The organism is Sellimonas sp., from assembly GCF_047234585.1.
Lineage (GTDB): Bacteria > Bacillota > Clostridia > Lachnospirales > Lachnospiraceae > Sellimonas > Sellimonas caecigallum.
Map to the genome: position 1 here is coordinate 57672 of NZ_JBKSWG010000007.1, position 48578 is coordinate 106249.

Annotated in this window: 44 protein-coding genes, 2 tRNA genes and 1 riboswitch (1 of these 47 only partly in view); of the genes, 40 read left to right on the forward strand and 6 right to left on the reverse strand. The window is 46.1% G+C overall.

The window, feature by feature from the left end; translation table 11 throughout:
* The 17 genes from ACLROL_RS04235 to ACLROL_RS04315 all read left to right on the forward strand — a co-directional run.
* On the forward strand, positions 1 to 1841 hold the 3' portion of the coding sequence (locus tag ACLROL_RS04235) for a RelA/SpoT family protein (RefSeq protein ID WP_087200217.1). The gene continues 478 nt to the left of window position 1, outside the view; the window shows 1841 of its 2319 coding nt (coding positions 479-2319); its start codon lies beyond the left edge, outside the window; its stop codon occupies positions 1839 to 1841.
* Between the two features lie 19 nt (positions 1842 to 1860).
* Positions 1861 to 2481, forward strand: coding sequence for an MBL fold metallo-hydrolase (locus ACLROL_RS04240; RefSeq protein ID WP_087200219.1), 621 nt, complete (start codon positions 1861 to 1863; stop codon positions 2479 to 2481).
* Positions 2482 to 2494: 13 nt separating this feature from the next.
* Positions 2495 to 3958, forward strand: a complete 1464-nt coding sequence (gene hemZ, locus ACLROL_RS04245; RefSeq protein WP_087211850.1) for a coproporphyrinogen dehydrogenase HemZ — start codon at positions 2495 to 2497, stop codon at positions 3956 to 3958.
* Complete coding sequence (gene hisS, locus ACLROL_RS04250; protein ID WP_087200221.1) at positions 3949 to 5217, forward strand: histidine--tRNA ligase; 1269 nt, start codon at positions 3949 to 3951, stop codon at positions 5215 to 5217. The genes hemZ and hisS overlap by 10 nt, the downstream gene beginning before the upstream one ends.
* 30 nt (positions 5218 to 5247) lie before the next feature.
* Positions 5248 to 7047, forward strand: a complete 1800-nt coding sequence (gene aspS / locus ACLROL_RS04255) for an aspartate--tRNA ligase (protein ID WP_087211848.1) — start codon at positions 5248 to 5250, stop codon at positions 7045 to 7047.
* A 152-nt stretch (positions 7048 to 7199) separates the two neighbouring features.
* Positions 7200 to 7272, forward strand: a tRNA-Gly gene (locus ACLROL_RS04260).
* A 35-nt stretch (positions 7273 to 7307) separates the two neighbouring features.
* A tRNA-Gly gene (locus ACLROL_RS04265) sits at positions 7308 to 7380 on the forward strand.
* 110 nt (positions 7381 to 7490) lie between these two features.
* A complete protein-coding gene (locus tag ACLROL_RS04270; RefSeq protein WP_087211845.1) occupies positions 7491 to 8120 on the forward strand; it encodes a pentapeptide repeat-containing protein in 630 nt (209 codons plus the stop codon).
* Between the two features lie 51 nt (positions 8121 to 8171).
* Positions 8172 to 8269: riboswitch (THF riboswitch) on the forward strand.
* 79 nt (positions 8270 to 8348) lie between these two features.
* Positions 8349 to 8918 (forward strand): folate family ECF transporter S component, encoded by a 570-nt coding sequence (locus tag ACLROL_RS04275; protein WP_246599054.1) that lies wholly within the window; start codon positions 8349 to 8351, stop codon positions 8916 to 8918.
* A 27-nt stretch (positions 8919 to 8945) separates the two neighbouring features.
* A complete protein-coding gene (thyA, locus tag ACLROL_RS04280) occupies positions 8946 to 9794 on the forward strand; it encodes a thymidylate synthase (RefSeq protein ID WP_413067389.1) in 849 nt (282 codons plus the stop codon).
* 11 nt (positions 9795 to 9805) lie between these two features.
* On the forward strand, positions 9806 to 10297 hold the full coding sequence (locus ACLROL_RS04285; protein ID WP_087211843.1) for a dihydrofolate reductase: 492 nt from the start codon (positions 9806 to 9808) through the stop codon (positions 10295 to 10297).
* A gap of 250 nt (positions 10298 to 10547) precedes the next feature.
* The gene (gene ilvB / locus ACLROL_RS04290) at positions 10548 to 12266 is read left to right on the forward strand and encodes a biosynthetic-type acetolactate synthase large subunit (protein ID WP_288723316.1); all 1719 of its coding nucleotides are present in this window, start codon (positions 10548 to 10550) and stop codon (positions 12264 to 12266) included.
* A gap of 12 nt (positions 12267 to 12278) precedes the next feature.
* The gene (ilvN, locus tag ACLROL_RS04295; RefSeq protein WP_087211838.1) at positions 12279 to 12788 is read left to right on the forward strand and encodes an acetolactate synthase small subunit; all 510 of its coding nucleotides are present in this window, start codon (positions 12279 to 12281) and stop codon (positions 12786 to 12788) included.
* Between the two features lie 98 nt (positions 12789 to 12886).
* On the forward strand, positions 12887 to 13912 hold the full coding sequence (locus ACLROL_RS04300) for a branched-chain amino acid aminotransferase (RefSeq protein WP_087211834.1): 1026 nt from the start codon (positions 12887 to 12889) through the stop codon (positions 13910 to 13912).
* Between the two features lie 130 nt (positions 13913 to 14042).
* Positions 14043 to 14801, forward strand: a complete 759-nt coding sequence (locus ACLROL_RS04305) for a class I SAM-dependent DNA methyltransferase (RefSeq protein WP_087211831.1) — start codon at positions 14043 to 14045, stop codon at positions 14799 to 14801.
* A 19-nt stretch (positions 14802 to 14820) separates the two neighbouring features.
* Complete coding sequence (gene hslO, locus ACLROL_RS04310; RefSeq protein ID WP_087200241.1) at positions 14821 to 15702, forward strand: Hsp33 family molecular chaperone HslO; 882 nt, start codon at positions 14821 to 14823, stop codon at positions 15700 to 15702.
* A 30-nt stretch (positions 15703 to 15732) separates the two neighbouring features.
* Positions 15733 to 17649: an NAD(+) synthase gene (locus tag ACLROL_RS04315; RefSeq protein ID WP_413067390.1), complete on the forward strand. Its 1917-nt coding sequence runs from the start codon at positions 15733 to 15735 to the stop codon at positions 17647 to 17649.
* Positions 17650 to 17710: 61 nt separating this feature from the next.
* On the opposite strand, the gene ACLROL_RS04320 is transcribed toward ACLROL_RS04315, so the two are convergent.
* The gene (locus ACLROL_RS04320) at positions 17711 to 18412 is read right to left on the reverse strand and encodes a S1 RNA-binding domain-containing protein (RefSeq protein WP_413067391.1); all 702 of its coding nucleotides are present in this window, start codon (positions 18410 to 18412) and stop codon (positions 17711 to 17713) included.
* Between the two features lie 151 nt (positions 18413 to 18563).
* Here ACLROL_RS04320 and ACLROL_RS04325 point away from each other — a divergent pair, with 151 nt between their 5' ends.
* The 5 genes from ACLROL_RS04325 to ACLROL_RS04345 all read left to right on the forward strand — a co-directional run bounded on the left by ACLROL_RS04325 (position 18564) and on the right by ACLROL_RS04345 (position 23691).
* A complete protein-coding gene (locus tag ACLROL_RS04325) occupies positions 18564 to 20216 on the forward strand; it encodes a putative manganese-dependent inorganic diphosphatase (protein WP_087200247.1) in 1653 nt (550 codons plus the stop codon).
* Between the two features lie 16 nt (positions 20217 to 20232).
* The gene (locus ACLROL_RS04330) at positions 20233 to 20829 is read left to right on the forward strand and encodes a flavin reductase family protein (protein WP_087200249.1); all 597 of its coding nucleotides are present in this window, start codon (positions 20233 to 20235) and stop codon (positions 20827 to 20829) included.
* A 79-nt stretch (positions 20830 to 20908) separates the two neighbouring features.
* Positions 20909 to 21613, forward strand: a complete 705-nt coding sequence (locus ACLROL_RS04335) for a polysaccharide deacetylase family protein (RefSeq protein WP_287447864.1) — start codon at positions 20909 to 20911, stop codon at positions 21611 to 21613.
* Positions 21614 to 21632: 19 nt separating this feature from the next.
* Complete coding sequence (locus ACLROL_RS04340; RefSeq protein WP_087200253.1) at positions 21633 to 22352, forward strand: ThiF family adenylyltransferase; 720 nt, start codon at positions 21633 to 21635, stop codon at positions 22350 to 22352.
* 13 nt (positions 22353 to 22365) lie between these two features.
* Positions 22366 to 23691, forward strand: a complete 1326-nt coding sequence (locus ACLROL_RS04345; RefSeq protein WP_413067392.1) for a replication-associated recombination protein A — start codon at positions 22366 to 22368, stop codon at positions 23689 to 23691.
* Positions 23692 to 23725: 34 nt separating this feature from the next.
* Here the strand turns inward: ACLROL_RS04345 and ACLROL_RS04350 are convergent, their stop codons facing one another.
* Genes ACLROL_RS04350 through ACLROL_RS04360 form a run of 3 tightly spaced genes read right to left on the reverse strand, consistent with a single transcriptional unit; the run spans position 23726 to position 26352 of the window.
* Entirely contained in the window at positions 23726 to 24238 is a 513-nt protein-coding gene (locus tag ACLROL_RS04350) for a DUF4364 family protein (protein ID WP_087200256.1), read from the reverse strand.
* Between the two features lie 13 nt (positions 24239 to 24251).
* Positions 24252 to 25193, reverse strand: a complete 942-nt coding sequence (locus ACLROL_RS04355; RefSeq protein WP_413067393.1) for a TIGR01212 family radical SAM protein — start codon at positions 25191 to 25193, stop codon at positions 24252 to 24254.
* A 1-nt stretch (position 25194) separates the two neighbouring features.
* Positions 25195 to 26352 carry an NADP-dependent malic enzyme gene (locus tag ACLROL_RS04360; RefSeq protein ID WP_087200260.1) on the reverse strand — a complete coding sequence of 386 codons (1158 nt, stop codon included), beginning with the start codon at positions 26350 to 26352 and terminating at the stop codon, positions 25195 to 25197.
* 217 nt (positions 26353 to 26569) lie between these two features.
* Between ACLROL_RS04360 and rho the strand changes: the two genes are divergently transcribed.
* The 9 genes from rho to ACLROL_RS04405 all read left to right on the forward strand — a co-directional run bounded on the left by rho (position 26570) and on the right by ACLROL_RS04405 (position 35366).
* Positions 26570 to 27946 (forward strand): transcription termination factor Rho, encoded by a 1377-nt coding sequence (gene rho, locus ACLROL_RS04365; RefSeq protein WP_413067398.1) that lies wholly within the window; start codon positions 26570 to 26572, stop codon positions 27944 to 27946.
* A gap of 110 nt (positions 27947 to 28056) precedes the next feature.
* Positions 28057 to 28263: a 50S ribosomal protein L31 gene (gene rpmE, locus ACLROL_RS04370; protein WP_087168467.1), complete on the forward strand. Its 207-nt coding sequence runs from the start codon at positions 28057 to 28059 to the stop codon at positions 28261 to 28263.
* Between the two features lie 64 nt (positions 28264 to 28327).
* The gene (locus ACLROL_RS04375; protein ID WP_413067394.1) at positions 28328 to 29305 is read left to right on the forward strand and encodes a DUF1385 domain-containing protein; all 978 of its coding nucleotides are present in this window, start codon (positions 28328 to 28330) and stop codon (positions 29303 to 29305) included.
* The gene (prmC, locus tag ACLROL_RS04380) at positions 29302 to 30180 is read left to right on the forward strand and encodes a peptide chain release factor N(5)-glutamine methyltransferase (RefSeq protein ID WP_087200264.1); all 879 of its coding nucleotides are present in this window, start codon (positions 29302 to 29304) and stop codon (positions 30178 to 30180) included. The genes ACLROL_RS04375 and prmC overlap by 4 nt, the downstream gene beginning before the upstream one ends.
* Positions 30181 to 30193: 13 nt before the next feature.
* Positions 30194 to 31270 (forward strand): peptide chain release factor 1, encoded by a 1077-nt coding sequence (prfA, locus tag ACLROL_RS04385; protein ID WP_087200266.1) that lies wholly within the window; start codon positions 30194 to 30196, stop codon positions 31268 to 31270.
* Between the two features lie 36 nt (positions 31271 to 31306).
* The gene (locus tag ACLROL_RS04390; protein WP_087200269.1) at positions 31307 to 32218 is read left to right on the forward strand and encodes a DUF2156 domain-containing protein; all 912 of its coding nucleotides are present in this window, start codon (positions 31307 to 31309) and stop codon (positions 32216 to 32218) included.
* Entirely contained in the window at positions 32215 to 33405 is a 1191-nt protein-coding gene (locus ACLROL_RS04395; protein ID WP_087200271.1) for a pyridoxal phosphate-dependent aminotransferase, read from the forward strand. Before ACLROL_RS04390 ends, ACLROL_RS04395 begins: the two co-directional genes overlap by 4 nt.
* 12 nt (positions 33406 to 33417) lie before the next feature.
* Complete coding sequence (gene hisC, locus ACLROL_RS04400) at positions 33418 to 34470, forward strand: histidinol-phosphate transaminase (protein WP_087211804.1); 1053 nt, start codon at positions 33418 to 33420, stop codon at positions 34468 to 34470.
* 17 nt (positions 34471 to 34487) lie between these two features.
* Positions 34488 to 35366 carry a DUF368 domain-containing protein gene (locus ACLROL_RS04405; protein WP_087211802.1) on the forward strand — a complete coding sequence of 293 codons (879 nt, stop codon included), beginning with the start codon at positions 34488 to 34490 and terminating at the stop codon, positions 35364 to 35366.
* Between the two features lie 58 nt (positions 35367 to 35424).
* On the opposite strand, the gene ACLROL_RS04410 is transcribed toward ACLROL_RS04405, so the two are convergent.
* Positions 35425 to 35778, reverse strand: a complete 354-nt coding sequence (locus ACLROL_RS04410) for a helix-turn-helix domain-containing protein (RefSeq protein ID WP_413067395.1) — start codon at positions 35776 to 35778, stop codon at positions 35425 to 35427.
* Between the two features lie 196 nt (positions 35779 to 35974).
* On the opposite strand from ACLROL_RS04410, the gene ACLROL_RS04415 reads away from it, so the two are divergent.
* The 9 genes from ACLROL_RS04415 (at position 35975) to ACLROL_RS04455 (ending at position 48056) form a co-directional block, all read left to right on the forward strand.
* Positions 35975 to 36439 (forward strand): hypothetical protein, encoded by a 465-nt coding sequence (locus tag ACLROL_RS04415; RefSeq protein ID WP_087200280.1) that lies wholly within the window; start codon positions 35975 to 35977, stop codon positions 36437 to 36439.
* A gap of 69 nt (positions 36440 to 36508) precedes the next feature.
* Positions 36509 to 37570, forward strand: a complete 1062-nt coding sequence (gene ispG, locus ACLROL_RS04420; RefSeq protein ID WP_087211798.1) for a flavodoxin-dependent (E)-4-hydroxy-3-methylbut-2-enyl-diphosphate synthase — start codon at positions 36509 to 36511, stop codon at positions 37568 to 37570.
* Positions 37571 to 37583: 13 nt separating this feature from the next.
* Positions 37584 to 42077: a PolC-type DNA polymerase III gene (locus ACLROL_RS04425; RefSeq protein WP_413067396.1), complete on the forward strand. Its 4494-nt coding sequence runs from the start codon at positions 37584 to 37586 to the stop codon at positions 42075 to 42077.
* A 110-nt stretch (positions 42078 to 42187) separates the two neighbouring features.
* Entirely contained in the window at positions 42188 to 43498 is a 1311-nt protein-coding gene (locus tag ACLROL_RS04430) for a phenylacetate--CoA ligase family protein (RefSeq protein WP_087200287.1), read from the forward strand.
* 1 nt (position 43499) lies between these two features.
* Positions 43500 to 45254 (forward strand): indolepyruvate ferredoxin oxidoreductase subunit alpha, encoded by a 1755-nt coding sequence (iorA, locus tag ACLROL_RS04435; protein ID WP_087200289.1) that lies wholly within the window; start codon positions 43500 to 43502, stop codon positions 45252 to 45254.
* Positions 45254 to 45823, forward strand: coding sequence for an indolepyruvate oxidoreductase subunit beta (locus tag ACLROL_RS04440; RefSeq protein WP_087200291.1), 570 nt, complete (start codon positions 45254 to 45256; stop codon positions 45821 to 45823). The genes iorA and ACLROL_RS04440 overlap by 1 nt, the downstream gene beginning before the upstream one ends.
* A 12-nt stretch (positions 45824 to 45835) precedes the next feature.
* Positions 45836 to 46252, forward strand: coding sequence for an ACT domain-containing protein (locus tag ACLROL_RS04445; RefSeq protein ID WP_087200293.1), 417 nt, complete (start codon positions 45836 to 45838; stop codon positions 46250 to 46252).
* Between the two features lie 27 nt (positions 46253 to 46279).
* The gene (locus ACLROL_RS04450; RefSeq protein WP_087211790.1) at positions 46280 to 47605 is read left to right on the forward strand and encodes a phenylacetate--CoA ligase family protein; all 1326 of its coding nucleotides are present in this window, start codon (positions 46280 to 46282) and stop codon (positions 47603 to 47605) included.
* A gap of 13 nt (positions 47606 to 47618) precedes the next feature.
* Positions 47619 to 48056 carry an amino acid-binding protein gene (locus ACLROL_RS04455; protein ID WP_087199279.1) on the forward strand — a complete coding sequence of 146 codons (438 nt, stop codon included), beginning with the start codon at positions 47619 to 47621 and terminating at the stop codon, positions 48054 to 48056.
* A 168-nt stretch (positions 48057 to 48224) separates the two neighbouring features.
* On the opposite strand, the gene ACLROL_RS04460 is transcribed toward ACLROL_RS04455, so the two are convergent.
* Positions 48225 to 48425 carry a cold-shock protein gene (locus ACLROL_RS04460; protein ID WP_087199281.1) on the reverse strand — a complete coding sequence of 67 codons (201 nt, stop codon included), beginning with the start codon at positions 48423 to 48425 and terminating at the stop codon, positions 48225 to 48227.
* Between the last annotated feature and the right edge of the window lie 153 nt (positions 48426 to 48578).

Here is a 48578-nt window from a genome sequence, read left to right on the forward strand (position 1 = left end):
TGGCCATGGCAAAGGATATCCGGGTCATCATCATCAAGCTGGCCGACCGGCTTCACAATATGCGGACGCTGCAGTTTATGAGACCAGAGAAGCAGAAAGAAAAGGCCAGAGAAACAATGGATATTTATTCGCCGATCGCACAGAGGCTTGGTATTTCCAAAGTCAAGACAGAACTTGACGATCTGGCGCTGAAATATCTGAAGCCGGAAGTGTTCTACGATCTGGTACAGCAGATCAACGAGCGAAAAACAGAGCGGGAAGAGTTTGTGGCCCAGATTGTCAAAGAAGTCTCGCAGCATATGGAGAATGCCAACATCAAGGCAGAAGTAAACGGCAGAGTCAAACATTTCTTCAGTATCTACAAGAAGATGGTCAATCAGGATAAGACGGTAGATCAGATTTATGATCTGTTTGCAGTCAGGATCATCGTAGATACGGTCAAAGACTGTTACGCGGCTCTTGGCGTCATCCATGAGATGTACACGCCGGTTCCAGGCCGATTCAAAGATTATATCGCGATGCCGAAGCCAAATATGTATCAGTCCCTTCACACGACACTGATGAGTTCTGTGGGGCAGCCTTTCGAGATCCAGATACGGACGAAAGAGATGCATAAGACTGCGGAATATGGTATCGCAGCACACTGGAAATACAAAGAATCCAATGACGGAAAGAAGAATATCAAGGCTCAGGAAGAAGAGAAACTGAGCTGGCTCAGACAGATTCTGGATTGGCAGAAAGATATGTCGGACAACAGAGAATTTTTAAACCTGATCAAAGGCGATCTCGATCTGTTTGCCGAAGATGTGTACTGCTTTACTCCGAACGGAGATGTAAAGAATCTTCCAAACGGCTCTACACCGATCGACTTTGCCTACGCGATCCATAGCGCGGTAGGGAATAAGATGGTTGGAGCCCGTGTAAACGGAAAATTGGTAAAAGTAGATTATAAGATCCAGAACGGAGATATGATCGAAATCCTTACTTCACAGAATTCCAAAGGGCCAAGCCGTGACTGGCTCAATATCGTAAAGAGCACGCAGGCGAAGAACAAGATCAATCAATGGTTCAAAAAGGAATTTAAGGAAGAAAATATTATCAAAGGAAAAGAAATGATATTGGCTTACTGCAAGGCCAAAGGGTTCAATCAGTCAGATTTGATGAAGCCGAAATATATGCAGGTTGTACAGAAAAAATATGGATTCCGTGACTGGGAGGCAGTGCTTGCAGCTCTTGGACATGGGGGTCTGAAAGAAGGCCAGGTCGTAAACAGACTGGTAGAAGAATACAGCAAAGAGCACAGACAGGAGATCACAGATGAGGCGGTACTTGAGAAAGTAGCCGAAGCGTCAAGAAATAAAGTGCAGATCACAAAATCGAAGAGCGGAATCATTGTCAAAGGAATCGATGACATGGCAGTTCGATTTTCCAGATGCTGCAGCCCTCTCCCGGGAGATGAAATCGTTGGATTTGTGACGAGAGGACGAGGGATGACGATCCACAGAACAGACTGCGTAAATATCCTTCATTTGACAGAAAGAGAGAGAGCCCGTCTGATTCCGGTCGAATGGGAACCGGATGCGGTAGAAGAGACAGAAGGAAGATTCCTTGCAGAGATCAAGATGTATGTGGTAGACAAACCAGGAATGCTCATGGAGATATCCAAGGTCTTTACTGAGGCGGAGATCGACATCAAGACAATGAATGTAAGGACCAGTAAGAAAGGCACGGCCACGGTAGAGATGGGATTTGTCGTATGTGGAAAGGCAGAGATGACAAAGATGATTGAGAAGCTACGCCAGATAGATAACGTGATCGATATCGAAAGAGCAACGGGCTGATGCTGGAAAGAGGTAGAAGATGAAGATAGAAACATTTGTGACAGGGATCATCGGGACGAACACTTATCTTGGGATCAATGAAAACACGGGAGAGGCAGTGCTGGTAGATCCGGCTGCCTGCCCGAAAAAGCTGCTTTCATATATCCATGAAGAAAAGATCCAGGTTAAGGCGATTCTTCTCACACATGGACATTTTGATCACATTATGGGGATCGATGAATTTCGTGACCATTATGAGGTGCCGGTTTACGTGGGAGAAAATGAAAAAGAACTGATCTGCGACGCGCACTGGAATCAGTCCGACATTTACACGAATGGATATGTATTTCGTGACGCGATCTATGTAAAGGATCAGGAAGTGCTGAATATAGCCGGATTTTCTTTCCAGGTATTCCATACGCCGGGACATACACCTGGTGGAGTGTGCTACTATGAAGCGGCGGAAAAAATACTTTTCAGCGGAGATACGCTGTTTTGCAATTCCGTAGGGCGGACGGACTTTGAAGGCGGCAGTATGTCGGATCTGATCCGTGGGATTAAAGAAAAACTGATGCCGCTTCCGGACGACACGAAAGTGCTTCCGGGACATATGAATGCTACAACAATAGGGCATGAAAGAAAATATAATCCTTTTTTATGATGCAGGAGATACTATGATAGAATTGATATGTAATGATACTTTATATACATATGATGCATATCATCTTCTGAAGACGTTTTATCCGGACAAGGAAATCAAACAAAAGGTGGACATGGAACAAGAGTCACAGATTATAGTAAAAACATGTGATTCTTGTTTTTCTGTAAGCCTGGCTGGATCGAAGGAGGAAAAAGAGGGAATGGAAAGAGGGGAGCGCAAGCACCAGGTCATCCATTCCTTCTATGAAATGTTGTCTAAAAGGACAGGAGTCCGCCAGCCGTGGGGAAGTTTGACCGGAGTACGTCCCACAAAGATGTTTATGCAGAAGCTGGAAGAAGGAGTGCCGGAGGAGGAAATCCTTCGCTGGATCGAAAGAGAGCATTTTGTGACGGAGAAAAAGGCAGAACTTGGGCTAGCCATCGCAAAGCGGGAGAAGGAACTTTTGTCCCGTCTGGACTATCAGAATGGTTATAGCCTGTATGTAGGGATTCCATTTTGTCCCACTACATGTGCATACTGTTCTTTTACGTCCTATCCGATTTCTCAATGGGAAGGAAGAACAGACAACTATGTGGATGCGCTTTTGAAAGAACTTTCCTATATCGGACAAATTTCAAAAGAAAAAAAGCTCAACACGGTTTATTTCGGCGGAGGAACGCCGACATCCCTGACAGCTCCGCAGCTGGACAGGATTCTGACCCATATGGAGAATACGTTTTCCTATGAACATCTCCTGGAATTTACAGTGGAAGCAGGAAGACCGGACAGTATTACAAAAGAAAAGCTTGTGGTGCTGAAAAATCACGGCATCGATCGGATCTCCGTCAATCCGCAGACAATGCAGCAGAAAACGCTGGATCGTGTTGGGAGAAGACATACAGTGGAAGATGTGATCGAGACGTTCTCTCTTGCAAGAGAACTTGGATTTACGAACATCAATATGGATCTTATCGCAGGGCTTCCGGGGGAGACACCGCAGGATATGGAAGATACGCTGCGGCAGATCAGAGCGCTTCGCCCGGACAGCCTGACGGTTCATGCACTTGCGGTAAAACGGGCATCCAGACTGCGGCAGGAACAAAGAAGCGGGGAAGGGTTTCATGGGCATGAACTTTCCGCACCGGAACTGACGGCTATGATCGAAGCGGCGTACCAGTGCGCACAGGAAATCGGACTTGTACCGTATTATCTGTACCGTCAGAAAAATATGGCCGGAAATTTTGAAAATGTCGGTTATGCAAAGGTTGACAAAGCAGGAATATACAATATACTGATTATGGAAGAAAAACAGTCTATTATTGCGGCGGGGGCAGGAGCTTCCACCAAAGTGGTCCTCCCTCATGAAGTCGTGATGCCGGGCAGCAGAAGCGGGAAAAAGACAAAACTCATACGAATTGAAAATGTCAAGAATGTAGATGAATACATTGCCCGGATAGATGAAATGATAGAACGAAAAGGAGAATGGTTATGGCATTAAAGAAAAAACCGGTTACCGGAATGAAAGACATGCTTCCAAGGGAGATGGAAATCCGTGATTACGTAATTCAGATGATCAAAGACACATATCGCACATTCGGATTCTCCTCGATGGAGACGCCTTGTGTGGAACATATAGAGAATCTTCTGAGCAAACAGGGAGGGGAGAATGAGCAGCTCATCTTCAAGATCCTGAAAAGAGGAGCCAAACTCAATCTGGAGACAGCATCCTGCGAGGCAGATCTCGTAGATGGAGGTCTCAGATATGATCTGACACTTCCATTGTCCAGATATTATGCGAACCATGCCAACGAACTTCCTTCTCCGTTTAAAGCACTTCAGATCGGAAATGTGTGGAGAGCGGATCGCCCGCAGAGAGGACGTTTCCGTCAGTTCATGCAGTGCGATATCGATATCCTTGGAGAAGCTTCCAACCTGGCAGAGATCGAACTGATTCTTGCTACAAGTACTTTGCTCGGGAAACTGGATTTTAAAAACTTTACGATCCGTATCAACGACAGAAGGATCCTGAAAGCCATGGCAGCGTACAGTGGTTTCCCGGAAGACAGCTACGATGAAGTCTTTATTATCCTGGACAAGATGGACAAGATCGGTCTGGAAGGTGTGGAGACAGAGTTGAAAGAGGCAGGATATGGTCAGGAGAAGGTGGATAAATATCTGGAGCTTTTCAAAGAAGTGACAAACGATCTTGCAGGGATCAGGTATTTGAAAGAAAAACTCGGAAGTTTTCTTGACCAGGAAGTGGCGGATGGACTTTCCATGATCATTTCAAGTGTGGAGGAGACAAAAGAGGCTGAGTTTAAGATGAGTTTCGATCCGACTCTTGTGAGGGGAATGTCTTACTATACCGGCACTATATTCGAGATTTCCATGGATGAATTCGGAGGATCTGTAGGAGGCGGCGGACGTTACGACAAGATGATCGGAAAATTTACCGGACAGGAAACGCCGGCATGTGGCTTTTCTATCGGATTTGAACGTATTGTCATGCTCCTTTTGGAGAGCGGTTATCAGGTGCCGACGCAGAAAGAAAAGAAAGCATTTTTGATTGAAAAAGGAATGCCGGAACAAGGTATCGTGAAAATCCTGGCCTTGGCAAAGGAAGAACGGGAACAGGGCAAGCAGGTCATGATCGCCAACATGAAGAAAAACAAGAAATTCCAGAAAGAGCAGCTTGCACAGGAAGGTTACACGGATGTGAAAGAATGTTTTGTGCGGGAATTTTTACCGGAAGAATAAAAGAAAAACAAAAGCATGGAGGAAAATAAAATGGCAGAATCAATGAAAGGTTTAAAAAGAAGCCATCGTTGTGCGGAACTTGGGAAAAGCAATATCGGCGAGACAGTGACCGTCATGGGATGGGTCCAGAAAAACAGAAACAAAGGCGGAATTGTTTTCGTGGATCTGAGAGACCGTTCCGGAATTTTACAGCTTATTTTTGAAAACGGAAGTATTGATGAACAAGGATTTGAGAAAGCCGGAAGACTCAGAAGCGAGTATGTGATCGCTGCGGTAGGGACGGTCGAGGCACGTTCCGGTGCGGTCAATGAAAACCTGGCTACAGGAGAAATCGAAGTCCGTGTCCGGGAGCTCCGGGTATTATCTGAATCCGAGACGCCTCCGTTCCCGATCGAGGAAGACAGCAAGACAAAAGAAGAGCTGCGTTTGAAATACCGTTTTCTTGATCTGAGAAGACCGGATATGCAGAGAAATCTTCTGATGAGAAGCCAGATTGCCACACTGACGAGACAGTTTTTGTCTGAAGAAGGATTTCTGGAAATCGAGACACCGACACTTGTGAAGAGCACGCCAGAAGGGGCAAGAGACTATCTTGTGCCAAGCCGGGTACACCCAGGCAGTTTTTACGCACTTCCGCAGTCTCCTCAGACGCTGAAACAGCTTTTGATGTGTTCCGGATGCGACCGCTATTTCCAGCTTGCGAGATGTTATAGAGACGAGGATTTGAGGGCAGACCGCCAGCCGGAGTTTACTCAGATTGACATGGAACTTTCTTTTGTGGATGTGGACGATGTTCTGGATGTAAATGAACGTCTCCTTGCAAAACTCTTTAAAGAAGTGCTGAATATCGAAATACAGCTTCCGATCCAGAGAATGACATGGCAGGAAGCGATGGATCGTTACGGCTCAGACAAACCGGACACACGGTTTGGAATGGAGCTTACTGATGTGAGTGAAGTTGTAAAAGAATGCGGATTTGCGGTGTTTAAAGGTGCTCTGGATCAGGGCGGAAGCGTAAGAGGAATCAACGCCAAAGGACAAGGAGCGATGCCGCGTAAAAAGATCGACAAGCTTGTGGATTTTGCGAAAGGATTCGGCGCAAAAGGGCTTGCTTATGCAGCAATCCAGGAAGACGGAAGCATCAAGTCTTCTTTTGCGAAATTCATGAAAGAAGAAGAGATGGAAGCACTTGTAAAAGCTATGGACGGACAGCCGGGCGACCTTCTTCTTTTTGCGGCAGACAAAAACAAAGTTGTCTGGGATGTGCTTGGAAATCTCCGGCTCGAAATCGCAAGACAGCTGGATCTTCTCGATAAAGGCGACTATAAGTTCCTCTGGGTAACAGAATTCCCGCTTCTTGAATGGAATGAAGATGAAAATCGTTTCGTCGCAATGCATCACCCGTTTACGATGCCGATGGAAGAAGATCTTCAGTATTTGGATACAGATCCAGGACGAGTGCGCGCGAAAGCATATGATATTGTGCTGAACGGAACCGAAATCGGCGGAGGAAGTGTGCGAATCCATCAGAATGACATTCAGACAAAGATGTTTGAAGTGATCGGATTTACAAAAGAAGAAGCACAAGAACAGTTTGGTTTCCTCTTGGATGCATTCAAATATGGAGTTCCGCCACACGCAGGACTTGCATACGGATTGGACAGACTTGTCATGCTCATGGCAAAAGAAGACAGTATCCGTGATGTCATTGCATTCCCGAAAGTAAAAGATGCTTCTGATATGATGCTGGAGGCGCCGTCAGAAGTGGCGACAAAACAGCTGGAAGAGCTTGGAATCGCAGTGATACCGGCGGAAGAGACAGAAGAATAAGATATAAAGCGTGCGGCTTCTTCCATTATTGAACAGTGGGAGAAGCTGCCTTCTTATCAGAAAAAAATAAAATAAAAAAATTTAGAAAAAAGTATTGACAGATCAGCAATCATGTAGTAATATATTTTTTGTTCCGAGCGAACAAAAAATGTGCGACAGTGGCTCAGTTGGTAGAGTACGACCTTGCCAAGGTCGGGGTCGCGGGTTCGAGCCCCGTCTGTCGCTTATCTCTCTTTTAATTTGATATAAAATATATAAATGCGACAGTGGCTCAGTTGGTAGAGTACAACCTTGCCAAGGTTGGGGTCGCGGGTTCGAACCCCGTCTGTCGCTTTCAAAAAATCAGTCCATTGCAGGGCTGTTTTTTTGTATTGCAAAAGTTTTGTGATTCGTCCAAAGTATAAGAATTGGCCTTAAAAGATGTGGTATTTGGAGGCGATAAGATGAAAGAGGTATGGACAAAGGAAGGAAAGGACGGAAGCTGTTTTCGCGGGCAGGATCTTTCGTGGGCTCAGGGAGAAGGGAGCTCGTTTGATGGAGCGGATTTTCAGGACAGTTGTCTGCGAAATACAAGATTTCGGGAATGTACGTTCCGAAATGCAGATTTCCGAAATGCCGATTTGTCTGGTGCAGATTTCCGAGGATGTGATCTGAGCGGGGCTGATCTTCGGGGGACGGATATCCGTCTTTCAGTTTTGGAAGGGGCGGTGCTTTCAGGGATCAAGACAGATGAGAAAACAGAAGGATGGGAGATGTGCTGTCCTAAGACCGGAGCCTTTGTAGCATACAAAAAATGTGTCTACGACAGGATCGTGCAGCTTTTGGTTCCGGCAGATGCGAAGAGAAGTTCTGCCACAGGTCGAACATGCAGATGTGACAAGGCAAAAGTACTCACGATCAGAAGTATAGACTGCCAAAAAGAATACGAGGAAGCATGGTCTCTTGTAGACGAAAATTTTGTGTACAGGAAAGGAATGTGGGTGTACGCAGACTCTTTTACAGAAGACCGTTTTCGGGATTCTACACATGGAATCCATTTCTGGATGACACGGGAAGAAGCAATAACGTATTAAATTGCTTTACGCTTCTTCCTGTTTATGCTATAATGCAGGAGAAAATGAAAGAGCAGAGTAGAGATATGTGCGTTAAGTGCCAGCCGGACGGGGAGTTGCCGATGGACGAAAAGGGAATTCTTGCGGTACATATTTCGCATCCCGCTGCTGCACATAGACAGATAGCGTTTCGAGATACTATACCTGCTGTGCGTGGCAAAAGGACTACTGCAAAGGAGGTATATTTTTATGGAAAAAAGAATGAAACCCAAAAACATATTCCGGGAATCTCTGGAAGAGCTTCGGGACAGCCGTACACTTTCGGTTATCGCTATGCTTCTTGCCATGGCAGTCGTGCTGATGATCTTTGGAACGATACAGGTAACCGATTACTTGAAGATCGGTTTTTCCTTCCTTCCAAATGAACTTGCAGCCATGATGTTCGGACCTTCCGTGGGAGGGATTGTGGCAGGCCTTGCAGATATCCTGAAATATCTCGCAAAGCCGACGGGAGCCTTTTTCCCGGGATTTACAGTAAGTGCTTTGCTTGGAGGAGTGATCTATGGATTGTTTCTCTACAAAAAGCCTTTTTCCATTCCGCGGATGATCGCAGCCAAAGTGACGGTAGCCGTGTTGATCAACAGTCTCCTGAATACATGGTGGTTGATGGTTATGTACGGGAATTCATTTTTCGCCTTGCTGCCGGCCAGATTTTTGAAGCAGATCATTATGGTGCCGATAGAGACGTTATTGTTTTATCTTGTTGTCAAGACGTTATCCAAAGCAAATATATTTGCTTTGGTAAGATCAAAAAGATAGAAAGCAGAGAAAGGAAGGAAAAGCCAGATGAGTTATGCTGATCAGGTGTTTATCAACATGTGCCGGGATATCATTGACAACGGCACGAGTACAGAAGGAGAAAAGGTGCGTCCGAAATGGGAAGACGGGACACCGGCCTACACGATCAAAAAATTTGCCGTTGTGAACCGCTATGATCTTTCCAAAGAGTTCCCGGCCCTGACACTTCGAAAGACAGGGATTAAAAGCTGCACGGATGAGCTGCTCTGGATATGGCAGAGAAAATCCAATAATATCCATGATCTCAAGCCGCATATCTGGGACAGCTGGGCGGATGAGGACGGATATATCGGAAAAGCGTACGGATACCAGATGCAGGTAAAACATCAGTACAGGGAAGGGATGATGGATCAGGTCGATCGGGTCATCTATGATCTCAAACACAACCCGTACAGCCGCAGGATTCTGACAAATATTTATGTACATCAGGATCTGCATGAGATGAATCTGTATCCGTGTGCCTACAGTATGACATTCAATGTGACGAAAAAGCCGGACAGTGAGAAACTGGTTCTCAACGGAATTCTCAATCAGCGTTCCCAGGACGTCCTTGCGGCAAATAACTGGAATGTGTGCCAGTATTCAGTTTTGATGCATATGTTGGCTCAGGTATGTGATATGCAGGTGGGAGAGTTTGTCCATGTGATCGCGGATGCCCATATCTATGACCGGCATATCCCTCTTGTGGAGGAGCTGATCGGCAGAGAGACATATGAAGCGCCAAAATTCTGGCTGAATCCGGAGGTCAAAGACTTCTATGAGTTTACCACAGATGATGTAAAACTGATCGACTATGTGACAGGACCGCAGGTCAAGGATATCCCGATCGCGGTATAAGGAGGAAGAAGATGAATCTGATCGTTGCTGTAGATAAAAACTGGGCAATCGGAAATAAGAATAACTTGCTTGTAAGTATTCCGGCTGATATGAAGTTTTTCCGGGAAACGACGACAGGTAAGGTTGTTGTTATGGGAAGAAAGACGCTTGAGAGTTTCCCGGGGGGACAGCCTCTGAAAAAGCGGACAAATATCGTCCTTACGAAAGACAGGGGATATAAAGTAAAGGATGCCATCGTCGTACACGATGTGGAAAGTCTCTTAAAAGAGCTTCAGAATTATCCGGATGAAAGTATCTATGTGATCGGTGGAGAGAGCATTTACCGTCAGATGCTTCCGTACTGCACGGATGCATATGTGACAAAGATAGACCATGCCTATGAGGCAGATACGTTTTTCCCAAATCTGGATGAAGATGTGGAATGGACGCTGGAAGGAGAGACAGAAGAACAGACATATTTCGATTTGGAATATGTCTTTACGAAATATAGACGGACAAAATAAAAATCAGCTTGACAATTGACAGGCAGAAAACGTATAATGGCTGTAAACACTTTAGCAAAACAGAGAAATGCAGTGACAGGGAGCAGTATGAAAGTACTGGCAGAGCACAGAAAGATTCTGGATGTGGGTGGCAGCACAGATTTATATTCGCCCTAAGCGTTTGCTTAGGGCGTTTTTATATCATTCGAGCAGCAAGAAGAGAGCGATTTCTTCGTCTGCTGAAGAAAAAAGAAGAAAAGGAGGAAGAAGCATGAGGAAAATAACGGGGAATAAACTTTTGGTAAAAGCGCTGAAGGAAGAAGGTGTGGATACACTTTTTGGTTATCCTGGGGCATGCACCATCGATATCAGCGATGAATTGTATAAACAAGGAGACATTCGAATTATCCTTCCGCGCCATGAGCAGGCACTTGTACATGAGGCGGATGCCTACGCAAGATCGACAGGAAAGGTAGGAGTGTGTCTCGTGACAAGCGGACCTGGGGCGACAAATCTTGTTACCGGGCTTGCCACAGCCAATTATGACAGCGTACCGCTCGTGTGCTTTACAGGACAGGTGGCGCGCCATCTGATCGGAAACGACGCATTTCAGGAAGTGGATATTGTCGGTATCACGAGAAGTATCACGAAGTATGGAGTGACCGTCCACAACAGAGAAGAGCTTGGAAGGATCATAAAAGAAGCGTTTTATATCGCAAGAAGCGGAAAACCGGGACCGGTTCTTGTGGACCTTCCGAAAGATGTGATGGCAGAACTTGGTTCTCCGGAATATCCTCAGGAAGTCAATATCAGAGGTTATAAACCAAATAAAACAGTCCATATCGGACAGTTAAAAAGGGCAGTCAAACTGCTGGCTCATGCAAAAAAGCCACTTTTCCTTGCCGGAGGCGGAGTCATTATCGCCGGGGCTAACGAGGTGTTTACCAAATTGGTAGAGAAAACAAAAGTTCCGGTAATCACGACGGTTATGGGAAGAGGGGCAATCCCGACAGATCATCCGTATTACGTGGCCAATCTTGGAATGCACGGTGCATATGCAGCCAATATGGCAGTGGAAGAGTGTGATGTACTGTTTTCCATAGGGACACGTTTTAATGACAGGATTACCGGAAAACTGCACGCTTTTGCTCCAAATGCCAAGATCGTACACATCGATATCGACACTGCGTCCATTTCCAGAAATATCCATGTAGACATCCCGATTGTTGCTGACGCAAAAGAGGCGATTGAGAAGATGCTGGAATACGCAGAGGCAAACGAGACAGAGGAATGGATGCAGCAAATTGAAGGATGGAAGAAAGAACATCCGCTTCAGATGAAGAAAAAAGGCGGCACGATGCAGCCGCAGGATATTATCGAGTGTATCAATCACTGCTTTGATGAAGCGATCATTGTGACAGACGTAGGACAGCATCAGATGTTTACGGCTCAGTATGCACAGATCACAGAGAAGAAGAGACTTCTGATGTCCGGAGGACTTGGAACGATGGGTTACGGATTTCCGGGCGGTATCGGGGCGAAACTTGGCAATCCTGACAAACCGGTCATCGTGATATCAGGGGACGGCGGCATGCAGATGAATATCCAGGAGTTTGCAACGGCGGTGCTTGAGGAACTTCCGATCATTGTCTGTGTTCTCAACAATACATATCTGGGAATGGTAAGACAGTGGCAGAAGCTGTTTTACGGAAAACGTTATTCGATGACGAATCTGCTTGCAGGAGCTGCTCTTCGCAGAGGGGACGAAAAGCTTCCGGAATACACGCCGGATTTTGTCAAACTTGCCGAAAGTTACGGGGCGAAAGGTATCCGGGTAACACAGAAAGAAGATATCGAAGCTGCATTTTCCCGGGCAAAGAAGGAAACAAAAGTACCGACTCTGATCGAATTTATCATCGATCCGGAAGAGCTGGTTTATCCGATGATCAAACCGGGAGGCACACTCCAGGAAATGCTGATGGACTGTTAGGAGGAAGGAAATATGAACAGAATGCTGAAAAAAAGATGGATTTCTTTGTATGTGGAAAACCAGATCGGTGTTTTGTCCAAAATATCAGGACTGTTTTCCGGGAAATGCTATAACCTGGAGAGTCTTACGGTAGGAAGGACGGAAGATCCGACAGTTTCCCGTATGACCATAGAGACAAAAAGTGATGAAGAGACATTTGAACAGATCAAAAAGCAGCTGAACCGCATGGTGGAAGTCATTAAAGTGGTGGATTTTACGGATCTGTCTGTATGTATGCATGAGATCCTTTATGTGAAAGTGAAAAAGTGCGGACTCAAAGAGAAGACAGAGCTGTTCCAGATCGCTGAGACATTCAATGCGGAAGTGGTGGATTATGGAAAGGACAGCATGCTTCTGGAATTTGTACAGACAGCCACAAAAAATGACGCGGTCATCAAGCTGATGCAGGAAGAATTCCATTCTATTGAAGTAGTGAGGGGCGGAAGCGTCGGCATCGAGGCAATCAGTATGGCAGAGCGGTAAAATGTATCTGCAAAAAAACAGAGCGCACTCTTGAATTTTTGTAAAAACAGTTTTATACTAGAAAAATAGAAAAGTGAAGAGAATGGAGTGGTTGAAACATGGAAAAGAAAAATATCGACTGGTCAAATCTGGGATTTGGGTATATTGAGACAGATAAAAGATATGTCGCTAACTATAAAGATGGAAAGTGGGATGACGGAGAGCTCATATCAGACGCCAATATTGTCTTAAATGAATGTGCCGGGGTACTTCAGTATGCACAGACCGTATTTGAAGGGCTGAAGGCATATACGACAGAAGACGGACGTATTGTGACATTCCGACCAGATCTGAATGCACAGCGAATGGAGGATTCTGCAAAGCGGCTTGAAATGCCGGTATTTCCGAAGGAACGGTTCGTAGATGCAGTTACAAAGACAGTAAAAGCAAATGCAGCCTGGGTACCTCCGTATGGTTCCGGAGCAACCCTGTATATCCGCCCGTACATGTTTGGTTCTGACTCAGTTATCGGGGTCAGTCCGGCAAATGAGTATCAGTTCCGTGTCTTCACAACACCGGTAGGACCATATTTTAAAGGAGGGGCCAAGCCGATAACAATCAAGATTTCTGATTTTGACCGTGCAGCGCCGCACGGTACAGGACATATCAAGGCAGGCCTGAACTATGCCATGAGTCTTCACGCGATCGTGAGAGCACACGAAGAAGGGTATGCGGAAAATATGTATCTGGATGCAGCCACAAGGACGAAAGTAGAGGAGACCGGAGGAGCAAACTTCATTTTCATCACAAAAGATAAAAAGGTAGTTACCCCGAAATCCTCATCCATTCTTCCGTCTATCACAAGGCGTTCTCTGCTGTATGTTGCAAAAGAATATCTTGGACTTGAGACAGAAGAAAGAGAAGTGCATCTGGATGAAGTGAAAGATTTTGCAGAATGCGGTTTGTGCGGCACAGCGGCAGTTGTATCTCCGGTAGGAAAGATCGTAGATCACGGAAAAGAGATCTGTTTTGCATCCGGTATGGAGGAGATGGGGCCTGTCACAAAACAACTTTACGACACACTGACGGGCATTCAGATGGGAAGGATCGAAGCACCGGAAGGTTGGATCCATGTAATTGAATAGGTCAAAATACCGGAAGGAAGGGACTTTTTGAAGTCCCTTCTTTTAAAATCTGAAAAATCATGCTATAATAAGCCGGATATTCGGATGCAGATGAGCATCTGAAAGGCCAGACGGCAGGAGGAAAGAAAAGATGGATGCATATACAGGGTTTGCGGAAGTATATGATACGTTTATGGACAATATTCCGTACGAGGAATGGGCAGACTATATCATCGGAATCTTAAGAGAATACGGCATCAGAGACGGTCTTGTCCTGGACCTTGGATGTGGAACTGGTACGATGACGGAATTGTTGTCAGAAAGCGGTTATGATATGATCGGGGTAGACTATTCGGAGGAAATGCTGGAAATCGCGATGAAGAAAAAAGAGGACTCCGGAAATGATATTCTGTATCTGCTTCAGGATATGAGAGAGTTTGAACTCTACGGCACTGTGAGGGCAGTTGTCAGTGTGTGTGATTCTGTCAACTATATCACGTCGCCTGAGGAACTCACGGAAGTGTTCCGTCTTGTCAACAATTATCTGGATCCGGAAGGGCTTTTTCTGTTCGACTTCAATACCGTCCACAAATACAAGGACATTATGGGAGACACTACCATCGCGGAGAACAGGGAAGAATGCAGCTTTATCTGGGAAAACTATTATTATGAAAAGGAAAAGATCAACGAGTATGACCTGGCTGTCTTCGTGAAGGAAGGGGAATTGTATCGGAAGTTTGAGGAGACTCATTACCAGAGAGGGTATACGATAGAGGAGATGAAAGACATCGTGGAGGCTTCCGGCCTGCGTTTTCTTGCATCCTACGAGGCATTCTCAAAAGAAGCGCCGGACGAGTCAAGCGAGAGGGTCTACGTGATCGCGCAGGAATGCCAAAAAAAGAGAAAATAGAACGAAAAGAGGAAGAATAATGAAGGATTATCTTGTAAGAGCGACTGCAGCAGGCAGTCAGATTCGAGCGTTTGCCGTGACGTCACGCGAGATGGTGGAGACGGCAAGGAGACATCACAATACGAGTCCAGTGGCAACGGCTGCGCTTGGCCGGCTTCTCACGGCGGGCGCCATGATGGGAAGTATGATGAAAAATGATACGGATGTGCTCACTGTCCAGATCAAAGGAAGCGGACCGATTCAGGGACTTACGGTAACAGCGGACAGCCATGCCAATGTCAAGGGGTATGTGGAAAACCCGGATGTCATGCTGCCGCCGAAAAACGGAAAACTGGATGTAGGGGGAGCGCTTGGCATTGGCCTTATGAATGTGATCAAAGATATGGGGCTCAAAGAACCATACGTAGGACAGACGATTTTGCAGACAGGGGAGATCGGAGATGATCTTACGTATTATTTTGCCAACTCTGAGCAGGTCCCGTCTTCCGTGGGGCTTGGCGTGCTCATGGAGAAAGATAATACGGTAAAATGTGCCGGCGGATTCATCGTGCAGGTCATGCCGTTTATCGAGGAAAAAGTACTGGAGCAGCTGGAGGAAAATATCAAAAATATCCATTCTGTCACAGCGATGCTGGAAAAAGGATATACACCAGAGCAGCTTCTTTCTGAAGTGTTAAAAGGGATGGAAGTGGAGATCACGGACACGATGCCGACAAAATTTTATTGTGACTGCTCCAAAGAAAAGGTTGCAAAAGCGATCATCAGTATCGGGAAGAAAGACATCGAGGAGATGATCAGCGAAGGCAAAGATATTGAAGTGAAGTGCCATTTCTGCAACACAGCTTACACATACAGTGTCGAGGAATTAAAGGAAATCTTGCAATACGCAAAAAGAAAATAGAAGTTCTGCGGGAAAGAAAAGAGGAGAAGCATGAGACAGGGATTTATCAAGACAGCGGCAGTCACGCCTGATATCCGTGTGGCTGATGTAGCGTATAATACGGAAGAAATCATAAAAAAGATGAAAGAGGCGGCCGGTCTGGGAGCGAAGATCATTGTATTTCCGGAACTTTGTATTACCGGATATACATGTGGGGATTTGTTTACCCAGGATGTGCTTTTGAAGGAGGCAAAGAAAGGGCTTGGGAAGATTATTGCAGCGTCCCAAGATGTGGATGCCCTGGTTTTCATTGGATGTCCGGTAGAGGCGGACGGGGAGCTTTTCAATACGGCAGCTGCTGTCTGCAAAGGAAAACTCCTTGGACTTACGACAAAGACCTTTCTTCCGAATTACGGAGAATTTTACGAGATGAGGCAATTTTGTCCGGGACCGGATACGGTACGGAATATCCGTTTTCTTGGGGAGACGATTCCGTTTGGCCCAAAGATTCTTTTTGAATCAGAAGAGGTAGAAGGGCTTATTGTGGCGGCGGAGATCTGCGAGGATGTCTGGTCGCCGATCCCTCCAAGTATACAGGAAGCGATGGAGGGGGCAGTGATCATCGTCAACTGTTCTGCCAGCGATGAAACCATCGGAAAAGATCGTTACCGGGAAGAACTGATCAAAGGTCAGTCCGCCAGGCTGATCGCCGGTTATGTATACGCAAATGCCGGAGAGGGAGAATCCACTACGGATGTGGTGTTCGGAGGACACAATATCATAGCGGAAAACGGAACGATCCTTGCAGCCTCACAAAGATTCCGAAATGAGATCATATACAGTGAGATCGATATTCAAAGACTGCTTTCCGAGAGAAGAAAAAATACGACGTTTAAGGCAAACGGGAAAAAAGAACTCACAAAGGTAACATTTTCCGTAGGACAGGAAGAGACGGTGCTTTCCAGAACATTTTCGCCTCTCCCTTTTGTTCCTCAGGCGACAAAGGAGCGGGAGAGAAGATGCGAGGAAATCCTCACGATCCAGGCAATGGGACTGAAAAAGAGGCTTCTTCATACCCGCGCTCAAAGTGCGGTAGTCGGAATATCTGGCGGCTTGGATTCCACTTTGGCTTTACTCGTGACGGCGAAAGCGTTTGACATGCTTTCCATTCCGCGGGAACAGATCAAAGCCGTCACGATGCCTTGCTTTGGAACGACAGACCGGACATATCAGAATGCCTGTCTGATGTCCAAAAAGCTTGGGGCGACACTGTTGGAGGTGCCGATCAGAGAAGCGGTCACGATCCACTTCAGGGACATCGGACATGATATGGATGATCACAGCGTGACATATGAAAACGGACAGGCGAGAGAGCGTACACAAGTGCTGATGGATATTGCCAACAAAGATGGGGGGCTGGTCATTGGTACCGGAGACATGTCGGAGCTGGCCCTTGGGTGGGCTACTTACAACGGAGATCATATGTCCATGTACGGGGTCAATGCATCTGTGCCGAAGACCTTGGTACGCCATCTCGTAAAGTATTACGCGGACACGTGCGGGGATAACGAGCTGCAGGCAGTCCTGGAGGATGTTCTGGATACGCCGGTAAGCCCTGAACTTCTTCCTCCAGAGGACGGACAGATTGCGCAGAAGACAGAAGATTTGGTAGGACCGTATGAACTTCACGACTTTTTCCTCTACTATGTACTTCGTTTTGGTTACGAGCCGTCCAAAATTTATCGGATCGCGAAGATTGCCTTTGACGGGATGTACGAAGAAAAGACTATTCTGAAATGGCTTAAGAAATTTTACTGGAGATTTTTCTCCCAACAGTTCAAGAGATCCTGTCTGCCGGACGGACCGAAAGTAGGGACCGTGGCGCTCTCGCCGAGGGGAGATTGGAGAATGCCAAGCGATGCATGCGCAGATGTGTGGATCCGGGATTTGGAAGATATAGAACCTTAAAAACTGCAAAAAGAAACAGCAGACTGAGCCGAAATGGTTCGGTCTGCTGTTTCCGTAAAGACTAAAGACTTATATTTTTGAAGAGATCTCCCAGTTTTGTGCCGATTTCTTCGGATTTTGGAAGCGGCACATCGATTTCCGGTTCCTTTTCTTCTTCTGCCTCGATCAGCGCTTTTATGCTGAGGCTTAACTTTCCATCTTTGATCCCGATGACTTTGACTTTGACGGTATCTCCTTTTTTCAGGACATCGGCAGGTGTCTTGATTCGCTTTTCGCACACCTGTGATACATGGACGAGACCGGAAAGACCGTCTGCAAATCGGATGAAAGCACCGTAGGATTGGATGCTTTGCACTTCGCCTTCCATGATATCTCCCACATGGATCTTGGAAATTTTTTCAGCTTTTTCCTGTGCTTCCTCTTCTTTTAAGATTTCACGGGCAGACAGTACGAGACGATTTTCAGATTCATCAGCGTCGATCACTCTGACGCGCACATCTTTTAAAAGGTAATCTTCCAGATTTTCGATATAGGTAAGAGACAGACGGGATGCAGGGATGAATCCTCGAAGCCCTTCAACCTTAACGATCACGCCGCCGTTTACGATTCCTTCTACTTTGAGGGTAAGGGTGGTCTTTTCATCCATATATCTCTGTACAATATTCCATGGGTTTGCAATATCGAACTGATCTTCATAATCTTTCATGGATTCCTGTACCGGCTCGTTGGATGCCGGAGCTTTTTCTAACTGTTGTTCGCTCATTTTTGTATACACCTCTTTATTCATATTTTGATAATTGCTTAACTATCAGTATAGCATAGAATGCAGACAAGAAAAAGAAAAAAACAGTTGGCTTAAAAGAAAAAAAATGCTACTCTAATGGTAGACAGATTCGAAAGGATAATAGACAGGTATGACTTTAAACGAAAAAGAACGAAAAATCTATATTGTCGGCCATAAAAATCCGGATACGGATTCTATCTGTTCGGCGATCGCGTACGCAAATCTGAAAAAAATGATAACCGGAAAAAACTATGTAGCAAAGCGGGCCGGTGAAATTTCAGAAGAGACGCGCTATGTCCTCGATACATTCGGGGTTCCGGAACCGGCACTTCTGAACAATGTTTTTCAGCAGCTGAAAGATGTAGACATAGGAAAGGTAGAAGGAGTGCCTAGCAGTGCTTCCCTCCGGGAGGTATGGAGCAGGATGAAAGAACATAATATCAAGACGCTCCCGGTATTGAATGATCATAAACTGGAAGGGATCATCACGATCGGAGATATTGCCAATTCCTACATGGAGCAGCATGACAGCCATCTGCTCTCTGTGGCGAGGACACAGTACAGAAGTATTGCTCAGACGCTGGATGGAACGACCGTGATAGGAAATGAGCATGCTTACTTCATCAAAGGAAAGGTCGTTATTGCAGCATCCAGCCCGGATATGATGGAAAACTTCATTGAAGAAGATGACCTTGTTATCGTAGGAAACCGGTATGAGTCACAGCTTTGTGCCATCGAGATGAATGCCAGCTGTCTTGTCATCTGCCAGGGCGTGGAAGTGTCAAGGACGATACGGAAACTGGCAGCAGAGCGGGATGTGGTAATCATCAGCACCCCTCATGACACCTTTACGACAGCCAGACTGATCAACCAGAGTATTCCGGTCAAGTGTTTCATGACAAAGGAACATCTCACGACATTCCATATGAATGATTATCTGGAAGAGATCAAAGAAGTCATGACGAAAAAGCGATACCGTGATTTCCCGGTTGTTGACAAAAAGGGAAGGTTTGTGGGATTTATCTCCAGAAGGAGACTTTTGAAACCAAAAAGAAAACAGGTCATTCTTGTGGATCACAATGAGAAGACACAGGCAGTGGATGGGATTGAGGAAGCGGAGATCCTGGAGATCATAGATCACCACAGACTGGGAAGCATGGAGACGATGGGACCGGTCTACTTCCGCAATCAGCCGCTTGGATGCACGGCCACGATCATTTACCAGATGTATCAGGAAAATCAGATTATACCGGATAAGATCACTGCGGGACTGCTCTGCTCTGCCATCATCTCAGATACACTTTTATTCCGATCTCCTACCTGTACGCCAATCGACGAGGCAGCGGCGAGAGAACTGGCGCAAATTGCAGAGATCCAACTGGAAGAACATGCAAGAGAAATGTTCAAGGCGGGCAGCAATCTTGGGAACAAGTCAGCTCAGGAGATCTGTTTCCAGGATTTCAAGGAATTCAGTGTCAATGAACTGTCATTTGGCGTAGGACAGATCAATTCCATGAGTGAGGAAGAATTAAGGGAGATCAAAGCAAAGATTATGCCGCACCTGGATGAAATCTTAAAAGAAAGCAGTCTGGACATGGTTTACTTCATGCTGACAGATATCATGAAACAGTCCACAGAGCTTTTATGCTGCGGCAATAACGCCAAAGCATACATTATGGATGCATTTGAGCTCCCGGAAGACACAGACGTGATCAATCTTCCTGGTGTGGTGTCCAGAAAGAAACAGCTCATCCCGACTATCGTGAGCGAGATTCAGCAGTAGATAAGGAGAAAGGCGTATGACAGAGAAAGAGATATTTCGACCAGGCAATATGCTCTATCCACTTCCGGCAGTCATGGTAAGCTGTGCAGACAAAGACGGAAAGGACAATATCTTAACTGTTGCATGGACAGGAACAGTCTGCTCGGATCCGGCCATGCTTTACATTTCCGTGAGGCCAAACCGCTTTTCCCACCACATGATCGAGGAGACGGGGGAGTTTGTAGTCAATCTTACGACGGAGAAACTTGCGCGGGCGACAGATTTCTGCGGCGTCCGATCTGGAAAGGATATGGACAAATGGAAAGAGACAGGGCTGACGCGGGGAAAAGCAGTTTCCCTGGAGTATGCGCCTATCATATCAGAAAGTCCGGTCAGCATTGAGTGTAAAGTGACAGAGATAAAAAGACTTGGCACACATGATATGTTTTTGGCACGCGTGACGGCAGTTCAGGTCAGCAAATCTTACATGGATGAGAAAGGAAAGTTTAATCTGAATCACACAGGACTTCTGGCATATTCCCACGGAGAGTATCTGGGACTTGGAAAAGAAATCGGAACATTTGGCTATAGTGTGAAGAAGAAAAACGGAAAAAAGAAAAGACGAAAGAAATAAAAACGGGCAGGGAACATTTTGTTCCCTGTTCTATTCTTTTGTGCGGAAGAATAGGATAGACCGGACGGAAAGAATCGTGGTGGGAAGATTGAATAAAACGACAACAGGGAAAAAAATCAAAATCATTGCGGAACTTTTGTTTTTATTTGCGGCTTGTGCCGCCGGGATACTTTCCCGTGCAGGGAATCTTTCGTATCCGGCAGGAAATGCAGCTGTGCAGGAAGAAAAAGAAAAGAGGATCGCCCTTACTTTCGATGACGGGCCAAGTGCATCCTATACTGTCAGGCTTTTGGATGGCCTGAAAGAGCGGAATGTAAAGGCAAGCTTTTTCCTGATCGGAAAACAGGCGGAAAAGTATCCGGAAATTGTTAAACGGATCCAGAAGGACGGACATCTCATCGGGAATCATACGTATCATCATATTGAGCTGACGAAGGTAAGCAAAGAAAAAGAGATGGAAGAAATAGGGAAAACGAATGAGGTTCTGGAAGGTATCACGGGAGAGAAAGTGAGTTTTATCCGTCCTCCTTTTGGCGAATGGAGAAAAGAAATCCTGGAGGATGTGGAGCTGATACCGGTACTTTGGGATATCGATCCGCTGGACTGGTGCACCCCTGATTCGGGAGAAATCGTAAGAAGAGTAGTGACGAAGGCAAAAGAAAATGGTATTATCTTATTGCACGACTGTTACGAAACTTCGGTGGAGGCGGCGCTTCAGATCATCGATCTTCTCAAAGAAAAAGGGTATGAGTTTGTGACAGTCGATGAATTGATCATGGAATAAACAGAAAGAGAGTCTGAATATGATATACGAATTTTCAAGGACGGAACTATTGTTAGGCAAAGAGAAGATGGAAGTGCTCAGGAAATCTTCCGTAATGGTGTTTGGTGTAGGAGGTGTCGGATCGCATTGTATCGAGGCTCTGGCAAGATGCGGGATCGGCAAGTTGATCCTCATCGACAATGACACTGTGTCTCTTACCAATATCAACAGGCAGTCTATCGCTTACCACAGTACAGTCGGACAGTATAAGACAAAGGTCATGAAAGAACGGATTGCAGATATTTCCCCTGAGACGGAAGTGGTAACATATGAGCAGTTTGTGCTTCCGGAAAACCTGGAAGAGGTGTTTCAGGATCAGCCGGATTATATCATCGATGCCATAGATACTGTTACGGCAAAAATTGCCCTTGTCATGTACGCGAAAGAGAAAGAAATACCGATTATCAGCAGTATGGGGACAGGGAACAAACTGCACGCAGAATGTTTTGAGATCGCAGATCTTGAAGAGACGTCCGTTTGTCCTCTGTGTAAAGTTATGCGCAAGGAACTGAAAAAGCGAGGTGTCCGGCATTTGAAGGTGCTGTACTCCAAAGAAAAACCCATCGATACGAAAAACCGGGAGACGGAGGAAGAAAAGGGGGCAAGGCGTTCGCTTCCTGGCAGTATCTCCTTTGTCCCTCCGGTTGCAGGGCTTATGATTGCGGGGGAAGTGATCAGGGATCTTGCAGGATGCAGATAAGGAGGTACTGAAGATGGATTTATTTGAATATGCCAGAGAACTTCAACAGGAGAAAGAGGCTCCGCTTGCTTCAAGACTTCGGCCGACTACCCTGGAAGAGGTGGTAGGCCAGCAGCACATCATCGGAAAAGGAAAACTGTTGTACCGGGCCATCAAGGCAGACAAACTGAATTCCGTTATCTTTTACGGGCCCCCGGGTACCGGGAAGACAACTCTGGCCAAGGTCATTGCGAACGCTACAAGTGCACAGTTTTGCCAGATCAATGCTACTGTGGCGGGGAAAAAAGATATGGAAGCAGTCGTGGAGGAGGCAAAAAAGACACTGGGGATGTACCGCAAGAAGACGATCCTGTTCATCGATGAGATCCACCGGTTCAATAAAGGGCAGCAGGATTACCTGCTTCCATTTGTGGAAGACGGAACGGTCATTCTCATCGGAGCCACCACGGAGAACCCATATTTTGAGGTCAACCGGGCGCTGATTTCCAGATCCACGGTTTTTGAACTGAAACCTCTCTCGAAAGATGAGATCAAAGTGTTGATTGAGAGGGCTGTCTATGATGAAAAGAAAGGGATGGGAAGCTATCATGCTGTCATCGATCCAGATGCGGAAGAGTTTCTGGCTGATCTGGCAGGAGGAGATGCCCGCCTTGCATTAAATGCGGTAGAACTGGCTGTCTTGACGACGGAGAGAGAGAAAGACGGAAAAATCCACCTGACACTGGATGTTGTGTCAGAGTGTATTCAGAAAAGAGTCGTCCGTTACGACAAAGACGGGGACAACCATTACGATACAATATCCGCATTCATAAAAAGCATGAGAGGATCTGATCCGGACGCGGCTGTCTATTACCTGGCAAAGATGCTTTACGCGGGGGAGGACGTGAAATTCATTGCGAGGCGGATTATGATCTGTGCGTCTGAAGATGTGGGAAATGCAGATTCGATGGCACTTACGGTTGCGGTTTCCGCTGCTCAGGCGGTGGAACGGATTGGGATGCCGGAGGCACAGATCATTCTTGCCCAGGCTGTCCTCTACATTGCAGGAGCGCCGAAAAGCAATTCTGCAGTCATGGCGATAAGTGAGGCGATGCAGAATGTAAAGCAATATCGGACGACTGTCCCTGCACATCTCCAGGATGCCCACTACGGCGGACACGAGGAACTTGGACACGGTATCGGATACAAGTATGCCCACAATTATCCATATCACTATGTGGATCAGCAATATCTTCCGGATGAGATCAAAGGAACTGTGTTTTATCATCCGGGAGAAAATGGGAAAGAAAAAGAAATCGGAGAATGGCTTCGTTTCATACGGGGACAGAAAGAAAAATAGCAGGCCGCGTCAAAAGACGCGGCCTGAAACAATCTCAAAGAAGATGTGTCATAATATAGGCGTAGATTTCCTGATTTCTGGCAGTCCAGTTAGATACAATAACTTCCGCCTCTTCCTCGGATGGAACTGTCACGGTAAGATCAATGAGAGGCATGTTCTGCTCGATGACCTGACAACGGACAGAAAACTCGCCTTTTGTATTTCGGTAATAATCCGATTTGACGGATACTTCATTTTTGAGGGAAAATTTTTTCTCCACAAAAAAATCATACACATCTTTTTTTATGGCATCAGATATCTTGTTTTCAAAATAGGAAATGGACTCAAGCCCTTCTTCTGTCAGATGATACAATGTCCGGTTATGAGTTGTCTCTTCCCGGATCAGCCCCGAATCAGCAAGCTCTGACAGGGCTTTTTGCAGTGTGAAATATGTTGTATATCCTTTCCCGAGTATAAAGTCCGATATCTGCGCATTCGTAAGGGGAAAATCCACCTTTTCCAGCATATATAAAATGATCAGCTTATAGAGCGTAAAGGTTTCAGACATGGACTGCTCCTTTCTACAAAAATCTACAGTTCTTTCCCTGCCATACATCCTTTTCTTTAAATGACTGAGCCATACGGTTCAAGACAAGCCGTTTGTTCGCAGTCCAAAGCGGCGCGATCAGGATGGATTTTGGTCCGTCTCCGGTAAGACGGTGGATGACGATATCCGAACGGAGCGAACAGATGCAGACGCCGAGAAAATCCAGGTATTCTTCCATGGAAGGGAGAGGAAAAGGGTGTTCCCGATAGAGATCGCCAAGATCTGTTCCATCCAGCACATGCAGCAGCTGAAGCTTGACACCCTGGATATCCATCCGGTTCAGATAATCGATCGTCTCCAGCATATTGCTCTTTGTCTCCCCTGGAAGATAGAGGATCATGTGAACGATCACATCGATCCCTTCCGCGCGAAGAAGCGAGACAGCACGGTCAAATACCGCCAGATCATAGCCTCTTCGGATAAATTGCGCCGTGCTTGGATGGATTGTCTGAAGACCAAGTTCCACCCAGACAGGTTTGATCCGGTTTAGTTCCGAGAGGAGGGCAATCGTTTCTGCCGGGAGACAGTCCGGGCGGGTAGCCACGGAGAGGATCCGGACTTCCGGATCTTTGATTGCCTCCGAAAAGACAGCGCGCAGTTTTTCGATCGGAGCATATGTGTTTGTAAAAGCCTGAAAATAGGCGATATAAGAGTGACCGTGGTATTTGGATTTCAGACGCGCCTTCTGAAACTCAATCTGACGGCGGATGGAAAGCCGGGAATCCCCGGCAAAATCGCCGCTTCCTCCCCGACTGCAAAAAATGCAGCCGCCAGTTCCGCATGTTCCGTCCCGGTTTGGACATGTAAAGCCTCCGTTTAAGGAAAGTTTGTACATTTTTTCGTTGTATTTCGTTTTCAGATAACTGTCAAGGGAATAGTAGCGTCTGCCGTCACGGCGATACGGATACTCTGCCATATCAGATCAACGCCTTCACGGCAGCGCTTACAGCGTCAGCCACACGAGGATCAAAAGCTTCAGGCAGGATGTTTGTCTCACTGAGTTCTTCATCCGGGATGAGCCCCGCGATGGCATGAGCGGTAGCAAGTTTCATATCTTCCGTGATCTGGGAAGCACGACCTTCCAGAGCACCTTTAAAGATGCCAGGGAAAGCCACCACATTATTGACCTGATTCGGGAAATCACTTCGGCCGGTTCCAATGACTCTGGCCCCTGCTTCCCTGGCAAGATCCGGCATGATCTCAGGCACCGGATTTGCCATGGCAAAGAGAATGGAGTCCGGATTCATGGAAGCCACCATCTCCTTTGTGACAATATTTGGTGCAGAAACTCCGACGAAAATGTCGGCTCCTTTCAGTGCATCGGCGAGCGTGCCATGATGGTTCTGCAGATTTGTAACTTCCGCCATCTTTTGCTGCATCCAGTTGAGATCCGGGGAGTCTTTGGAGATGATGCCGTTGATGTCACACATAACAACATCGCGGAAACCGTAGGTAAGCAGCAGTTTTGTGATGGCTACGCCTGCAGATCCGGCTCCGTTTACAACAACTTTACAGGATTCCTTCTCCTTTTTAACAACTTTCAGGGCATTGATGATACCAGCAAGCACAACGATGGCCGTTCCATGCTGGTCATCGTGGAAGACCGGGATATCAAGAAGTTCTTTTAACCGCTCTTCAATTTCAAAACAGCGAGGGGCGGAAATATCTTCCAGATTGATGCCTCCAAATGCAGGAGCAATGTGTACGATGGTGCGGATAATCTCTTCTGTATCCTGTGTATCCAGGCAGATCGGGACCGCATTGACTCCGCCGAATTCTTTGAAAAGTACGGCCTTTCCTTCCATGACAGGCATAGCTGCGTGTGCACCAATGTTGCCAAGTCCGAGAACCGCACTTCCATCGGAGACAACGGCGATGGTATTTGCCTTCATCGTATATTTGTAAGCGGCCTCCTTATCCTTTGCAATGACCTTGCACGGCTCTGCAACGCCGGGCGTATATGCGACAGCCAGGTCCTCCCTGGATTTTACGTGAGATTTTGCAGTAGTCTCGATTTTTCCGTTCCAGAGTTCGTGCATTTTCAGCGCTTTTTCTAATGTATTGTCTGCTGACATATGATTCACCTTTTCTTCTATAATAGTATGTGCATTCCTGCACACCTTTATAAACCATAATACCATTGATAAATGTCTGGTGCAATAAACAATTTGGAAAAAGGGCTTTTCAATTCGTGAATAATAAGTTATACTTTAAATATTATTTCGAGACAGGTCTGGTCAGACTGAATTTCCCGACATTGCAGAAAGGAATGAAAACAGAATAATGATGGATATGAAAGAAAAATACGAAACTCTTTCTCTGGCAGTGTTGAAAGATGTCGCTAAAGCAAGAGGGCTGAAAGGGACTTCTGCACTGAAAAAGTCGGAGCTGATCGATCGGCTGCTGGAGGAAGACAAAAAGGCCAATGCCAAAGAAGAGGAAGATTCAAATACAAAAGAGGAAAAAACAGAGACTGATACAGCCCGGAAAGAAGAAAATAAAAACGAAAAAGAAAAGATGGGAATGGATATTTCGGAGCTGGACAGTGGTATGAGTGCGCAGGGTATCCTCGAGGTGCTCCCGGATGGATACGGTTTTATCCGGTGCGAAAACTATCTTCCCGGAGAAAACGATGTCTACGTATCCCCTTCGCAGATACGTCGTTTTGGGCTGAAGACAGGGGATATCATCACAGGAAATACAAGAATCAAGACGCAGTCTGAAAAATTCAGCGCGCTTTTATATTTGACAAAGATCAATGGAATCCCGCCGGCGGAAGCCACAAAAAGGAGGAGCTTTGAGGATCTTACACCGATTTTCCCGAATGAACGGCTTCGCATGGAATGCTACAACAGTTCTACAGCCATGAGGATCATGGATCTTTTATCCCCGATCGGAAAAGGCCAAAGAGGAATGATCGTGTCTCCTCCGAAGGCAGGAAAGACAACACTTTTAAAAGAAACGGCGCTCTCCATTCTTAAGAATAATCCGGAAATGCATCTCCTGGTATTGCTGATCGATGAACGTCCGGAAGAAGTAACCGATATCAAAGAGAGTATCAGGGGGAAAAATGTGGAAGTGATCTATTCCACATTTGATGAACTTCCGGATCACCACAAGAGAGTATCAGAGATGCTGATCGAACGCGCAAAGCGTCTGGTAGAGCATAAAAAGGATGTCGTCATCCTTCTGGACAGCATCACACGTCTTGCAAGGGCGTATAACCTTGTGGTCCCGCCAAGCGGAAGGACTCTGTCCGGAGGACTTGACCCGGCGGCTCTCCATATGCCGAAACGTTTTTTTGGAGCAGCAAGAAATATGAGGGAAGGCGGAAGTCTCACAATTCTGGCTACCGCATTGGTAGATACGGGAAGTAAAATGGATGATGTCATCTATGAAGAATTCAAAGGTACCGGAAATATGGAACTTGTGCTTGACAGAAAACTTTCCGAAAAAAGAGTGTTCCCGGCTATCGATATTCCAAAATCCGGAACGAGAAGAGAAGATCTTCTCCTTACACCGGAAGAGCAGGAAGCAGTCTATATCATGCGCCGCGCACTAAACGGCATGAAGTCGGATGAGGCGGTTGACAACATTCTGAACCTGTTTAACCGGACGAAAACAAACGCGGAGCTTGTGCAGACAGTAAAGAAAATGAAGTTTATTTAAAAAAAGCTTGCAAAACATATTCGGATATGATATGATTAATCCGCTGTTTAAAGACAATTAGTCGCAGAGAAATCTGTGTGAGACGAATAAAACAAGAAGAGGTGAAAATCATGAAAGAAGGAATCCATCCAGCATATCATCAGGCAACTGTAACATGCAACTGTGGGAACACATTCGTAACAGGTTCTACAAAAGAAGATATCCATGTTGAAATCTGTTCTAAATGCCACCCGTTCTACACAGGACAGCAGAAAGCGACTCAGGCTCGTGGCCGTGTTGATAAGTTTAACAAAAAATACGGAATCGAAAGCAAATAAGATTCAGAAAATTTGGGCTGAGGTCAGGCGATCTCAGCCCGTTTCATATTATTGAGGAGTTTGTATGAAATCATCAAATGTTGGAGGGCAGGCCGTCTTAGAAGGTGTGATGATGAAGCACAAAGACGAGTACGCGGTGACGGTCCGGACGCCGGACGGAACGATCACTGTGGAAAGCGGCAAGTACGAAAGTATTGTGAAATCTCACAAAAAGCTTTTGCACATCCCATTTGTAAGGGGAATCTTTAATTTCATCGATTCCATGGTTCTTGGGATGAAGACATTGACTTATTCGGCAAGCTTTGAAGAAGAGGAAGAAAAAGAGATCACGGAGAAGGAAGCGTTGAAAAGAGAGAAGATGGACAAGATTCTGACCGGTATCATCACGGCTGTGTCATTTGTCCTGGCCATAGGAATCTTCATGGTGCTTCCGTATTTTCTTTCAGATCTTTTAAAAACGGTCATCCCGTCTTACACAGTCCGGATCATTCTGGAAGGTGTCATCCGGATTGTGATTTTTGTAGTATATATCTGGCTTATCTCAAAAATGGAAGATATCAGCCGGCTTTATCAGTACCACGGAGCGGAGCATAAATGTATCAACTGCATCGAGCATGGACTGCCGCTCACAGTGGAAAACGTGAGAAACAGCTCGAAGGAGCATAAGCGCTGCGGGACAAGTTTTCTGATGTTTGTCATGATCGTCGGCATTGTTCTTCTGTTCTTTGTCCAGACGGAATCCCATGTGCTTAGAGTTGTGATTCGGATTGCGCTTCTGCCGGTCATTGCAGGGATTTCCTATGAGATCATCCGTCTGGCAGGAAATTCAGATCATCCTGTTGTAAACATTTTAAGTAAGCCGGGACTCTGGCTTCAGGGACTTACAACAAAAGAACCAGATGACCGTATGATCGAAGTGGGAATCGCATCGGTGGAGGCGGTCTTTGACTGGAGAGCGTACCTGAAAGAAAATTTTGGGAAGAGTTACCCGGAACAGGAAGAAAACAAAGGAATACCGGAAATGCAGGAGGGAACACCGTGACGTTTAGGGAAGCGCTGAACCGGGGAAAGCTGTATCTCATGGAATGTGGGATAGAAGAGTATGAGCTGGATGCGTGGCTTTTATTTGAGCATGTGACCGGGATCAACAAGGCGATGTATTATGTGAAAGACAGAGAAGAACTGCCGGAAGATCAGGAGAGAAAGTACCAGGAAATGCTGCACAGGCGAGGAGAGCATATTCCGCTCCAGCATCTCACGGGTGTACAGGAATTTATGGGGTATTCATTTCGTGTAAACGGCAATGTCCTTATTCCGAGACAGGATACGGAGATACTTGTGGAAGATGCGGACGCTTTCTGCCACGTAATGGAAGGACAGGGGAGAAATATTCGGATTCTGGATTTGTGTACTGGTTCCGGATGCATTCTTCTGAGTCTCATGAAGATGGACAGTCATGGCAGCAGGAGCGGAATCGGATCGGACTTATCGGAAGAAGCGCTCCGGATTGCCAGGGAAAACCAGAAGATTTTGGAGGTTTCAAAAGAGAAGGCGGCGTTCATAAAGAGTGATCTTTTTGAAGAGATAACGGGAAGATTTGACATGATCGTGTCCAATCCTCCGTACATCCGGACAAAAGAGATAGAGAAACTGCAAGAAGAAGTAAGGCTTCACGATCCGTTCCAGGCACTGGACGGAAAAGAGGACGGCCTTTATTTTTACCAAAGGATCACGGAGAGAGCTTCGGATTTCCTGAATGACGAAGGAAGGCTGATTTTTGAGATCGGATATGATCAGGGGGAGGCAGTTTCCGCTATGATGAAGGACGCGGGCTTTGACAGTGTGTATGTAAAAAAGGATCTGGCAGGACTTGACCGTGTAGTAGGCGGCGTGTACAATAGAGCAAGAGAAAATTAGGAGGAATTGACAAATGTTTGATAAACTGGAAGATTTGCTGATTCGTTTTGAAGAAATCATGGGCGAACTTCAGGAGCCGGATGTTGTAAATGATCAGTCCCGTTTCAGACGGCTGATGAAAGAACAGAATGATCTGGCGCCTATCGTGGAAGCGTATAAAGAATACAAAAAATGCAATGAGACGATCGAGGACAGCGTTGCCATGTTGGAAGAAGAATCAGACGAGGAGATGAGAGAACTTCTCAAAGAAGAACTCTCCGACGCGAGAAAGCGTGTGGAGGAGCTGGAACATGAACTTAAGATCCTGCTTCTTCCGAAAGACCCAAATGACGATAAGAACGTTATCGTGGAAATCCGAGCAGGCGCAGGCGGGGATGAAGCAGCTCTTTTTGCTGCTGAGATTTACCGCATGTACATCCATTATGCAGAGAGCCGGCGCTGGAAATGTGAGATGATCTCTCTGAATGAAAATGGGATCGGTGGATTTAAAGAAGTTGTGTTTATGATCTCCGGACAGGGGGCATACTCCAGATTGAAATACGAAAGCGGTGTTCACAGGGTGCAGCGTGTTCCTGAGACGGAAAGCGGCGGCCGGATCCATACCTCCACTATCACGGTTGCGATCATGCCGGAGGCAGAGGAAGTGGATGTACAGATCGACATGAATGACTGTAAGTTTGACGTGTTCCGTGCATCCGGAAACGGTGGCCAGTGTGTCAATACGACAGACTCTGCCGTGCGTCTGACCCACATCCCGACAGGTATCGTAATTTCCTGCCAGGATGAGAAATCACAGCTGAAAAATAAAGATAAAGCGCTGAAAGTTCTCCGCGCAAGACTCTATGAACTGGAGCAGGCAAAGCAGCACGATGCGGAAGCAGAGGCACGAAGAAGCCAGGTTGGAACAGGGGATCGTTCAGAAAAAATCCGGACATACAATTTCCCGCAGGGACGTGTGACAGATCACCGGATCAAGCTGACGCTCCACAGGCTTGACTCTATCATGAACGGAGATCTGGATGAGATCATCGATTCTCTGATTGCGGCAGACCAGGCAGCGAAACTTGCAAATATGCAGGAGAACCAGTAATTCAGTTTGTTTATGAGATAAGAAGGTAATCATTATATGGTAGAATGGAAATTTAGGCGTCCCGTTTTGGAAGACCGAGAGTTGATCGATACGTTTTTCCGAAAATATCCGAGCCGAAGCTGTGACAGGACATTCGCAAATGTTCTGCTCTGGGCAAGGCACTACAATGTAGAATTCTGCTTTACAGGGAAAGTGATCCTGTTCCGCGACAACAGTGATGGATATGGATTTGCCTGGCCGGTAGGGGGAAACGGGGACGTTAAGGAAGTAATTCCTGAGATAGAAGCGTATTGTGAGAGAGAAGGAAAGACATTTCTGCTTTATGGGGTAACGCCGGAACAGTTTGCACTTCTCGAAGAATGGTATCCGGGGAGATACCAGATCTCGTATGAGCGCGACTGGGCGGATTACGTATATGAGTCGGAGAAGCTCTGCACGTTATCGGGAAAGAAACTTCATGGAAAGAGAAACCATATCAACAAATTTAAGGCGATGTTTCAGGACTGGAGTTATGAGAAGCTGACGGATGATAATCTGGAAGAATGTTTTCAGATGGCTCTCGCATGGAGAAATGAAAACGGATGCGAGGATGATGAGGAGAAAAATTCCGAGATGTGCGTTACGCTGAACTCCCTGAGACTTTTCCGGGAACTTTCGCTCACAGGAGGAGCGCTGAGGGTAAACGGAAAGATCGCAGCATTTACAATCGGGGAACCGATCAATGAAGATACATTTGTTGTTCACATTGAAAAAGCGTTTGCCGATGTTCCGGGCGCTTACCCGATGATCAATCAGCAGTTCGTGCAGCACGAATGCACGGGATACCGTTATGTCAACAGAGAGGATGATGTCGGACAGGAGGGGTTAAGGAAGGCAAAATTGTCTTACAAACCGGCATTTCTTGTAGAAAAGGGAATTGTGACGATCAAGCAGGAGGTATCAGAATGATTGCAGAAAAGATGAAAGGAATGGTGGCAAACAGCTCTGCCATCCGTGCTATGTTTGAGGAAGGAAACCGTCTTGCAGGAATATACGGGGCAGAAAATGTCTACGACTTCAGTCTCGGAAATCCGAATATACCGGCTCCGAAATCAGTGAAAGAAGCGATGATCTCTATTTTGAATGAGGAAGATCCGATTACCGTACACGGGTATACGAACAGCAACGCGGGTTACGCGGATGTGAGGAAAGCGGTTGCTGAAAATCTGAACAAACGTTTTCAGACAAATTTTACAGGAAATAATATCATTATGACGGTAGGAGCTGCGGGCGGCCTGAATGTGATCCTGAAGACTCTTCTCAATCCGGGCGACGAAGTCATCGTGTTTGCCCCATATTTTGGAGAGTACAGAAGTTATGTAAGCAATTTTGACGGAGTTCTCGTAGAAATTTCTCCGGATACAGAGACTTTCCAGCCAAAAATGGAAGAATTTGAACAAAAGATCACAGCAAAGACAAAGGCAGTCATCGTCAACAACCCGAATAATCCGACCGGTGTCGTCTATTCGGAGGAGACGATAAAAAGGCTTGCTGCAGTTATGGAACAGAAACAGAAGGAATTCGGCACGGACATTTATCTGATCTCAGATGAACCATACAGGGAACTTGTCTATGGAAATGTAGAAGTTCCATTTCTTACGAAATATTATGACAATACAGTCATCGGATACTCTTTCAGCAAATCCCTTTCTCTTCCGGGAGAACGGATTGGCTATCTTGTCATACCGGACGAGGCAAAAGACAGTGCAGATATCCTTTCTGCGGCAAATGTGGCAAACAGGATCCTTGGATTTGTCAATGCTCCGACTTTGCAGCAGAAGGCGGTAGCAAGATGTCTGGATGAAAAGGCGGATATTGCATTTTATGACAGAAACAGGGAGGCGCTTTACAATGGGCTTTTGGAAGCAGGCTTTTCCTGCATTAAACCGCAAGGAGCCTTTTACCTTTTCGTAAAGGCACCGACAGAAGACGAAAAAGAATTCTGCGGACGGGCCAAAAACTACAACATTCTTATGGTACCGGGAAGTTCGTTTGGATGTCCGGGCTTTGTAAGACTTGCATACTGTGTGTCTCATGAAACGATCCTTCGTTCATTGCCGAAGTTTAAAGAACTGGCAAAAGAGTACGGCCTGTAGGGAGGAGTACAGATGTTAGAAGAAAATATCCGGAAAGTAACACCATATGTGCCGGGGGAACAACCTCAGTGCAAAGTGATCAAACTGAATACAAATGAAAATCCATATCCACCTGCTCCGGGAGTAAAAGAGGCGCTTAGAAATCTGGATACTGACAGACTTCGCCTTTATCCGGACCCGGAGATGAAGACTCTTATATCTGCCCTGGCGGAGTTCTATGGAGTGAAAAAAGAGCAGGTGTTTGCGGGAGTCGGATCCGATGATGTGTTGTCCATGTGTTTTCTCACATTTTTTAATTCCGGGAAACCGATTCTTTTCCCGGACATAACGTACTCGTTTTATAAAGTGTGGGCAGACCTCTACCGAATCCCTTATGAGTGCCAGCCCCTGGATGAGAATCTCAGAATCAGAAAAGAAGATTATGAAAAAGAAAACGGAGGAATCATTTTCCCGAATCCAAACGCACCGACGTCCATCTACGAAGACCTTTCCTTTGTGGAAGATATCCTGAAAAAAAACAGAGATGTCATTGTCATTGTGGACGAAGCATACATTGATTTTGCAGGGCCGTCGGCTGTCCGTCTGATCGATACATACGATAATCTCATCGTGACACAGACATTTTCCAAATCACGATCTATGGCTGGTATGCGAATCGGGTTTGCCATAGGAAATGAAAGACTGATCCGATGGCTGAATGATGTGAAGTACTCTTTCAACTCCTACACGCTGTCATATCCATCCATCGTGTGCGGGACAGAGGCTGTCAAGGACAGAGCGTACTTTGAAGAGACGACGGAGAGGATCATTCGAACACGGACTTGGGTGCAGAAAGAATTAAAAGAGCTTGGATTCATTTTTCCAGAGTCCAGCACAAATTTTATATTTGCAAAGCATCCGGATTACAGCGGAACGGACTTATTTGAAGCATTAAGAAACGAAAATATTTATGTGCGCCACTGGAATGATCCTGCCATCAAAGAATATCTGAGAATTTCAGTCGGAACAGATGAGGAGATGGAAACATTCCTGAACGTGCTGCGTGCAGTAATGAAGAAACGATAAAGGGAGGACCTATCGACATGATAATGAACTTTATCCGGGGATTCTGTATGGCGCTGGCCGACAGTGTACCGGGGGTGTCCGGAGGAACGATCGCGTTCCTTCTTGGATTTTACGACAAATTTATCGATTCTCTGGATCACATCATGGGAAAAGACAAAAAGAAACGAAAGGAAGCGATCCTCTTTCTCTGTAAGATTGCCGGCGGCTGGATTATCGGTATGGCGGGTTCTGTGCTTGTCTTGGCAAGTCTGTTTGAGAAACACATTTATCAGATCAGCTCTATGTTCCTTGGTCTGATTCTGTTTTCCATTCCACTTATCATAAGTGAGGAGAAAAAGACGATCAAAGGGAATTACCGACATCTGTTTTTCCTCGTGATCGGAGTGGCGCTTGTTGTTGTCATTAGTTGTCTCAATCCGGTTGCCGGAGAAGGGATCAGCGTGGATGCAGGCAGTCTGAATATCGGGCTTGGAGCATATGTGTTTATAGCAGGAATGATTGCCATCTGCGCCATGGTACTTCCAGGTATTTCCGGATCTACCATTTTGTTAGTGTTCGGGCTTTACATACCGATCATTACTTCACTGAAAGAAATTCTGCACCTGAATATGGAGTATCTGCCGGTGCTGATCATTTTTGGCTTGGGGGTACTGACAGGCATTGCTCTTGTCATCCGTGCTATAAAGACAAGTCTCAAAAAATATCGTTCCCAGATGATCTATCTCATCATCGGAATGATGATCGGTTCCCTGTATGCCATCAAGGTAGGACCAACGACACTGGAGGCGCCAAGAGACCAATTGACACTTTCGACATTCAGTATTGTTTTCTTTATCATTGGAGCGATCCTTGTTTTGGGGCTTCAGAAACTGCAGATGGTTGGAGAAGAAAAATAAAAAGTTTGCGCAGGCAGCGCAAACTTTTTTGCAAACTTGACAGTACAGTTTTATTTTATTACTTGCCTTTATCCCTGAGGGAGAGAAGACGGGCATATTCGAGGAGATCCAGCTTGGACTTGTCAGATAAGTGTGCATAGAGGGTACGCAGCTGATATTGGACAAGCCGGTCATCGATGGAGTTGTCTGTCTCAAAAGATTCCACAGAAATAGATTGTTTTCCCGAAATCAGATAATCAGTACTGACATTGAAAAAACGGGCGATCATAAACAGTTTTTCATAATCAGGCTGTCGGTTTTTTGTCTCGTACCCAGCGATAGTTGAACGGGATACTTGCAGATATTTTGCAAGTTCATCCTGAGTCACATCGGTATTTTCGCGTAGCATTTTCAGTCGTTCCGGGAACCCCATAGCATCTCCTCCTGTGTATAGTGTGGCTACATTTTATCAGTTGATACATGGATAAAACAGGAAGTGTGCCAAAAAGAAACGAAATGTGTCGAAACGTGACGAAAGATGCGGCTTTGATTCGTGTGTTGACAGGTATGTATAAAATCTTTATAATTTACTTAGAATGATATAAAAAAGAAAGTCTGGAGGAATACAGATGCTGATAGCAAAAAATGATGAAAAAGAAAGAAGCCACATTTTCCGGATTGTGATCTGGACGGCGTCAATAATCATCATTGTGGTAGCTGCCTATTTCCTGATACGCTCATTCGGAGCAAATCCCATCAGAGGGACGTGGAAGTACCAGGATGATAATATTGTGATGGATATCAAAAAAAGCGACAAATTAACGATTACATTTGCAAATCTTCAGGATGTTACGGACTTGGAAGTGACAATGGAATATGACATTGACAAGTCAGACAAAATGATCGTCATCAAGAGTCCTACTGAGACAGAGCTTAGAAAGATCGCGGAAGAGACAGGCGGAAAAGTGGAAGAGACAGTTCTTGATACGGCAGTCGGAAAATTTACAACATCATTTGACTACAGTATCGAAAGCCAGAAGCTTACGCTTACCGATCGGGAATACGGCGATCAGATGGTTTTTGATAAACAGTAGCAACGAAACTCCCCTCTATATAAGTAAATATTATATAGAGGGGTTTTGAATGTGTAAGGAGGAAAGAGCATGCTGCGGGAAATGACAAAGGAAGTGCGTATCGGAAACGTAGTGATCGGAGGAAAGAATCCGGTCGCTATCCAGTCTATGACAAATACAAAAACAGAGGATGTGGATGCCACAGTGAATCAGATTCTTGCTTTAGAGAAAGCAGGATGTGAGATCATCCGCTGTGCAGTGCCGACGATGGAGGCTGCGGAGGCGCTTAGTAAAATCAAAGAAAGGATCCATATTCCGCTTGTGGCGGATATCCATTTTGACTATCGGCTGGCCATTGCCGCCATCGAAAACGGGGCGGACAAGATCCGGATCAATCCGGGAAATATCGGGGATACAGACCGGGTAAGAAAAGTAGTGGAAAAAGCAAAAGAATACGGTATTCCCATCCGTGTGGGGGTAAACAGCGGTTCTCTGGAAAAAGGTCTCATAGAAAAATACGGTGGAGTGACAGCGGAAGGGATCGTCGAAAGCGCCCTTGATAAAGTTCATCTCATTGAATCGATGGGATATGACAATCTTGTTGTCAGCATCAAATCATCGGATGTCCTGATGTGTGTGAAGGCCCATGAGCTTATCGCAAAAGAGTGTCCGTATCCGCTGCACGTGGGGATCACGGAATCCGGCACAGTCCTCTCCGGCAACATCAAATCTTCCGTGGGACTTGGGATCATCCTGTACCAGGGCATCGGGAATACGATCCGTGTCTCTCTGACAGGGGATCCGCTGGAGGAGATTAAGTCTGCAAAACTGATCCTCCGGACACTTGGACTCCGAAAAGGAGGAATCGAGGTCGTATCCTGTCCGACATGTGGACGGACAAAAATCGATCTGATCCGCCTTGCAAATCAGGTGGAAGATATGGTGCAGGATATTCCTCTTGACGACATCAAAGTGGCAGTCATGGGATGCGTTGTCAACGGACCGGGAGAAGCGAAAGAGGCGGATATCGGTATTGCCGGAGGGATTGGGGAAGGTCTTCTCATCAAAAAAGGACAAATCGTGAAGAAAGTCAAAGAAGAAGAACTTCTGAATACGCTGCGGCAGGAATTGCTAAACTGGAAACAAGAGTAAAGGCGGAGCAGGAATGGGAAAAGATTTTTTTGAAGTTTTTCCGACTTTAAAGCTGGATGATGAGATGAAGTTTCTTCTCCAGGGAGTTTTGGTCACGAAAGTGGCGACAAATTCAAACCGGGATTTTATAAAAGTACATATTTTCAGTACACATCTCCTTCAGAAAAGAGTTATCTACAAACTGGAACAGATGATAAAAGATCAGTTGTTCGGACGAACGATGATACAGGTGGAGATTATCGAAGAGTACAGGCTTTCAGAGCAGTACACACCGGAAAACCTTATGCAGGAGTATCATGACAGCATCCTGTTGGAATTATCCCGAAGAAGCACGGTGGAAAAAAATATGTTTGAAAATGCTTCCTGTGATTTCGTGGGCAATACGCTGTGTCTGAAACTTCAGGATTCCATCGTGGCAGAAGGGAAAAAAGATGCGATTGCAGGGCTTTTGGATGAAGTGTTTAACGATCGTTTTCACGTCCCTGTCTCCATCCAGGTATCCTACCTTCCAAAGAAGAAAAAAAGTGCGCTGAAATACAATGAACTTCAGCTTCAGGCAGAAGTAGACCAGATCGTGGCGAGAAATGAGGAACTCCGAAAAGAAAAAATGAAGAAAGAAGAGACTGGAGACACCGGCAAAGCTGAAAACGAACCGAAAAAAGAGGAAGCTCCTAAAAGGCGGGAGAAACGCTTTGATAAAGGACAGAAGAAACCGTTTTTCCGTCACGATTTCCGCAAATCGGATGATCCGAATATGATTTACGGAAGGGATTTTGACGATGCGCCGATAGAGCTCAGCCAGGTCGTATCGGAGATGGGAGAGATCACGATCCGGGGGAAAGTCATCAGTTTTGAGGCAAAGGAAATCCGGAATGAAAAGACGATCCTTATGTTTGCAGTGACTGACTTTACCGACACGATCATGGTCAAGATGTTCACAAGAAACGAACAGCTCCCGGATCTCCTCGGGGAGATTAAAAAAGGTGCCTTTCTGAAGATAAAAGGGATTACGACCATCGACAAATTCGACGGAGAGCTGACGATCGGTTCTGTTACCGGTATCCGCAAAACAGGGGATTTTACGACAAAGAGACAAGATATCAGCCCGGAAAAAAGGGTAGAGCTTCACTGTCACACGAAGATGAGTGATATGGATGGTGTTTCTGAGGTAAAAGATATTGTGAAAAGGGCACATGACTGGGGCCACAAGGCGATTGCGATCACAGATCACGGAGTGGTCCAGGCATTCCCGGATGCCAACCATTATATCGAAACACTGGATAAGGATGATCCATTTAAGATCATCTATGGAGTAGAGGCGTATTTGGTGGACGATCTCACGGAGATTGCTCAGGGAGCCGGAAATCAGACGCTTTTTGACACATATGTCGTATTTGACCTGGAGACAACAGGATTCAGTCCTATCCAGGATAAGATTATCGAGATCGGGGCCGTAAAAGTAGAAAACGGTCAAATCACGGAAAAGTTCAGCACATTTGTCAATCCAAAGATCCCGATCCCGTTTGAGATCACAAAACTTACGGGTATTACAGATGAAATGGTAGTGGACGCAAAACCTATAGAGGAAGTGCTGCCAGAATTTCTCGGGTTTATCAAAGATGCGGTTTTAGTGGCTCACAATGCAGGATTCGACGTAAGTTTCATTGAACAAAACTGCAGGTATCAGAATATCAAGCCAGATTTCGCATCTGTCGATACGGTGGCGCTGGCCAGAGTTCTGCTTCCGACTTTATCAAAATACAAACTGAATGTTGTGGCAAAAGCACTCAATATTTCTCTGGAAAATCATCACAGGGCAGTGGATGACGCCGGAGCCACAGCGGAAATTTTCGTGAAATTTGTGGACATGTTAAAGGAGCGGGGAATCACAACTCTGAAAGGGATCAATCAGTTTGGGTCCATGAATCCAGACGCGATTCGGAAACTGCCGTCCCATCATGCGGTAATACTGGCAAAAAATGAGACCGGAAGGGTCAATCTGTACCGACTTGTATCCATGTCTCATCTGACATACTTTTTCAGGATGCCGAGAATTCCCAAAAGTGAATTCAACAAGTACAGAGATGGCCTGATTATTGGAAGTGCCTGTGAAGCCGGGGAACTGTTTCAGGCGGTTTTGAACGGCAAGTCGGAGGAAAAGATCGCCAAACTGGTAGAATTTTATGATTATCTTGAAATTCAGCCAATCGGCAACAACCGGTTTATGATCGCCAGCGACCGAATTTCCAATGTGAAGAATGAAGAGGACTTAAGAGATCTGAATCGCAAGATCGTCCGTCTGGGAGAACGGTTTCAGAAGCCGGTCGTCGCCACGTGCGATGTTCATTTTCTGGATCCGGAGGATGAAGTCTACCGGAGGATCATCATGGCTGGAAAAGGATTCGGCGATGCGGATGAGCAGGCGCCGCTCTATCTTCACACGACAGAAGAGATGCTGGAGGAATTTTCGTACCTGGGCACGCAGAAAGCCCACGAAGTAGTCATTGAAAACCCAAATAAGATTGCGGATATGATAGAGAAGATCTCCCCGGTCCGTCCGGACAAGTGCCCGCCTGTCATCGAGAATTCTGATCAGGAGTTGAGGGATATCTGTTACAAAAAAGCTCACGAAATGTACGGAGATCCCCTTCCCGATGTGGTAACGGAACGGCTTGAAAGGGAGCTTCATTCTATCATCTCCAACGGGTTTGCCGTGATGTACATTATTGCTCAGAAACTGGTGTGGAAATCCAACGCGGACGGTTACCTCGTCGGATCCAGAGGGTCTGTAGGATCTTCTTTTGTGGCCACTATGGCCGGAATTACGGAAGTCAATCCACTAAGTCCGCATTACTATTGTCCGAACTGTCATTACAGTGACTTTGACTCGGAAGAAGTAAAGAAATTTGCCGGAGGATGCGGATGGGATATGAAAGATAAAGAATGTCCGGTCTGCGGTGCACCGCTGATCAAAGATGGATTTGATATTCCGTTTGAGACTTTTCTTGGATTCAAGGGGAATAAGGAGCCGGACATTGACCTCAATTTCTCCGGAGACTATCAGAGCCAGGCACACAAATATACGGAAGTCATTTTCGGGAAAGGGCAGACCTTCCGTGCCGGGACAATCGGCACTTTGGCCGATAAGACCGCATTCGGGTTCGTGAAGAATTACTATGAAGAGAGAGGCAGCAGGAAGCGTAACTGTGAGATAGACAGAATCGTGCAGGGATGTACTGGAATACGAAGAAGTACAGGACAGCATCCAGGGGGGATCATCGTTCTTCCGCACGGAGAAGATATCAACTCTTTTACCCCGGTGCAGCATCCGGCAAACGATATGAATACGGACATCATTACAACCCATTTTGATTACCATTCCATCGACCATAACCTTCTGAAACTGGATATCCTCGGACACGATGATCCGACGATGATCAAGACGCTGGAGGAATTTATCAATTCAGATGCCATGGAAAATGAATATGATGGGGTAAACCGTATTTTTGATGCCCGCGATATTCCGTTGGATGACCCTCAGGTTATGTCGCTGTTTGCAAACACGAAGGCTCTTGGGATCACGCCGGAAGATATCGGTGGATGCCCGGTAGGCTGTCTTGGAATCCCGGAGTTCGGGACGGATTTTGTTATCCAGATGGTAGTAGATACAAAGCCAAAGACACTTTCCGATCTGATCCGTATTTCAGGACTCTCCCACGGGACGGACGTATGGCTGAACAATGCGCAGACATTGATCCAGGAAGGAAAGGCGACCATCTCCACGGCAATCTGTACACGTGATGATATCATGACCTACCTTATCAACAAGGGCATGGACAGTGAGCTTTCCTTTACGATCATGGAGAAAGTCCGAAAAGGAAAAGGGCTGACGCCGGATTTTGAAAAGGCTATGACAGAAGCGGGAGTGCCGGACTGGTATATATGGTCCTGCAAAAAGATCAAGTATATGTTCCCGAAAGCTCACGCGGCTGCATACGTCATGATGGCCTATCGGATCGCCTACTGTAAGGTCAACTATCCGCTGGCCTATTATGCGGCCTATTTTGGTATTCGCGCTGATGCGTTTTCCTACGAGATCATGTGCCAGGGAAAAGACAAACTGAATTATTATATCGAGGACTATAAACACAGGCAGGACAGCCTGAGCAAAAAAGAGCAGGATACGATGAAAGATATGAAAATTGTTCAGGAAATGTACGCCCGGGGGCTGGAATTTATGCCCATCGATATCTACGAGGCAAAGGCTACGCGGTTTCGGATCATAGACGGAAAGCTGATGCCTCCGCTGTCCAGTATCGAAGGAATGGGAGACAAGGCCGCGGAAGCGGTGGAGCTCGCTTCAAAAGATGGAAAGTATCTGTCCAAAGATGATTTCCGTCAAAGGACAAAAGCCAGCAAAACAGTCATCGACAAAATGGACGAATTGGGACTTTTAGGTGATTTGCCTGAGTCAAACCAGCTTTCTTTGTTTGATTTTGCCAATTAGTGCTTTAAACAGCTAAAGAGATGTGGTATAATACAGAGGATAAACTTTTCCGAAAGTTTATCCTCTTTTTTCATATTTTAATATAGAAAATTTTATTAGGAGGAAGAAAAATGATTTGGGCAAAGGAGGAAACTCTGCCGCGGAAAGAGCTGGAGATGATACAGCTGGAAAAGCTGAAAAAGACAGTGGCTTACATCTATGAACGGGTAGCTCCATATCGCGGGAAAATGGACAGGGCAGGGGTAAAGCCGGAAGACATACAGACACTCTCCGATCTGAGACGGCTGCCGTTTACATATAAGAAAGATTTCAGAGATAACTATCCGATGGGATTGTTTGCGGTAGACAAAAAAGAGCTCGTGCGGTTTCACGCAAGTTCCGGGACTACCGGAAAGCCGACAGTTGTGGGATACACAAAAAATGACCTGGAAATGTGGCTTGGAAATGTGGCAAGGATAGCATGTATGGGAGGCGCATCTGCGCAGGATATCGTACAGCTGTCGTTTGGATACGGAACCTTTACCGGGGCACTGGGACTGCACGGAGGTCTTGAAAAAATCGGGGCGGCCGTGATACCGATGTCATCTGGAAATACAAAAAAGCAGATCATGTTTCTGAAAGATATGGGAGTGACCCTCCTCGTGGCTACTCCATCCTACGCCCTTCATCTTGGGGAGGAGATAAGAAAAAGCGGACTCGATCCGGAGACGGATCTTTCCGTGCGGATCGGACTCTTTGGAGGCGAAGGCATGACGGAAGCCATGCGGGAGGAGATGCATCGTATCTGGGGAAAGGATTTTTTGTGTACCCAGAATTATGGACTGAGCGAATTGTGCGGACCAGGGGTGGCAGGCGAATGTCAAGAACTGTGCGGAATGCATATAAATGAAGACTGGTTCATACCGGAGATCATCGATCCCAAGACGGAAGAAGTCCTTCCGCCGGGAGAGAGAGGCGAGCTTGTTGTTACCTGTCTTGGAAAAGAAGCGCTCCCTCTTGTGCGCTATCGGACCGGGGATATGACAAGACTTTTTTATGAGCCATGCAAATGCGGCAGGACAACGGTGCGGATGGAAAATCTTTCTGGAAGAGCAGACGACATGCTCGTCATCCGGGGAGTGAATGTATTCCCGACACAGATTGAAGAAGTACTTTTGAGCATCGAGGAGATCGGACCGCATTATGAGATTCTCGTAGAAAGAAAAAATCGCCTGGATGTCATGACAATTACAGTGGAACTTATCGATGACAGGCTTTTGGACAGCTATTCCAAGTTAAGTGAGCTGGAACAGCGGATCAAAGCGGGACTGAAATCCCAGCTTGGTCTGGCGACGCAGATCAGACTTGTGGCGCCGTATTCCCTGCAGCGGTTTGAGGGAAAGGCAAAGAGGATCAAGGATTTACGAAAGGATGGATTATAAAATGGCAGATGATAAGAAAGTGATCATGCTTGGCAATGAAGCCATTGCGAGAGGAGCATGGGAAGCCGGCGTCAAAGTTTCTTCAGCCTACCCGGGAACACCAAGCACAGAAATCAGCGAAAATCTTGTAAAATACAAAGAAGACCTGTATGCAGAGTGGGCTCCGAATGAGAAGGTGGCTGCGGAAGTGGCTATCGGGGCAAGTATATCCGGAGTGCGCGCTATGGCGTGCATGAAACATGTGGGACTCAATGTGGCGTCTGATCCGCTCTATACAGTGTCTTATATGGGAGTAAACGGGGGCCTTGTGTTTATGGTTGCGGACGATCCGGGACTTTACAGTTCTCAAAATGAGCAGGATACCAGGATGATCGCCAGAGCTGCCGGCGTGCCGGTGCTGGAACCGTCAGACAGCGCGGAGGCAAAAGAGTTTGTGAAAAAAGCATTTGAGATCAGCGAGACCTATGATCGTCCTGTCATATTCCGGATCACAACAAGGCTTGCACATTCACAGGGGCTTGTGGAACTTGGCGAGAGGGAAGCGCTGGAAGACAGACCGTACGAAAAAAATATCCGGAAGAATGTTATGATGCCGGGAAATGCAAAGTTCCGTCATGTAGAGATAGAAAAGCGCAATAACGAGCTCAAAGAGGCAGCGGATACGATGGATATCAACCGTGTGGAGATGAATGATACAAAAATTGGCGTCATTACGAGTGGAATCCCGTATCAGTATGTAAAAGAAGCGATACCGGAAGCGTCAGTTTTAAAACTTGGCATGGTCAATCCTCTTCCAAGAAAAATGATCGAAGAGTTTGCAGGAAAGGTAGAGACACTCTATATCGTGGAAGAACTGGATCCGGTCATCGAAGAACAGGTAAAGTCCTGGGGTATCAAGGCAACAGGAAAAGAGATCTTTACGATTCAGGGAGAATACAGTGCAAATATGATCCGCCAGGCTATTCTGAAAGAAGACCTGAAGATCAGAAAGGCCGAGGATGTTCCGCAGAGACCACCGATCCTTTGCCCAGGCTGTCCTCACAGGAGTGTGTTCTATGTACTGAACAAACTGAAAATGCATGCGGCGGGGGATATTGGATGCTATACATTAGGAGCTGTGGCGCCTCTGAGCGTTGTAGATACGACGATCTGTATGGGTGCAAGCATTTCCAGCCTCCATGGGATGGAGAAAGCAAAAGGAAAAGACTATATTAAGAATTGGGTTGCCGTGATCGGAGATTCCACTTTTCTCCATACCGGTGTCAATTCTCTGATGAACATGGTTTATAATCAAGCAACCGGGACAGTGCTCATTCTCGATAATTCCACGACAGGTATGACAGGACACCAGGATCATGCGGCTACCGGAAAGACATTGCAGGGCGACCCGACATATGCTATCGATATCCCGGGGCTTTGCCGTTCCATAGGTGTTCCGAATGTGTGCGTAGTAAATGCCTTTGATATAGAAACACTGGAAAAAACGATAAAGGAAGAAGTGGCCAAGGAAGAAGTGTCCGTCATTATCACGAGGACGCCTTGCGTACTGCTGGATAAATCAAGAAAGCCGGTTTACGCGGCAGATCCGGAGAAATGTAAAAAATGCGGCATGTGTATGAAACCGGGATGCCCTGCTATGACACGGAATGCGGACGGGACAATCCACATCGACGATACGATGTGTACCGGATGCGGATTGTGTGAGACACTTTGCAAATTCGATGCGATTAAACTGGTAAAGGCAGGTGAAAGATAATGGCAGTAAAAAATATAATGATCGTAGGCGTAGGCGGACAGGGAACACTTCTCACAAGCCGTATTCTGGGCGGACTTGCCATTGAAGGCGGGTACGATGTCAAACTTTCCGAAGTGCACGGGATGGCTCAAAGGGGAGGAAGCGTCGTCACGTTTGTGAGGTACGGGGAAAAGGTGGCAGAACCTATTGTGGAAGAAGGGCAGGCAGATGTCATCATCGCCTTTGAGCGTTTGGAAGCTCTTCGGTATTCCCATTTTCTGAAAGAAGGAGGAGCGCTGATTTTAAATGACTGGAGGATCGACCCGATGCCTGTCGTTATCGGGGCGGCTGAGTATCCGGAAAATATCGTGGAGACGCTTTTGGCTGGCCACAAAGTATATACGGTCAATGCTACAGAAGAAGCGAGAAAACTCGGAAATCCAAAAGTGTTTAACATGATCGTGCTTGGTATCGCTTCCCAGCATATGGACTTCACAAAAGAGCAGTGGTACAAAGTCATCGAACGCACGGTTCCTCCGAAAACAATAGAGATAAATAAAAAAGCATTTGAAGTAGGAGCCGCATTATAGGAGGGGTTTGGAATGAAACAGATATCAGTTTTTGTGGAAAACCGTCCGGGAAGCCTCATGGAAGTGACATCCAGACTTACGGAAGCAGAAGTCAATATTCGCGCTGTGGCATCATTTGACACACCGGAATTTGGGATACTGAGGATGGTCGTGGATGACCCTCAGAAAGCAAAGCAGGAATTGACAAGACTTGGTTTTGTCGTTCGGATCTACGAAGTGATGGGAGTAGAGCTGCAGGATGAGAAGGGCAATCTGAATCATATGCTGTCCATTCTTGCGGACGGGCAGATCAATGTCAACTACATCTATTCATTTGTGATCCGGGAACAGAAGGCTCCGGTTATGGTATTTTCCACAGATGACATGGAAAAAGCAAAGGAAATCTTAACCAAGGCTGGAGTCAAGATTGTGACAGATGAAGAGTTATAAAGCAAAAAGGAGGACAGAGTAAAGAAAATGATAACAGACGACAGATGGACAGAGCGGATACGGGATCCGAAAGCAGAATGTATGAGCAGAGATGAGAGAGCCGCTCTTCAAGGAGAAAAATTGAGAGATCTTGTGAAGAGAGTGTACGGAGTTGTACCTTTCTATACAGAAAAAATGAAAGCGCTTGGCCTGGAACCGGGGGATATCAAAGGGATTGAAGATATCGGTAAACTTCCGTTTACTACGAAAGAGGATTTAAGAGAGAATTACCCGTTTGGTTTTCTGGCAGTACCAAATGAAAAGATCGCCAGAGTACAAGGTACATCCGGGACAACAGGAAAACTCACTGTTATGGCTTATACACAGAAGGATGTGGATGTGTGGGGAGAATGCGTGGCAAGGTGTCTTACGATGGCGGGACTCACTGCTGAGGACAGGATCCATGTGTGCTATGGTTATGGTCTCTTTACAGGCGGTATGGGACTGGACTTCGGAGCTCAGAAGCTGGGGGCTATGGCTATCCCGATGTCTGCCGGAAATACGAAGAGACAGCTTATGTGCATGGAAGATTTCGGCGCTACCGCATTCGCATGTACGCCGTCCTACGCAATGCATCTGGCAGAGGCCATGGCAGAAGCTGGCGTGGTGGATCATATGAAAATTAAAGCTGGTGTTTGTGGAGCAGAGCCATGGACTGTGGAGATGAGAAAAAAGATCGAAGAGATTATGAAGATCAACTGTTTTGATATTTACGGACTGTGTGAGATCACAGGTCCTGGAGTCGCTATGGACTGTATCCACCACGAAGGACTGCATGTTCACGCGGATCATTTCTATCCGGAAGTTTTGGATGTATCGACGCATGAGCCGGTGGGCGAAGGAGAGACAGGAGAGCTTGTATTTACAACTCTGTCAAAAGAAGCGGTTCCGCTGATTCGATACCGCACGAAAGACCTGACAAGCATCAATTACGAGACATGCAAATGCGGCAGGACGACACCGAGGATCTCCAAGTTCAAAGGACGCACGGACGACATGAAAGTCATCCGCGGTGTCAATGTCTTCCCGACTCAGGTAGAGACTGCGCTCCTTGGCATCGGCGAAGTGATCCCGCATTATCTCCTGATCATCGACCGGGAAAATAACATGGATGTACTTACCGTGATGGTGGAAGTGGATGAGAAGTTCTTCTCCGATGAAATCCGAAAACTGGACGCACTGCGGAACAAGATCGGTTCCGTGTTAAGAGAAGCGCTTGGTCTTTCTGTCCGTGTAAAACTTGTGGAGCCAAAGACTATTGAGAGAAGCGAAGGAAAAGCAAAACGTGTCATCGACAACAGAAATCTTGTGTAAGGGAGGAAATGTTATGAGTACGATTCAGCAGTTGTCTGTATTTTTGGAAAACAGGGAAGGAAGGCTGGATGAAGTCTTAACTACCCTTGGAAACAATGATGTGAACATCGTGGCATTAAGTCTGGCGGACACGACGGAATACGGAATGCTTCGGATGATCGTTTCAGATCCGCAGAAAGGAAAAGAAGTGTTAAGAGCTGTCGGAATCACTTCCATGCTCACACCGGTTGTTGCCCTGAGGGTGCCGCATGCTACTGGATCATTGAGCAAGGCGATGCACTGCCTTGTAGTGGACGGCGGAATCAACGTCGAGTATATGTACGCTTTTGCAAACGGGAAAGATGCTTCTGCTGTGCTGAAGACAGATGAGCCCGAACGGGCGGCAGAAATTCTTGTATCCAGCGGTTTCGGCGTATGGGAGGCAGATGAAGCTTACAAGGCAAATTGTTAAAAGAATAATAAGAGAAGAGAGAAGGTCAGAAATATCCTTCGAGTGAAACAAAAAACTGCGCCGGAAATCCAGCGCAGTTTTTTCATTCTATGACTTTTTAGATATTTAAATTTGCTTGAGGACTAATTTATATAAATAAAAGGTACATACAATCGATTTTTATAATTCTTATAATTTTGTTACATTTACAGCCTGCGGTCCCTTGGTGCCTTCGGTTATTTCAAACTCAACAGCCTGACCTTCTTCCAAGGTCTTATATCCTTCCATATTCAGTCCGGAATAGTGTACGAATACGTCGTTTCCGGATTCGTCACAGATAAATCCATAGCCTTTCTGGTTATTAAACCATTTTACAGTACCTTTGTTCATCTTGCTACCTCCATAAATCATATAAAACAATAAGTGAAATCCATCGATTTGTCGATGTTGCTCAAGCATAGCATGTTTAAAGATAAAAGTCAACGATTTAGCTAACTTGAAATTTTAAATTCCAGTGCAGAGTTAAATTCCACCACACTTTGT

Bases quoted from the DNA above. Each gene is read 5' to 3' on its own strand.
- ACLROL_RS04240 (WP_087200219.1), top strand. From the start codon at position 1,861: ATGAAGATAGAAACATTTGTGACAGGGATCATCGGGACGAACACTTAT.
- hemZ (WP_087211850.1), top strand. From the start codon at position 2,495: ATGATAGAATTGATATGTAATGATACTTTATATACATATGATGCATAT.
- hisS (WP_087200221.1), top strand. From the start codon at position 3,949: ATGGCATTAAAGAAAAAACCGGTTACCGGAATGAAAGACATGCTTCCA.
- aspS (WP_087211848.1), top strand. From the start codon at position 5,248: ATGGCAGAATCAATGAAAGGTTTAAAAAGAAGCCATCGTTGTGCGGAA.
- ACLROL_RS04270 (WP_087211845.1), top strand. From the start codon at position 7,491: ATGAAAGAGGTATGGACAAAGGAAGGAAAGGACGGAAGCTGTTTTCGC.
- ACLROL_RS04275 (WP_246599054.1), top strand. From the start codon at position 8,349: ATGGAAAAAAGAATGAAACCCAAAAACATATTCCGGGAATCTCTGGAA.
- thyA (WP_413067389.1), top strand. From the start codon at position 8,946: ATGAGTTATGCTGATCAGGTGTTTATCAACATGTGCCGGGATATCATT.
- ACLROL_RS04285 (WP_087211843.1), top strand. From the start codon at position 9,806: ATGAATCTGATCGTTGCTGTAGATAAAAACTGGGCAATCGGAAATAAG.
- ilvB (WP_288723316.1), top strand. From the start codon at position 10,548: ATGAGGAAAATAACGGGGAATAAACTTTTGGTAAAAGCGCTGAAGGAA.
- ilvN (WP_087211838.1), top strand. From the start codon at position 12,279: ATGAACAGAATGCTGAAAAAAAGATGGATTTCTTTGTATGTGGAAAAC.
- ACLROL_RS04300 (WP_087211834.1), top strand. From the start codon at position 12,887: ATGGAAAAGAAAAATATCGACTGGTCAAATCTGGGATTTGGGTATATT.
- ACLROL_RS04305 (WP_087211831.1), top strand. From the start codon at position 14,043: ATGGATGCATATACAGGGTTTGCGGAAGTATATGATACGTTTATGGAC.
- hslO (WP_087200241.1), top strand. From the start codon at position 14,821: ATGAAGGATTATCTTGTAAGAGCGACTGCAGCAGGCAGTCAGATTCGA.
- ACLROL_RS04315 (WP_413067390.1), top strand. From the start codon at position 15,733: ATGAGACAGGGATTTATCAAGACAGCGGCAGTCACGCCTGATATCCGT.
- ACLROL_RS04320 (WP_413067391.1), bottom strand. From the start codon at position 18,412: ATGAGCGAACAACAGTTAGAAAAAGCTCCGGCATCCAACGAGCCGGTA.
- ACLROL_RS04325 (WP_087200247.1), top strand. From the start codon at position 18,564: ATGACTTTAAACGAAAAAGAACGAAAAATCTATATTGTCGGCCATAAA.
- ACLROL_RS04330 (WP_087200249.1), top strand. From the start codon at position 20,233: ATGACAGAGAAAGAGATATTTCGACCAGGCAATATGCTCTATCCACTT.
- ACLROL_RS04340 (WP_087200253.1), top strand. From the start codon at position 21,633: ATGATATACGAATTTTCAAGGACGGAACTATTGTTAGGCAAAGAGAAG.
- ACLROL_RS04345 (WP_413067392.1), top strand. From the start codon at position 22,366: ATGGATTTATTTGAATATGCCAGAGAACTTCAACAGGAGAAAGAGGCT.
- ACLROL_RS04350 (WP_087200256.1), bottom strand. From the start codon at position 24,238: ATGTCTGAAACCTTTACGCTCTATAAGCTGATCATTTTATATATGCTG.
- ACLROL_RS04355 (WP_413067393.1), bottom strand. From the start codon at position 25,193: ATGGCAGAGTATCCGTATCGCCGTGACGGCAGACGCTACTATTCCCTT.
- ACLROL_RS04360 (WP_087200260.1), bottom strand. From the start codon at position 26,352: ATGTCAGCAGACAATACATTAGAAAAAGCGCTGAAAATGCACGAACTC.
- rho (WP_413067398.1), top strand. From the start codon at position 26,570: ATGAAAGAAAAATACGAAACTCTTTCTCTGGCAGTGTTGAAAGATGTC.
- rpmE (WP_087168467.1), top strand. From the start codon at position 28,057: ATGAAAGAAGGAATCCATCCAGCATATCATCAGGCAACTGTAACATGC.
- ACLROL_RS04375 (WP_413067394.1), top strand. From the start codon at position 28,328: ATGAAATCATCAAATGTTGGAGGGCAGGCCGTCTTAGAAGGTGTGATG.
- prfA (WP_087200266.1), top strand. From the start codon at position 30,194: ATGTTTGATAAACTGGAAGATTTGCTGATTCGTTTTGAAGAAATCATG.
- ACLROL_RS04390 (WP_087200269.1), top strand. From the start codon at position 31,307: ATGGTAGAATGGAAATTTAGGCGTCCCGTTTTGGAAGACCGAGAGTTG.
- ACLROL_RS04395 (WP_087200271.1), top strand. From the start codon at position 32,215: ATGATTGCAGAAAAGATGAAAGGAATGGTGGCAAACAGCTCTGCCATC.
- hisC (WP_087211804.1), top strand. From the start codon at position 33,418: ATGTTAGAAGAAAATATCCGGAAAGTAACACCATATGTGCCGGGGGAA.
- ACLROL_RS04405 (WP_087211802.1), top strand. From the start codon at position 34,488: ATGATAATGAACTTTATCCGGGGATTCTGTATGGCGCTGGCCGACAGT.
- ACLROL_RS04410 (WP_413067395.1), bottom strand. From the start codon at position 35,778: ATGGGGTTCCCGGAACGACTGAAAATGCTACGCGAAAATACCGATGTG.
- ACLROL_RS04415 (WP_087200280.1), top strand. From the start codon at position 35,975: ATGCTGATAGCAAAAAATGATGAAAAAGAAAGAAGCCACATTTTCCGG.
- ispG (WP_087211798.1), top strand. From the start codon at position 36,509: ATGCTGCGGGAAATGACAAAGGAAGTGCGTATCGGAAACGTAGTGATC.
- ACLROL_RS04425 (WP_413067396.1), top strand. From the start codon at position 37,584: ATGGGAAAAGATTTTTTTGAAGTTTTTCCGACTTTAAAGCTGGATGAT.
- ACLROL_RS04430 (WP_087200287.1), top strand. From the start codon at position 42,188: ATGATTTGGGCAAAGGAGGAAACTCTGCCGCGGAAAGAGCTGGAGATG.
- iorA (WP_087200289.1), top strand. From the start codon at position 43,500: ATGGCAGATGATAAGAAAGTGATCATGCTTGGCAATGAAGCCATTGCG.
- ACLROL_RS04440 (WP_087200291.1), top strand. From the start codon at position 45,254: ATGGCAGTAAAAAATATAATGATCGTAGGCGTAGGCGGACAGGGAACA.
- ACLROL_RS04445 (WP_087200293.1), top strand. From the start codon at position 45,836: ATGAAACAGATATCAGTTTTTGTGGAAAACCGTCCGGGAAGCCTCATG.
- ACLROL_RS04450 (WP_087211790.1), top strand. From the start codon at position 46,280: ATGATAACAGACGACAGATGGACAGAGCGGATACGGGATCCGAAAGCA.
- ACLROL_RS04455 (WP_087199279.1), top strand. From the start codon at position 47,619: ATGAGTACGATTCAGCAGTTGTCTGTATTTTTGGAAAACAGGGAAGGA.
- ACLROL_RS04460 (WP_087199281.1), bottom strand. From the start codon at position 48,425: ATGAACAAAGGTACTGTAAAATGGTTTAATAACCAGAAAGGCTATGGA.